The sequence below is a fragment of the Azospirillum rugosum genome (assembly GCF_017876155.1).
GTDB lineage: Bacteria > Pseudomonadota > Alphaproteobacteria > Azospirillales > Azospirillaceae > Azospirillum > Azospirillum rugosum.
This window is the reverse complement of record NZ_JAGINP010000025.1, coordinates 56,769-112,326: the sequence shown is the minus strand read 5'-3', so window position 1 is coordinate 112,326 and position 55,558 is coordinate 56,769. Positions and strand designations below refer to the sequence as shown.

Annotated in this window: 54 protein-coding genes (2 of these 54 only partly in view); 18 read left to right on the top strand and 36 right to left on the bottom strand. The window is 68.7% G+C overall.

All coding sequences use genetic code 11. The features are described 5' to 3' along the window. Window positions 1–297: the 3' portion of a hypothetical protein gene (locus J2851_RS28520; RefSeq protein ID WP_209770614.1), read on the top strand. Its footprint begins 216 nt before the window's first position; 297 of the gene's 513 nt are visible here — the last part of the coding sequence; its start codon lies off the left edge, out of view; it ends in the stop codon at window positions 295–297. Window positions 298–436: 139 nt separating this feature from the next. Next, entirely contained in the window at window positions 437–559 is a 123-nt protein-coding gene (locus J2851_RS36420; protein ID WP_264654364.1) for a hypothetical protein, read from the top strand. 78 nt (window positions 560–637) lie between these two features. On the opposite strand, the gene pspC is transcribed toward J2851_RS36420, so the two are convergent. The 4 genes from pspC to J2851_RS28500 form a co-directional block, all read right to left on the bottom strand. After that, window positions 638–1,063, bottom strand: a complete 426-nt coding sequence (gene pspC / locus J2851_RS28515) for an envelope stress response membrane protein PspC (RefSeq protein WP_209770612.1) — start codon at window positions 1,061–1,063, stop codon at window positions 638–640. A gap of 19 nt (window positions 1,064–1,082) precedes the next feature. Continuing rightward, window positions 1,083–1,310, bottom strand: a complete 228-nt coding sequence (gene pspB / locus J2851_RS28510; RefSeq protein WP_209770611.1) for an envelope stress response membrane protein PspB — start codon at window positions 1,308–1,310, stop codon at window positions 1,083–1,085. A 178-nt stretch (window positions 1,311–1,488) separates the two neighbouring features. Then, the gene (pspA, locus tag J2851_RS28505; RefSeq protein ID WP_209770610.1) at window positions 1,489–2,160 is read right to left on the bottom strand and encodes a phage shock protein PspA; all 672 of its coding nucleotides are present in this window, start codon (window positions 2,158–2,160) and stop codon (window positions 1,489–1,491) included. A gap of 136 nt (window positions 2,161–2,296) precedes the next feature. Further along, window positions 2,297–2,443: a hypothetical protein gene (locus J2851_RS28500; protein WP_209770609.1), complete on the bottom strand. Its 147-nt coding sequence runs from the start codon at window positions 2,441–2,443 to the stop codon at window positions 2,297–2,299. Window positions 2,444–2,609: 166 nt separating this feature from the next. On the opposite strand from J2851_RS28500, the gene pspF reads away from it, so the two are divergent. Further along, window positions 2,610–3,602 carry a phage shock protein operon transcriptional activator gene (gene pspF / locus J2851_RS28495; RefSeq protein WP_209770608.1) on the top strand — a complete coding sequence of 331 codons (993 nt, stop codon included), beginning with the start codon at window positions 2,610–2,612 and terminating at the stop codon, window positions 3,600–3,602. A gap of 77 nt (window positions 3,603–3,679) precedes the next feature. Here the strand turns inward: pspF and J2851_RS28490 are convergent, their stop codons facing one another. Continuing rightward, window positions 3,680–3,991 carry a polyhydroxyalkanoic acid system family protein gene (locus tag J2851_RS28490; protein WP_209770607.1) on the bottom strand — a complete coding sequence of 104 codons (312 nt, stop codon included), beginning with the start codon at window positions 3,989–3,991 and terminating at the stop codon, window positions 3,680–3,682. A gap of 205 nt (window positions 3,992–4,196) precedes the next feature. On the opposite strand from J2851_RS28490, the gene J2851_RS28485 reads away from it, so the two are divergent. Further along, window positions 4,197–6,401, top strand: coding sequence for a transglycosylase domain-containing protein (locus J2851_RS28485; RefSeq protein WP_209770606.1), 2,205 nt, complete (start codon window positions 4,197–4,199; stop codon window positions 6,399–6,401). Window positions 6,402–6,492: 91 nt separating this feature from the next. On the opposite strand, the gene J2851_RS28480 is transcribed toward J2851_RS28485, so the two are convergent. The 5 genes from J2851_RS28480 to bla all read right to left on the bottom strand — a co-directional run bounded on the left by J2851_RS28480 (window position 6,493) and on the right by bla (window position 11,300). After that, a complete protein-coding gene (locus J2851_RS28480) occupies window positions 6,493–7,722 on the bottom strand; it encodes a BaiN/RdsA family NAD(P)/FAD-dependent oxidoreductase (RefSeq protein WP_209770604.1) in 1,230 nt (409 codons plus the stop codon). Between the two features lie 346 nt (window positions 7,723–8,068). Further along, complete coding sequence (locus J2851_RS28475) at window positions 8,069–8,332, bottom strand: hypothetical protein (protein WP_209770602.1); 264 nt, start codon at window positions 8,330–8,332, stop codon at window positions 8,069–8,071. A gap of 269 nt (window positions 8,333–8,601) precedes the next feature. After that, entirely contained in the window at window positions 8,602–9,669 is a 1,068-nt protein-coding gene (locus tag J2851_RS28470) for a hypothetical protein (RefSeq protein ID WP_209770601.1), read from the bottom strand. A gap of 25 nt (window positions 9,670–9,694) precedes the next feature. Further along, complete coding sequence (locus tag J2851_RS28465) at window positions 9,695–10,249, bottom strand: ImmA/IrrE family metallo-endopeptidase (protein ID WP_209770600.1); 555 nt, start codon at window positions 10,247–10,249, stop codon at window positions 9,695–9,697. A 133-nt stretch (window positions 10,250–10,382) separates the two neighbouring features. Beyond that, complete coding sequence (bla, locus tag J2851_RS28460) at window positions 10,383–11,300, bottom strand: class A beta-lactamase (protein ID WP_209770599.1); 918 nt, start codon at window positions 11,298–11,300, stop codon at window positions 10,383–10,385. A 148-nt stretch (window positions 11,301–11,448) separates the two neighbouring features. On the opposite strand from bla, the gene J2851_RS28455 reads away from it, so the two are divergent. The 3 genes from J2851_RS28455 (at window position 11,449) to hmuQ (ending at window position 13,783) form a co-directional block, all read left to right on the top strand. Continuing rightward, complete coding sequence (locus J2851_RS28455; protein WP_209770598.1) at window positions 11,449–12,330, top strand: LysR family transcriptional regulator; 882 nt, start codon at window positions 11,449–11,451, stop codon at window positions 12,328–12,330. Between the two features lie 101 nt (window positions 12,331–12,431). Beyond that, window positions 12,432–13,427, top strand: coding sequence for an alpha/beta hydrolase family protein (locus J2851_RS28450; RefSeq protein ID WP_209770597.1), 996 nt, complete (start codon window positions 12,432–12,434; stop codon window positions 13,425–13,427). 38 nt (window positions 13,428–13,465) lie between these two features. Further along, window positions 13,466–13,783, top strand: a complete 318-nt coding sequence (hmuQ, locus tag J2851_RS28445; RefSeq protein WP_209770596.1) for a heme-degrading protein HmuQ — start codon at window positions 13,466–13,468, stop codon at window positions 13,781–13,783. A 174-nt stretch (window positions 13,784–13,957) separates the two neighbouring features. Here the strand turns inward: hmuQ and J2851_RS28440 are convergent, their stop codons facing one another. From J2851_RS28440 to groES, 3 genes are all read right to left on the bottom strand, one after another. Continuing rightward, window positions 13,958–15,661 (bottom strand): catalase, encoded by a 1,704-nt coding sequence (locus J2851_RS28440; protein ID WP_209770595.1) that lies wholly within the window; start codon window positions 15,659–15,661, stop codon window positions 13,958–13,960. Window positions 15,662–15,907: 246 nt separating this feature from the next. Then, window positions 15,908–17,551: a chaperonin GroEL gene (gene groL / locus J2851_RS28435; protein ID WP_209770593.1), complete on the bottom strand. Its 1,644-nt coding sequence runs from the start codon at window positions 17,549–17,551 to the stop codon at window positions 15,908–15,910. A 53-nt stretch (window positions 17,552–17,604) separates the two neighbouring features. Continuing rightward, window positions 17,605–17,895, bottom strand: a complete 291-nt coding sequence (gene groES / locus J2851_RS28430; protein ID WP_209770591.1) for a co-chaperone GroES — start codon at window positions 17,893–17,895, stop codon at window positions 17,605–17,607. Between the two features lie 299 nt (window positions 17,896–18,194). Here groES and J2851_RS28425 point away from each other — a divergent pair, with 299 nt between their 5' ends. The 3 genes from J2851_RS28425 (at window position 18,195) to J2851_RS28415 (ending at window position 19,767) form a co-directional block, all read left to right on the top strand. Then, complete coding sequence (locus J2851_RS28425; protein ID WP_209770589.1) at window positions 18,195–18,458, top strand: usg protein; 264 nt, start codon at window positions 18,195–18,197, stop codon at window positions 18,456–18,458. Window positions 18,459–18,597: 139 nt separating this feature from the next. Next, window positions 18,598–19,092, top strand: coding sequence for a lysozyme (locus J2851_RS28420; protein ID WP_209770587.1), 495 nt, complete (start codon window positions 18,598–18,600; stop codon window positions 19,090–19,092). 108 nt (window positions 19,093–19,200) lie between these two features. Next, on the top strand, window positions 19,201–19,767 hold the full coding sequence (locus J2851_RS28415) for a GNAT family N-acetyltransferase (RefSeq protein ID WP_209770585.1): 567 nt from the start codon (window positions 19,201–19,203) through the stop codon (window positions 19,765–19,767). Window positions 19,768–19,905: 138 nt separating this feature from the next. Here J2851_RS28415 and mutS read toward each other — a convergent pair whose 3' ends face one another. Continuing rightward, window positions 19,906–22,554 carry a DNA mismatch repair protein MutS gene (gene mutS, locus J2851_RS28410; protein ID WP_209770626.1) on the bottom strand — a complete coding sequence of 883 codons (2,649 nt, stop codon included), beginning with the start codon at window positions 22,552–22,554 and terminating at the stop codon, window positions 19,906–19,908. A 250-nt stretch (window positions 22,555–22,804) separates the two neighbouring features. Between mutS and J2851_RS28405 the strand changes: the two genes are divergently transcribed. After that, window positions 22,805–23,341 (top strand): hypothetical protein, encoded by a 537-nt coding sequence (locus J2851_RS28405; RefSeq protein ID WP_209770583.1) that lies wholly within the window; start codon window positions 22,805–22,807, stop codon window positions 23,339–23,341. Window positions 23,342–23,427: 86 nt separating this feature from the next. Here J2851_RS28405 and J2851_RS28400 read toward each other — a convergent pair whose 3' ends face one another. Beyond that, complete coding sequence (locus tag J2851_RS28400) at window positions 23,428–23,790, bottom strand: hypothetical protein (protein WP_209770582.1); 363 nt, start codon at window positions 23,788–23,790, stop codon at window positions 23,428–23,430. Between the two features lie 465 nt (window positions 23,791–24,255). On the opposite strand from J2851_RS28400, the gene J2851_RS28395 reads away from it, so the two are divergent. Further along, a complete protein-coding gene (locus tag J2851_RS28395; protein WP_209770625.1) occupies window positions 24,256–27,036 on the top strand; it encodes a [protein-PII] uridylyltransferase in 2,781 nt (926 codons plus the stop codon). A gap of 260 nt (window positions 27,037–27,296) precedes the next feature. Here J2851_RS28395 and phoB read toward each other — a convergent pair whose 3' ends face one another. The 17 genes from phoB to ccoN form a co-directional block, all read right to left on the bottom strand. Next, window positions 27,297–28,001, bottom strand: coding sequence for a phosphate regulon transcriptional regulator PhoB (gene phoB / locus J2851_RS28390; protein ID WP_209770581.1), 705 nt, complete (start codon window positions 27,999–28,001; stop codon window positions 27,297–27,299). Beyond that, window positions 27,998–28,738 carry a phosphate signaling complex protein PhoU gene (phoU, locus tag J2851_RS28385; RefSeq protein ID WP_209770580.1) on the bottom strand — a complete coding sequence of 247 codons (741 nt, stop codon included), beginning with the start codon at window positions 28,736–28,738 and terminating at the stop codon, window positions 27,998–28,000. The genes phoB and phoU overlap by 4 nt, the downstream gene beginning before the upstream one ends. A 37-nt stretch (window positions 28,739–28,775) precedes the next feature. Then, a complete protein-coding gene (gene pstB, locus J2851_RS28380) occupies window positions 28,776–29,594 on the bottom strand; it encodes a phosphate ABC transporter ATP-binding protein PstB (protein WP_209770576.1) in 819 nt (272 codons plus the stop codon). A 4-nt stretch (window positions 29,595–29,598) separates the two neighbouring features. Beyond that, the gene (pstA, locus tag J2851_RS28375; protein WP_417281604.1) at window positions 29,599–30,912 is read right to left on the bottom strand and encodes a phosphate ABC transporter permease PstA; all 1,314 of its coding nucleotides are present in this window, start codon (window positions 30,910–30,912) and stop codon (window positions 29,599–29,601) included. Next, window positions 30,905–32,287, bottom strand: coding sequence for a phosphate ABC transporter permease subunit PstC (gene pstC, locus J2851_RS28370; RefSeq protein WP_209770572.1), 1,383 nt, complete (start codon window positions 32,285–32,287; stop codon window positions 30,905–30,907). The genes pstA and pstC overlap by 8 nt, the downstream gene beginning before the upstream one ends. A 16-nt stretch (window positions 32,288–32,303) precedes the next feature. Continuing rightward, entirely contained in the window at window positions 32,304–33,347 is a 1,044-nt protein-coding gene (locus J2851_RS28365; protein ID WP_209770571.1) for a PstS family phosphate ABC transporter substrate-binding protein, read from the bottom strand. Between the two features lie 205 nt (window positions 33,348–33,552). Continuing rightward, the gene (locus J2851_RS28360) at window positions 33,553–35,073 is read right to left on the bottom strand and encodes an ATP-binding protein (RefSeq protein ID WP_209770570.1); all 1,521 of its coding nucleotides are present in this window, start codon (window positions 35,071–35,073) and stop codon (window positions 33,553–33,555) included. 277 nt (window positions 35,074–35,350) lie between these two features. Then, window positions 35,351–37,621: an NADP-dependent malic enzyme gene (locus J2851_RS28355; RefSeq protein WP_209770568.1), complete on the bottom strand. Its 2,271-nt coding sequence runs from the start codon at window positions 37,619–37,621 to the stop codon at window positions 35,351–35,353. Between the two features lie 258 nt (window positions 37,622–37,879). Further along, the gene (locus tag J2851_RS28350; RefSeq protein WP_264654340.1) at window positions 37,880–38,542 is read right to left on the bottom strand and encodes a Crp/Fnr family transcriptional regulator; all 663 of its coding nucleotides are present in this window, start codon (window positions 38,540–38,542) and stop codon (window positions 37,880–37,882) included. A 182-nt stretch (window positions 38,543–38,724) separates the two neighbouring features. After that, window positions 38,725–38,937, bottom strand: coding sequence for a cbb3-type cytochrome oxidase assembly protein CcoS (ccoS, locus tag J2851_RS28345; RefSeq protein ID WP_209770566.1), 213 nt, complete (start codon window positions 38,935–38,937; stop codon window positions 38,725–38,727). After that, window positions 38,843–41,323 (bottom strand): heavy metal translocating P-type ATPase, encoded by a 2,481-nt coding sequence (locus J2851_RS28340; protein WP_209770564.1) that lies wholly within the window; start codon window positions 41,321–41,323, stop codon window positions 38,843–38,845. Before J2851_RS28340 ends, ccoS begins: the two co-directional genes overlap by 95 nt. A gap of 33 nt (window positions 41,324–41,356) precedes the next feature. Beyond that, window positions 41,357–41,881 (bottom strand): FixH family protein, encoded by a 525-nt coding sequence (locus tag J2851_RS28335; protein WP_209770562.1) that lies wholly within the window; start codon window positions 41,879–41,881, stop codon window positions 41,357–41,359. Between the two features lie 70 nt (window positions 41,882–41,951). Then, window positions 41,952–43,484: a cytochrome c oxidase accessory protein CcoG gene (gene ccoG, locus J2851_RS28330; RefSeq protein WP_209770560.1), complete on the bottom strand. Its 1,533-nt coding sequence runs from the start codon at window positions 43,482–43,484 to the stop codon at window positions 41,952–41,954. 292 nt (window positions 43,485–43,776) lie between these two features. Next, window positions 43,777–44,664, bottom strand: coding sequence for a cytochrome-c oxidase, cbb3-type subunit III (gene ccoP, locus J2851_RS28325; RefSeq protein ID WP_209770559.1), 888 nt, complete (start codon window positions 44,662–44,664; stop codon window positions 43,777–43,779). A gap of 3 nt (window positions 44,665–44,667) precedes the next feature. Further along, window positions 44,668–44,829 carry a cbb3-type cytochrome c oxidase subunit 3 gene (locus J2851_RS28320; RefSeq protein ID WP_209770558.1) on the bottom strand — a complete coding sequence of 54 codons (162 nt, stop codon included), beginning with the start codon at window positions 44,827–44,829 and terminating at the stop codon, window positions 44,668–44,670. Window positions 44,830–44,842: 13 nt separating this feature from the next. Beyond that, window positions 44,843–45,583, bottom strand: a complete 741-nt coding sequence (ccoO, locus tag J2851_RS28315) for a cytochrome-c oxidase, cbb3-type subunit II (RefSeq protein WP_209770557.1) — start codon at window positions 45,581–45,583, stop codon at window positions 44,843–44,845. A gap of 21 nt (window positions 45,584–45,604) precedes the next feature. Then, the gene (ccoN, locus tag J2851_RS28310; protein WP_209770556.1) at window positions 45,605–47,101 is read right to left on the bottom strand and encodes a cytochrome-c oxidase, cbb3-type subunit I; all 1,497 of its coding nucleotides are present in this window, start codon (window positions 47,099–47,101) and stop codon (window positions 45,605–45,607) included. A gap of 243 nt (window positions 47,102–47,344) precedes the next feature. Between ccoN and J2851_RS28305 the strand changes: the two genes are divergently transcribed. Then, window positions 47,345–47,881 (top strand): hypothetical protein, encoded by a 537-nt coding sequence (locus J2851_RS28305; protein ID WP_209770555.1) that lies wholly within the window; start codon window positions 47,345–47,347, stop codon window positions 47,879–47,881. A gap of 87 nt (window positions 47,882–47,968) precedes the next feature. Then, complete coding sequence (locus tag J2851_RS28300; protein ID WP_209770554.1) at window positions 47,969–49,177, top strand: class I SAM-dependent rRNA methyltransferase; 1,209 nt, start codon at window positions 47,969–47,971, stop codon at window positions 49,175–49,177. An 87-nt stretch (window positions 49,178–49,264) separates the two neighbouring features. Here J2851_RS28300 and J2851_RS28295 read toward each other — a convergent pair whose 3' ends face one another. Together J2851_RS28295 and J2851_RS28290 are read right to left on the bottom strand one after the other, a co-directional pair. Next, window positions 49,265–50,584: a class I SAM-dependent RNA methyltransferase gene (locus tag J2851_RS28295; RefSeq protein WP_209770552.1), complete on the bottom strand. Its 1,320-nt coding sequence runs from the start codon at window positions 50,582–50,584 to the stop codon at window positions 49,265–49,267. 11 nt (window positions 50,585–50,595) lie between these two features. Beyond that, window positions 50,596–51,012 (bottom strand): acyl-CoA thioesterase, encoded by a 417-nt coding sequence (locus tag J2851_RS28290; RefSeq protein ID WP_209770550.1) that lies wholly within the window; start codon window positions 51,010–51,012, stop codon window positions 50,596–50,598. Between the two features lie 176 nt (window positions 51,013–51,188). Between J2851_RS28290 and J2851_RS28285 the strand changes: the two genes are divergently transcribed. Then, window positions 51,189–51,431, top strand: a complete 243-nt coding sequence (locus tag J2851_RS28285) for a hypothetical protein (RefSeq protein WP_209770548.1) — start codon at window positions 51,189–51,191, stop codon at window positions 51,429–51,431. A gap of 10 nt (window positions 51,432–51,441) precedes the next feature. Here J2851_RS28285 and J2851_RS28280 read toward each other — a convergent pair whose 3' ends face one another. Together J2851_RS28280 and J2851_RS28275 are read right to left on the bottom strand one after the other, a co-directional pair. After that, on the bottom strand, window positions 51,442–52,251 hold the full coding sequence (locus J2851_RS28280) for an ABC transporter permease (RefSeq protein ID WP_209770547.1): 810 nt from the start codon (window positions 52,249–52,251) through the stop codon (window positions 51,442–51,444). Next, window positions 52,248–53,132: an ABC transporter permease gene (locus tag J2851_RS28275; RefSeq protein WP_209770546.1), complete on the bottom strand. Its 885-nt coding sequence runs from the start codon at window positions 53,130–53,132 to the stop codon at window positions 52,248–52,250. The genes J2851_RS28280 and J2851_RS28275 overlap by 4 nt, the downstream gene beginning before the upstream one ends. Window positions 53,133–53,406: 274 nt before the next feature. Here J2851_RS28275 and J2851_RS28270 point away from each other — a divergent pair, with 274 nt between their 5' ends. The 3 genes from J2851_RS28270 to J2851_RS28260 all read left to right on the top strand — a co-directional run. Beyond that, window positions 53,407–53,808 (top strand): DUF2946 family protein, encoded by a 402-nt coding sequence (locus J2851_RS28270; protein ID WP_209770545.1) that lies wholly within the window; start codon window positions 53,407–53,409, stop codon window positions 53,806–53,808. 223 nt (window positions 53,809–54,031) lie between these two features. Continuing rightward, complete coding sequence (locus J2851_RS28265) at window positions 54,032–54,559, top strand: YcnI family copper-binding membrane protein (RefSeq protein ID WP_209770544.1); 528 nt, start codon at window positions 54,032–54,034, stop codon at window positions 54,557–54,559. A gap of 24 nt (window positions 54,560–54,583) precedes the next feature. Continuing rightward, window positions 54,584–55,558, top strand: partial view of a copper resistance CopC/CopD family protein gene (locus J2851_RS28260; RefSeq protein WP_209770543.1) — the 5' portion only. It continues 699 nt past the right edge of the window; only the first 975 of its 1,674 coding nucleotides appear in the window; the start codon lies at window positions 54,584–54,586; its stop codon lies off the right edge, out of view.

The following is a 55,558-nucleotide window of genomic DNA, read 5'->3' as shown; positions in this document are numbered from 1 at the left end:
GCCTGCGAGGATCTGGAGCAGCGCCTGAAGGCGAGCAACGCCATGGACCGCCGGGTCTATGTCCTGGACGACCGCCGCACGCCGGCCGACCTCGGCTGGGTGGTGACGGTGGCGAACCCGGATTATGCAGGGCGCGTCAACGTCGACCTCGACCCGGACGCGCGGGAGCGCTGGAAGCGCGGCCGGCGTTTCCTGGTCTGGGGACTGGATGAAAAGAAGGCGCGGGAGAAGACGAACGCGCGCTATCCGGACCACAAGGGCTTCACCATCCGGGCGGTCGAACCACACCTCGACTGACCGGCGGAAGGGTTGGCCGCGCCGGGTGGAGTTACTCCGCCGGTCGTTATCGGCCGGCCGGACGGTTGCCATCACCTCTTTTCGCTACCATGTGCATCTTACTTGCGTCATTCTGAGCAAGACAAGCGGAGGAGCCGTGATGGATCTCGATCTGGTTGTGCTCGTTGGTGCGATGGCCGCGGCCCTCGCCGGTCTTGCCGCAGCCCGCCCGGCCATGAAGCCGGTGCGCGTCCGCAGCCGGGACCGTCGCCGCCAGCGCTGATTTCAGCGCCGGCCCGCGGCGATCACCGGCCGGCAACCATCAGGTGATGGTGGCCGGGGGACGGCTGCATGCCCGCCGTCAGCGATCCAGATCGCGGATCGCGCGGTTGAGTTCGAACTCCTTGGAGGCGACGTAGGCTTCCAAGCTTCCGACGCGCTTCTCGAAGTCGCGAAAGCGTTGCGTCAAGCCGGCCAGGGTGCGGTCGGGCTTGATGGACACTCCACGCCAGAACGCTTCCTCGTCCGGATTGCTGTAGAGCCGCGGCGGCTTGACGGGCAGCGCCAGGACGGCGATGACGTAGCCCAGGATCAGCGGCGGCGCGAAGAAGAACAGCCCCAACGCGAAGGCCAGCCGCACCAGGATCGGCTGGATCCCGAAGTAATCCGCCACACCGGCGCACACGCCGCCGATCACGCCGTTCTGCGGATCGCGGTAGAGCTTGTGCGGGTTCGGTGAATCATAAGGCGACGTGGACGACGCGGAATGCCGCGAAGAGCGGTCCATGGGAACCTCTCCTGTCAGGTTAGATTTTGTTGCGCCAGTTGGGCGCTTCGGCGTCGAGCACCCGTTCCAGCGTGTGGATGCGGCCCTCCAGCCGGTTGGCGATCTCCCACAACTCGGCCAGGAGGCGTTCGTCCTGCGCGGACAGCCCGCGCTGGGAGCGCCACTTGGTGATGTAGTGGAAGATGATCCACAGCGGTGCCACCACGGTCATGAACAGCACCGCGAGCACGAAGCCGAAACCGCTCATCAAGGGTCAGCCTTTCTTGTTCTGGTCGGGCCAGGGTCGGGCGGAAAGGGTCGGGAAGGACGCTTCGGGAAGAAAACCGCAGGCCGGGTCGGCCGCAAGCGGAACCCGGCGGGGCAAGACGCGGGGGCGTGCCGGATGAGCCCGCCATCCAACCCCGGCCTGCGGTGCGGCTGAAGGATCAGCCTTCCCGGCGGGCGGCGACCCGCGCCTTCAGCGCGGCCAGCTCGTCCTGCACCTTCTTGTCGGCCTCCAACTCAGCAATCTCCTCGCTCAGCGTCTTGGTGCGGCCGACGTCGTAGGCCTCCACGCGGCCTTCCAACTCGTCGAGGTTGCGCTCGACCTGCTCGAAGCGGGAGAAGGCGTCGTTGATGCGCTCGTCGTGCAGGGTGGAGCGGACGCGGACCCGGTTCGCGGCGGTCTTCGTGCGGGCGACCAGCGCCTTCTCACGGTTCTTGGCGTCGGTCAGCTTGGCCTGCAGGCGGCCGATGTCCTCGTTGGCCTTGGACAGCGCCTCCTCGATCTGGACCATCTGCCGCGTCAGGACCTCCGCCTCGTCGGCGGCCTTGGACTTGGCCTTCAGCGCCTTGCGGGCGAGATCCTCGCGGTTGTGGCTGAGCGCGACCTCGGCCTTGCGGTCCCAGTCGTCGCGCTCGCGGTTCAGGTCGGCGGCGCGGCGCTCGACCTCCTTCTTCTCGGCGATGATCTTGACCGTGGAGGAGCGCACCTCGACGAGCGTGTCCTCCATCTCCTGGATGATCAGGCGGATCAGCTTCTCGGGATCTTCGGCGCGATCGAGCAGAGCGTTCAGGTTGGACTGCACGATGTCCGTCAGGCGCGAAAAGATGCTCATGATTTTTTTCTCTGTGTTTGTCAAACGGTCGGCGGATGAACACATCCAGTGCCCGCCGACCGTTAAATCCGGCAGATCAATGCTTCAGCATTGATCGAGAGGATGATACGGACGGTGCCTTCAGGCGCCGTCCGTATCAGCCGAGGATCGTCGCGACCAGAAGGCCGGCGGCGAAGAACACCCAGCTCTCGGTCGGGCGGGTGCTGAGGTAGGTGCGGACGCGCGCCACCAGGGGGCGGGCCTCGCGGGTGTAGCGGCGGTGATAGTCGCTGTAGTGGCTCATCAGGGTCTCCATAACCTTGACCCTCTCATTGGCAAGGCGCGTGCCAACCGCGGAAGACGGCGGAAAGCCTTGCGGTTGCTGGAGTCCAGTGCCGGAGCCCGGCCTTTGCGAGTCGCGCTTTCAGCGATATATTCAAGAAAGTGACGAACCATTCGCCAAATCCACCATGACGCAGAACCCACCGCCGCTGCTGGGGGAGTCTCCGGCCTTCCGCGCCATGCTCGCCCACGTCTCCCGCGTGGCCCCGCTGGAGCGACCGCTCCTCATCATCGGGGAGCGGGGCACGGGCAAGGAGTTGGTGGCCGCCCGCCTGCACTATCTGTCCCGGCGGTGGGACAGGCCCTTCGTCAAGGTGAACTGCGCCGCACTGCCGGAGACGCTGCTGGACTCGGAGCTGTTCGGGCACGAGGCCGGGGCCTTCACCGGCGCGGTGCGCCGCCAGATCGGCCGGATCGAGCAGGCCGACACCGGCACCCTGTTCCTGGACGAGATCGCCACGGCCAGCCCCGCCGTGCAGGAGAAGCTGCTGCGCGCCGTCGAGTATGGGGAGATCGAACGCGTCGGCGGGCGGACGCAGACCGTCGACGTGCGGGTGATCGGCGCCACCAACGCCGACCTGCCGGCGCTGGCCGAGGCGGGGCGGTTCCGCGCCGACCTTCTGGATCGGCTGGCCTTCGACGTCGTCACCCTGCCGCCGCTGCGCGCCCGGCGGGAGGACATCCCCCGGCTGGCCGAGCATTTCGCGCTGGGCATGGTGCGGGAGCTGGGCCGGCCGCTGTTCCCCGGCTTCACGCCGCGGGCGATGGACCAGCTGCTGGACCACGCTTGGCCCGGCAACGTGCGCGAGCTGCGCAACGCGGTCGAGCGGGCCGTGGCGGCATCGGACCCGGAGGGGCCGGTGGACGACGTCACCCTCGACCCCTTCGCCTCCCCCTGGCGCCCCGCGGCGCTGGCGTCAGTGCCGCCGGAGCCCGGGGAGGAGGAGGCCGAACCGCTTCCGGACGACTTCCAAGAGCGGGTGCGGGCCTTCGAGGCCGGCCTGCTGCGCACCGCCCTGGAGAAAAGCCGCTTCAACCAGCGCCAGACCGCGCAGGCGCTCGGCCTCGGCTACCACCAGCTGCGCGGCCTTCTGAAGAAGCACGGCCTGATCGGCGGTTAGAGCCGTAGGTTGGGTGGAGGCGAAGCCGCAACCCAACATCGTCCCAGCGCGACGTTTGTTGGGTTGCCCTGCTCCGGTCACTTCTTTTCCAGCATCAGCGTGCCCTGCTGCTGGATGCGGTCCTTCACCTTGTTCGCCAGCATGCCGAGCGCCCAGGGAAGCTGCACCTCCACGTTCACGCAGTCGTCCTGCACGTCGATGTAGCCGGTGACGGTCTGGGCCATCGCGACCACGCGGAAATCCATTCGGTCGTCGGTCCAGTGGTCGTCCATGCTAGACGCCACCGCGCTGAGGTAGGAGCGGGCCTGCCCCATGCCCTCCGACAGGCGCCTTTTCGCCTCGTCCCGGCCCAGCTGGTGGGGGATGGTCAGGGTGAGCGGCTTGGACATGAAAATCTTCTCCGCGTCGTCAACGAACATTCGACAGGACAACAGCGCAGGTGGCGTTTTCTTCCACCCCCGTCGTTTCTCTGCAACGGTCCTAAGACAAATCTTGTCGGGATTGTGTCCGCCCTTTCGTGGTAGGGCGCCCGCGGCGTATAGACGCAATCAGGGATGTCATTGGGGGCCCAGGAATGGGAGCCGGGAGCGCGCCGTGAGCAACGAACGACCGGGTGACCTGTTTGCCGGCCCGCGCCCCGTCCAGTCGCGCGGGGAGGAGCCGGCCTTGCGCCCCAAGCTGCCGAAATTGCCGAAGCTTCCCAAGCTGCCCGAACGCGAGCCGGAACCGCCGCGCGCGGCCAAGCCCCCGAGGCAGCCCAAGCCGCCAAAACCCCCGAAGCAGCCCAAGCCGGCGCGCAAGGCGTCCGGCGGCGGGGGCGGGGGACGGTCGATCCTGCGGTCCCTGGTCAACGCGGCGCTTGTGGCCGCGGTCTGGCTGGGCGTCGCGGTGGGCGCGGTGCTGGCCTGGTTCGCGCTCGACCTGCCGGACATCTCCAAGGTCGCGCAGTTCGAACGGCGCGCGTCGGTCACCGTCCTGGCCGCCGACGGCACGGAGTTCGCCCGTTTCGGCGACCTGTACGGCACGACTCTCAGCGTGAAGGACCTGCCGCCGAACCTGGTGAACGCGGTGCTGGCCATCGAGGACCGGCGCTTCTACTACCATTTCGGCGTCGATCCCATCGGTCTGGCCCGCGCCGTCTACGTCAACTGGCGGTCGGGGCGGTCGGCCCAGGGCGGCTCCACCATCACGCAGCAGCTCGCCAAGAACCTGTTCCTGACGCCCGAGAAGTCGCTGAAGCGCAAGATCCAGGAGGCCATGCTGGCGCTCTGGCTGGAGCACCGCTTCACCAAGGACCAGATCCTCACCGCCTACCTGAACCGCGTGTACCTGGGCGCCGGCACCTTCGGCGTGGACGCGGCGGCGCGGACCTACTTCGGCAAGCCCGCCACGCAGCTGGAGCTGCGGGAGGCGGCGATCATCGCCGGCCTGCTGAAGGCGCCGTCCCGCTATTCCCCCAGTTCCAACCCCAACGAGGCGGCGGAGCGCTCGCGCGTCGTGCTGGCGGCCATGGCCGATGCCGGCTACATCACCGCGCAGGAGGCGGAGACGGCGCGCACCACCCCGCTGGGGCCCAAGCGCAAGCCGGGCGGCGATGGCCGCTACTTCGCCGACTGGGTGACCGATCTGGTGAACGGCTTCATCGGCCCCGACCACGGGGACGTCGTCGTCCGCACCACGCTGGACCTGAAGATCCAGCGGGCCGCCGAGCAGCGGCTGGAGGAGATCCTCGCCGGCCCCGGAACCGCCGCCAACGCGCGGCAGGGTGCCATCGTCGCCATGACCCCGGACGGCGCGGTGCGCGCGCTGGTCGGCGGCCGGGACTACGACAACAGCGAGTTCAACCGGGCGACCCAGGCGCTGCGCCAGCCCGGATCCTCCTTCAAGCCCTTCGTCTATCTGGCGGCGCTGGAGTCCGGCTGGTCGCCGGACAGCCCGGTGGAGGACGGCCCGATCCGCATCGGCACTTGGAGCCCCGGCAACTACGAGGGCAAGTTCCGCGGCACCATCACCATGGCCAACGCGCTGGCCTATTCCTCCAACACCGCCACGGTCCGGATCATGGAGCGGGTCGGGGTGGAGCGGGTGCGCAAGATCGCCGCTGGCCTCGGCATCAGCTCGCCCATCGGCAAGGACCTGTCGCTGGCGCTGGGCACCAGCGAGGTGAACCTGTTGGAGCTGACCCGCGCCTACGCCGGCATTGCCAACCGCGGCGCGCCGGTCTGGCCCTACGCGATCGCCGAGATCCGGGACCGCGACGGCAAGGTCCTGTACCGGCGGCAGAGCGGCGGAGCCGCCCCCGTGGTGGACCCGGTCCACGCGGTGCAGCTGACCCGCATGATGACCGGGGTCATCGACTACGGCACCGGCAAGGCGGCCAAGCTCGACCGGCCGGCGGCGGCCAAGTCCGGCACCACCCAGGACTACCACGACGCCTGGTTCGTCGGCTTCACGGCCGATCTGGTGGCCGGGGTGTGGCTGGGCAACGACAACAACGACGAGATGAAGAAGGTCACCGGCGGGTCGCTGCCGGCCAAGGTCTGGCAGGGCTTCATGTTGGACGCCCACGCCGGCAAGCCGCCCCGCCCCCTGCCGGGGCTGGAGGGCGCCCCGACCTACGTCTCCGCCGGCATCCCGGAGCCGACCCGCCCCGCCCCGGCCGCCCCGCCGCGCGGCCACTCCGATGGGGGCGTTGCGTCCGGCATCGGGTCCCTGATCGACAAGCTGACCGGTGGAGGCGGCCCCGGCGGCGGAACCGCGCCGCGGGTCCAGTACGATTACGGGAACCACATGCGCTGACCCGACATCCGTAGGTTGGGTGGAGCGCAGCGCAACCCAACATGCGTCGCATCGGGATGGATGTTGGGTTGCGCCTGCGGCTCCACCCAACCTACGGGCCAAGATATCGCAAAACCCCCTTCCCCACCCGCACGCCCATGGCGAAGCAGCCCTGGAGGAGGTAGCCGCCGGTCGGCGCCTCCCAGTCCAGCATCTCACCGGCGACGAAGGTGCTGGGCAGGCGGGTCAGCATCAGGGTGTCGTCCACCTCTGAAAAGCGGACGCCGCCGGCCGTGGAGATGGCGCGCTCGATCGGGCGGACGCCGGTCAGGATCACGGGCAGAGCCTTGATGTGGCGGGCCAGCGCCGCGGGGTCGGAGAGGTCGGCGGCCGGCGCGAATTCCCGCAGCAGGGCGGCGCGCGGACCGGTCAGGGAGAAGGCCTTCTTCAGGAAGGTCGATAGCGACTCCGCCCCGCGCCGGCCCAGCCGTTTGGCAATCGCCGACTCCGTCTGGTCCGGCAGCAGGTCGAGGGTCAGGGTCGCCCAGCCCTCCCGCTCGATGGCGTCGCGCAGGGGGGCGCTCAGTGCGTAGACGGCGCCGCCCTCGATGCCCGTCTCGGTGATGACGAACTCGCCCTTCAGGCGGCGGTCGCCGAAGGCCAAACCGACGCTCTTCACCGGCTGGCCGGCGAAGCGCTCCCGCAGGTGATCGGACCAGGGCACCTCGAAGCCCATGTTGGAGGGGCGCAACGGCGCCACTTCCACCCCGCGCGCGGCCAGCAGCTCCGTCCACGTTCCGTCGGAGCCGGTGCGCGGCCAGCTCGCCCCGCCCAGCGCCAGCAGGGTGGCGCGCGGCGCTACGGTGCTTTCCGTCCCGTCCGGCGTGCGGAAGCGCAAGGCTCCCTGCCCGTCCCAGCCGAGCCAGCGGTGCCGGGCGTGCAGCGTCACCCCCAGCCCGTCGAGCCGGCGCAGCCACGCGCGCACCAGGGTGGAGGCCTTCATCTGCACCGGGAAGACACGCCCGCTGGAGCCGACGAAGGTCTCGATCCCCAACCCCTCCGCCCAGGCGCGCAGGTCGGCCGGCGAGAAGCCGGACAGCAGGTCGGCGAAGCGGCCGGCCTGCTCCCCATAACGGCCGGTGAAGGCGTCGACGGGTTCGGAGTGGGTGAGATTCAGCCCGCCGCGCCCGGCCAGCAGCAGCTTGCGCGCCGGGGTCGGCATCCGCTCATAAACCGCGACCGTGCGCCCGGCGGAGGCAATCACCTCCGCCGCCATCAGCCCGGCCGGGCCGGCGCCGATGATGGCGACGTCGGGGGTAAATTCCGGAGTGTCGGCGCTCATCGGCGGGCCTCCGTGAAACGCTGTGCAACGCTATGAAACATGAAACGCGGTGATGTCGCATGGGCGCCCCTAAAGTCCCCTCTCCCCTCTGGGGAGAGGGTTAGGGTGAGGGGGTTGCGCTGTTGCCGAACGTACCAAGGTGGCGGGGCCCCCTCACCCTGCCCTCTCCCCAGAGGGGAGAGGGTTATGGAGTGTGCGGGTGACGTCTTGAGGATGTGGGACTGGGCAATCACGGGCGTTCGGCTCGGCAGCAAGCAATGAATTGACTATATTCCTAACACATCACGCGCGCGGGCGCAATTCCGGGGCGGCCCTTGGAGGGAGCCGCCCCGGTGGGCGGGACCGGTCAGTCCTGCTCCTCCTCCTGGGCCACCTCGTCGGCGAGGTCGTTGGCCATGTCGGCGAAGTAGCCGGCGTCCACCTCCAGCCCGTTCTCCTCGCAGATCCGCATGAAGATGCGGTAGGCGTGCAGGATGGCGACGTCGAGGACGGCGAGGTCGCCTTCCTCGCTGTGCTTGTCGCTGACGCCCCGCTCCTGGAGCGTGCCGACGATGTCGTGCGAGGCGGCCTGAAGGACCGCTTCCATGGCTTGCTTGTGGAGTGTCGACATCGCGGGGGTCCTCTTTCTCAAGTGGTCGTCGGCGTCACGGCCCCGATTCCTTTGGGCATCGCCGCGGAAACCGGGTCCGAGAAGAAAACCCCTCTTAGCAGCTTCGGGTTCACACCGCAGCGATCATTCCGCGGACGGTGCGGGGCTGCGGCGCGAATCCGTCACATGCTGGCAAAGCCGCTCCGCCACGGAGGCCGTGAGACAGGCTTGGTCCAAAATGCAACCGCCGTACGAATGAGCAAGCGAGGCAAGCGGTAATAGGCTGAGACTCAAACGCTAACCGGCATGACACCACTCAACAAATCGTCAGAAGTTTCGTCTGCACGCGCGCCGGTTTGGTCGTCAATGACCACGTCAACAGCGGCATTCTCGTCATAAAGGCGGTTTTCGACCTGTGCCCGATCAGAGATGGCTGCCATGTGGTCGACGACGGAGCGAGGCAGCCTAACGAAAGGCCCCGCTACTTCGTCCTTAAGAAAAGGAGGCTCCATCCAGGGAGAAGACGTGATGAAACTAGGGCAGAATTGTCGGATATCCGGAACATCAACTGTACGCTTTCGGCCCAAAAGTGAAGCTTCGTTCTCGTTGGCTTCGCAACGCGCTCGATCATCCTCCACGTCGAGCCAGAGGACGGGGTAATCTTCGCCGCCAAGCACTCCCTTGAGTTCAACGCGGCCTTCGTAACCAAAAATCAAACCGTGCGTCCGGTTTGTTGATAACGCCTCCGCGAGCACATAAGCGAGCTCAACGGACAAAGGCATTTTGCGCCGCGACGCCAACTTGCCCAGGCGAAAGCCGGCGTCCATCGACGGCCCGATGTAGTCATACTCTGCCGAAGCGGAAAACCGGCGTGCCGCCGACGGCTTTTCCTGAAGGGGGTCATGCAGGCCATTCAGGTCCACGATAGCATTGCGGGCGGGAAAATCGGCGAGCCAAGCGCTGGCTTTCAGATCAAGCGAACGCGACATGTCCCGTACGATATGCCGTGTGGCGAACACCGCGTCGACAAACCGACGAACGGTCGAGGCGACAAACTGAGTTTCAGTCACCTCGACCATGTAGATCAATTCGTCACCAAGCGCCTTCCATAATCTTGGCCGTTGCGCCGTAGACGCTTCACCGTTGAAGCGGGTCAAAAAACTCTGATTGAAGTGCCGGTAGAATTTCTGGATGACGGAAAACCAGCCATGGACTGGATCGGCATCAGTTTCACCGGCTTTGCGATCCGCCAAGTCGTTGGAAAACTTGAAGGCCGTCGAACCGGATAGATCGACGCTGAGGAACAGCACGATCGTGTAGGCGGCGCGGGCCTCGGCCAGCAGCGTCGGGTCGGTCATCGGGACGGGGCTTCCGGCAATTAGCTCAGGCGTTGGTTAGCTTGAGGCTGGCGGCGCGGTTCCGGGCGGCGGCAGTGGACACGAAGAAGCGGCGGGCGACCTCTTCTTCGTTCCCACCGGTTTCTCGCCACGCCTGCGTGAAGGGTTCGGATGCCATCAGGAAGGCCGCCGCAAACCAGTTCGCCTCCCATTCGCAGCGCTTCAAGTCGTCCAGCGGATCATCGGGCAGATAGCGGTTAAAGGTTACCGGGCCATCTGTCGGTACACCGCCCCGCGCGGCGATTGGTGCGTAGTGAAGCACCAAATGTCCCAACTCGTGGGCTATGGTGAAACGGTCGCGCGCCGGCGAGGTGTCCAGCGGCAGGAAGATGTCGAACTCACGCACGCTCGATATGCGGATGCTTTCCACCAGATCGCCGCTGCCCTTGATGTCGCGGTAGTGGATGCGCCCGCCCAGCGCCTTCACCACATCCTCTATGGATGCGCCCGGCTTGAAGCCGAGATGCGCGGCGTATTTCTCCGCCGCCATCTGGACGACGGCCTTCGAGGCGTGACACGGGGTGGGGGTAAAGGTCGGCATGGCCCGGCAGTCTGTGAAAATTACCCGTCATGGAAGAGGTATCATTCGCCACGCCAACCTTCAAGACGGGTGCGACCGGATGACTCAAAGGGAGGAGGTTGGGGAGCGCCCCCATGGCCCCCTCCCCTCGCCGTCACACCCCCGCGGCGATTCGGCCGACCTCGGCGATCACGGCGTCGCGGCGGTCGGCGGGGATGGTCGAGTCGCGGTAGTAGGCGGTGACCAGCAGCGGGCCGCCCTTCGTCGGCCCCTCTTTCGTCGGCCAAGCCACGGCGATGTCGTTGGTCATGCCGCGCTGGCCGGTGCCGGTCTTGTCGCCGGCGCGCCAGTCCGCCGGGAAGCCGGCGCGCAGGCGCTTGCCGCCGGTGGAGGTGGCGACGGCCCAGTCGGCCAGCTGCTTGCGGGATGCTTCGCTGAGCGCGTCGCCGAACAGGGTGCGGCGCATGGTGTCGAGCATCGCGTCGGGCGTGGTGGTGTCGCGCGGGTCGCCGGGGGCGCCCTCGTTCAGCTCCGGCTCCCAGCGGTCGAGGCGGGTCACGCCGTCGCCGATGGAGCGCAGCCAGGCGGTCAGGGCGGCCGGGCCGCCGAAGCTTTCCATCAGGATGTTGGCGGCCGCGTTGTCGCTGAGCGTGATGGCGGCGTGGCACAGCTCCGCCACTGTCAGGCCGGAGCCGTCGGCGTGCTTTTCCGCCACCGGGGCGTAGGGGACGAGCTTGTCCTTGCCGTAGACGATGCGGCGGTCCAGCCGCTCCTGCCCGCGGTCGACGCGGGACAGCACGAAGGCGCCGGCCAGGAATTTGAAGGTGCTGCACATGGGGAAGCGTTCCGCGTTGCGGTGCCCGATGCGGGCGCCGGTCGCGAGGTTGAGCGCGGCGACGCCGAGCAGGCCGCCGTTCTTGCGCTCCAGATCGGCAAGGCGGGCGGCGGCATCCTGAAACGTTTGTGCCGGTGTTTGGGCCAGGGCGCCGCGCCCCAGGGGCGTGGCAAGGGTCACCGTGGCGGCCATCAGGGCGCTGGACAGCGCCGCCCGGCGCGAGATCGAAGCAGGCATCTCGGTCCTCCGAACCTTTGGGATTTTGTCTTTGGAAGTGGCTTTGAAAGAGCCAGGGCGCGCGCCGGTGAGGGGAAGATAGGGGCGGTTTGACCGGGGCCACAAACCACGTTATTTCGGAGGAGCCATAAATTGAATTTGGGTATCCATGGTCCGGCCCCACCTGCCGCTCAACGCGCTGCGCGCCTTCGAGGCGTCGGCCCGGCACCTGAGCTTCACCCGCGCCGCCGTTGAACTGTGCGTCACCCAGGCCGCCGTCAGCCATCAGGTGAAGCTGCTGGAGACGCGGCTGAACGTCACGCTGTTCAAGCGCCTGCCGCGCGGCCTGATGATCACGCCGGAGGGGGAGGCGCTGCTGCCCGTGCTGCGCGACAGCTTCGACCGGATGGCCGACATGCTGGACCGGTTCGAGGCCGGGCATGTCCGCGACGTGCTGATGATCGGCGCGGTCGGCACCTTCGCCGTGGGGTGGCTGCTGCCGCGCCTGCCCGATTTCCAGCAGAAGCACCCCTTCATCGAGCTGCGGCTGTCCACCAACAACAACCGCGTGGACATGGCGGCGGAGGGGCTGGACTACGCCATCCGCTTCGGCAACGGCGCCTGGCACGGGACGGAGGCGGTGCACCTGTTCCCCGCCCCGCTGTCGGTCCTGTGCATCCCCACAATCGCCGACGGGCTGCGGGAGCCGGCGGATCTGGTGAACCACATCCTGCTGCGTTCCTACCGCACCGACGAGTGGACGGCCTGGTTCGCCGCGGCGGGCGTCGCGTTCCCGGCGCCGCTGGCGAAGGGCATGGTGTTCGACAGCTCGCTCGCCATGATGCAGGCGGCCTTGCAGGGGGCGGGGGTGGCTCTGGCGCCGCCGCTGATGTTCGGGCGGGAGCTGGCGTCGGGCGACATCCGGCAGCCTTTCGCCGTCACCGCGTCGGTCGGCAGCTATTGGCTGACGCACCTGAAGTCGCGCTATCCCACGCCGGCCATGGCGGCCTTCCGCGACTGGATCCTGGAGATGGCGGCCATGGGCGGGTAACGGCTGGGCGGCACCGCCCTCTCAACTGCGGCGGAGTGCCGCCTTCCGGGCAACGCGAGCTTGGTCTTAGGTTTTCGCCACCAAACAGTGTGGGGGTGGGCATGCGGCGTTTCCTTGTGGCGTTAACGATGCTGGCGGCGCTGCCGGGCATCGGAATGGCGGGGCCGGCGGCGGCCGAGGTCGGGATGCGCACGATGACCTACCCGGATCCGGCCCATGACGGCATGGGCCGCATGAACGTCTGGTATCCGACGACCGCGCCGGAACAGCCGGTGCGGCGCGGCCCCTTCACCCTGTCGGTGGCCGATGGGGCGCCGGTGGTTGAAGGCCGGCATCCGCTGGTGATGGTGTCGCACGGTTCCGGCGGCAGCGCGCTCGGCCATGTCGATACGGCGATGGCACTGGCTCGCGCCGGCTACGTGGTGGCGGCGGTGCATCATGTCGGCAACAGCTTCGACGACGACCGGGATGCCCGCTCCGCCGTGATGTGGCGGAACCGCCCGGCGCAGTTCTCCGCCGCGCTCGATCGTGTGCTCTCCGATCCGGATGTCGGGACGCATGTGGATGGGGGCCGCATCGGCGCGCTCGGCATGTCGGCCGGCGGCTACACCGTGCTGGTCGCGGCCGGCGGCGTGGCGGATCTGGGCATCATCGCCGATTTCTGCGCCCGGCATCCGCGCAACCCCGCCTTCTGCCGCGACGGCGTGCCCCAATGGACCGGACGGATTGAGGCGCCGGACCCGCGGATCCGCGCCGTCGTGGCGATGGTTCCGGCCAGCGCCATGTTCGGGGACGGCGCCTTCGCCAAGGTCTCGGCCCCCATTCGCCTCTACGACGCGGAAGCCGACGTGATCCTGGGCGATGCGCAGGTCAAGGAGGTGCGGGACCGGCTGCCCCCAAACAGCGAATACGCGCTGGTGGCGGGAGCCGGACATTTCTCCTTCATCGTTCCCTATCCGGCCGAGCTGGTGGCGGAGATCGGCGCCCCGGCCCAGGATCCGCCGGGGTTCGACCGCGCGGCCTTCCATGAGCGGCTGAACCGCGAAGTGGTGGATTTCTTCGACCGCAATCTGGCCGCGGCGCGCAGCGGACCATAGCTCATTGCCGCACCGTCACGATGAGAGGAGCCGCCGCCATGTACATCGCCATGAACCGCTTCAAGGTCCGGCCGGACGCCGAGCAAGACTTCGAGGAGGTCTGGCTGAACCGCGAAGTTCACCTGAACGCGGTGCCCGGCTTCGTGGAATTCCACCTGCTGCGCGGGCCGCGCAAGGAGGACCACCGGCTCTACTCCTCCCACACCGTGTGGGCGTCGGAGCAGCATTTCCTCGACTGGACCCGGTCGGAGGCCTTTCGCATGGCCCACAAGGGGGCAGCCGGCAACAAGCCGCTCTACCTCGGCCCGCCGGAGTTCGAGGGGTTCGAGGTGATCCAGACGGTGGAGAGGACGTAAGGCCCCTCTCCCCATCGGAATGTTCCCTCTCCCCTCTGGGGAGAGGGTTAGGGTGAGGGGGTTGCGCTACTCTGGTACGTCCGGCAAAAGCGCAACCCCCTCACCGGCCCTCCGGGCCACCCTCTCCCCAGGGGGGAGAGGGTTAGGGCTCCGAGGGAGGGGCTTAAGATCGCCTCACTCCGCGGCCTTGCCGGCCTTCATCGGCGATCCGCCGCGCATGCTGCCCAGGACCTCGTCGGCCGTCGCCTTGTGGTTCTTGACGGAGCTGGTCCACTGGCCCCAGACGGTGGGGTCGATCTTGTCGCCGTTCTTGCCCAGGTTCTTCAGCCGCTTCTGGTCGTCGTCGGTCAGCACCTGCTTCGGAAGAGGCTGGAGGTGCTTCACGTCGTCCGCGGTCATGCCGAGCATCCCGGCGACGCGGCTGCCGTAGTCGTCGTGGATCAGGAAGAAGTGCCAGAGCATGCGTTCCTGGACGTCCCGCTCACACTGGCCGAGCAGCGTGCCCATGTTCTGGACGAGGTCGTCGCGTTCCCATTCCATCATGGTGCAGTAGCGGGCGCGGGGCTGGGCGTAGTCGTTGCGGCGTTCCAGCACGCTGCGGGTCAGGCGGCCGCGGATTTCCGGCGGGTTGTTCGGCTCCTCCCGCGGTTCCTCGCGCAGGCCGTTGTGGATGGACGGCTCGAAGTTGACGTGCGGGTTCTGGCCGGGCGCCAGGTCGCGCTGGTAGGACATCGAACCGCCGGACAGGTTGGTGGCGACGCGCGCGTTCTTCGGCTGGTTCACCGGCAGTTGCAGGTAGTTGGTGCCGACCCGGTATCGCTGCGTGTCGGAGTAGGAGAAGGTGCGCCCCACCAGCATCTTGTCGTCGGAGAAGTCGAGCCCGTCCACGAGCACGCCGGTGCCCATGGCGATCTGCTCGTTCTCATTGAAGAAATCCTCGACGTTGCGGTTCAGCGTCATGACGCCGACGTGGCGCAGCGGGAAGTCCTTTTCCGGCCAGACCTTGGTGTCGTCCAGCGGGTCCCAGTCCAGTTCGGGATGGTCGTGGTCCTCCATGATCTGGACATACATGTCCCACTGCGGATACTCGCCGCGCTCGATGGCCTCGAAGAGGTCCTTGGAGGCGGATCCCAGGTCCTGGCCCTGCACCTTGGCCGCCTCCTCCGCCGTCAGGCTGGCGACGCCACAGCGCGGGTGGAAGTGGTACTTGACCAGCACCGTCTGGCCCTGCGCGTTCACCATCTTGTAGGTGTTGACCCCGAAGCCCTCCATGTGCCGGTAGTTGGCCGGGATCCCGCGCGGGCTGAACAGGTGCGTCAGCATGTGCATGGATTCCGGCGTCTGCGACATGAAGTCGAAGATGCGGTTCGGTTCCTGCCGGAAGGTGATCGGGTCGGGCTTCAGCGAGTGGATGACGTCCGGGAACTTGATGGCGTCGCGGATGAAGAAGACCGCGAGGTTGTTGCCGACGAGGTCCCAGTTGCCGTCCTCGGTGTAGAACTTCACGGCAAAGCCGCGCGGGTCGCGCGCCACCTCCGACGAATCGCGCCCGCCGATCACGGTGGAGAAGCGGATCGCCAGCGGCGTCTTCTTGCCGGCGGTCTGGAACAGCTTCGCGCGGGTGTATTTGGACGCCGGCTCGTCGCCGATCTTGCCGGTCACCTCCAGCTCGCCGTAGCAGACGAAGCCGCGCGCGTGGACCACGCGCTCCGGAATGCGTTCGCGGTCGAAGTGGGTGATCTTTTCTAGGAACTGGTAGTTCTCCAGCGTCGCCGGGCCGCGGCTGCCCACGGTGCGCTGGGACTGGTTGTTGGTGATCGGGTGGCCCTGGCGGGTGGTCAGCGTCGTTGCGGAACCGGTCTTCTTCTTGTCAGCCATCGCATGCTCCCTGAACGGCGGGTGCGCGCGGGCGGGGTCCCGCGCGCGGGAATGGGGCCGGCCCGCTGGGGCACGGCCGGTCCACCGCTAACCGCCGGGCCGCCCGACCGTTCCGGACCCTGTGCGACGGGACATGTCTGAAAGCCAAATCCCAGGACAAAGAGCAAAAACAAGGAGCCAAAAGGAAAAGGGCGGCCCCGAGGGACCGCCCTTTCCGCGAACGTCGCGAGTGACGCTGAGCTTCGATTAGAAGCCCATGCCGCCCATGTCGTCCATGCCGCCCGGCATGCCGGCCGGCGGGGCCTTCTTCTCCGGCTTCTCGGCGATCATCGCCTCGGTGGTGATCAGCAGGCCGGCGATCGAGGCCGCGTCCTGCAGGGCGGTGCGAACCACCTTCACCGGGTCGATGATGCCGGCCTTCACCAGGTCGGTGAACTCGCCCTTCTGGGCGTCGTAGCCGAAGTTGGCGTCGGACTGGTCGAGCAGCTTGCCGACCACGATCGAGCCGTCGGTGCCCGCGTTGTAGGCGATCTGACGGACCGGGGCCTGGAGGGCGCGGCGGATGATCTCGATGCCGACGCGCTGCTCGTCGTTGACCGGCTTCAGGGCGTCGAGAGCCTTGGTGGCGTACAGCAGGGCCGAGCCGCCGCCGGCGACGATGCCCTCTTCCACCGCGGCGCGGGTGGCGTGCATCGCGTCGTCAACGCGGTCCTTGCGCTCCTTCACCTCGACCTCGGTGGCGCCGCCGACGCGGATGACGGCAACGCCGCCAGCCAGCTTGGCCAGACGCTCCTGCAGCTTCTCGCGGTCGTAGTCCGAGGTGGTCTCCTCGATCTGCGCCTTGATCTGGCCGATGCGGGCCTGGATGTCGTCGGCCGAGCCGGCGCCGTCGACGATGGTGGTGTTCTCCTTGGAGATCACGACCTTCTTGGCGGTGCCGAGCATGTCGATGGTGACGTTCTCGAGCTTGATGCCGAGATCCTCGGAGATGACCTGGCCGCCGGTCAGGATGGCCATGTCCTCCAGCATCGCCTTGCGGCGGTCACCGAAGCCCGGGGCCTTCACGGCGGCGACCTTCAGGCCGCCACGCAGCTTGTTCACGACCAGGGTCGCGAGCGCCTCGCCCTCGACGTCCTCGGCGATGATCAGCAGCGGACGCGAGGACTGCACGACGGCCTCCAGGACCGGCAGCAGGGCCTGCAGACCCGACAGCTTCTTCTCGTGCAGCAGGATGAACGGGTTCTCGAGGTCCGCGATCATCTTGTCGGCGTTGGTGATGAAGTACGGCGACAGGTAGCCGCGGTCGAACTGCATGCCCTCGACGACGTCCAGCTCGGTCTCCAGGCTCTTGGCCTCCTCGACCGTGATGACGCCCTCGTTGCCGACCTTCTCCATCGCCTGGGCGATCATCTTGCCGATCTCGGCCTCGCCGTTGGCGGAGATGGTGCCGACCTGGGCGATCTCGTCGTTGGTCGTGACCTTCTTGGCGCGGCCGCGGATGTCGTTCACGACGGTCTCGACCGCCAGGTCGATGCCGCGCTTCAGGTCCATCGGGTTCATGCCGGCGGCGACCGACTTCACGCCCTCGCGGACGATGGCCTGGGCCAGGACCGTCGCGGTGGTGGTGCCGTCACCGGCCAGGTCGTTGGTCTTCGAGGCGACCTCGCGGACCATCTGGGCGCCCATGTTCTCGAACTTGTCCGACAGTTCGATTTCCTTGGCGACCGACACGCCGTCCTTGGTGATGCGCGGAGCGCCGAAGGACTTCTCGATGACGACGTTGCGGCCCTTCGGGCCCAGCGTGACCTTCACGGCGTCGGCGAGGATGTCCACACCGCGCAGCATCTTCTCGCGCGCGGAGGCGGAGAACTTAACTTCCTTGGCAGCCATTGCTCACTATCCTCTGTATTCGGGTTGATCGGGGTTTTGCGCGGGCGGAGGACTTAGCCCTCGATAACGCCCATGATGTCGGATTCCTTCATGATCAGGAAATCCTCGCCCTCGATCTTCACCTCGGTGCCCGACCACTTGCCGAACAGGATGCGGTCGCCGGCCTTAACGTCGAGGGCAACGACCTTGCCGCTCTCGTCACGAGCCCCCGGGCCGACCGCGATGACCTGGCCCTCCTGGGGCTTTTCCTTCGCGGTGTCGGGGATGATGATCCCGCCCTTGGTCTTGGTGTCGGACTCCAGACGCTTGACGACGACGCGGTCGTGCAGCGGACGGAACTTCATGGGGATGCCTCCTAGGATCAAGGCTTATTGGGAGAAAGGATTGGGCCGGGTTGGTTGTTAGCACTCCCCCCCGGCGAGTGCCAGACAGCTAATGGAGGACGCGTTTCGATTCAAGAGGGTCGTTCGGACAATCGGCTCAAATGCTGGCAGCACTCGCCTCGGATCGCTGCTAACGCGTTGATTTGGAACAAAAAACGCCGTTGCACATTGTTGTTGGCGCAGGCAAACTTTCATCAAAGGGTCATCCAGAGACCCGCATTGGGAAGGTCGCCACGGTTCCACCATCACGGAGTCAGCGCATGGCCAACCTTAGTCTCCAGCTCCGCGACTACCGCCTGACGACGGCGGAGATCCTCTACCACATGCCGGACCACCCCAAGCTTCTGCAAAGCTATCTGTGGCAGGAGCTGGATCTGGCCCCCGAATACCCGGTGCTGCGCCGGTTCCTCGACTTCTGGCAGGCGAATCTCGACGGCAAGCTGCACTCGGTGAAGCTGGCAACGCGGAAGCTGATCACGCCGGGCGAGGCCCGCGTGGTTGCGGCGGAGTTCCGCTGGCAGTAGCCGGCCCCATCGCAATCCGCCATACGGGATCATTCTTTATGAAAATCCCGTTTTGCGGGAGGCTATGATCCGCTACCTTCCCTACCGCGCGACGGGATCGCTCCGATGCACGTCGCCGGACTTTGGAGGGAGCGGAATCATGACAGCGCCGGTCTGCGAGGAAGCGGTCAATCTGGTGAAGCATTTCGAGGGCCTGTACCTCAACGCCTACCTGTGCCCGGCGGGCGTGCCGACCATCGGCTACGGCCACACGGCCGGGGTGAAGATGGGCCAGACCATCACCGCCACGGACGCCGACGCGTTCCTGCAAGCCGACCTGACCGCCGCCGCGGCCCAGGTGGACAAGCTGGTCAAGGTGCCGCTGAACCCGCAGCAGCGCGGGGCGCTGGCCTCCTTCGTCTTCAACCTGGGGGCGGGCAGCCTGCAAAGCTCCACGCTGCTGGTCCTGCTGAACAAGGGCGACTACGCCGGCGCGGCCGGCCAGTTCGGCCGCTGGGTCTACGCCACGGTGAACGGCGTCAAGACGCAGCTTCCGGGTCTCGTCAAGCGCCGCGCCGCCGAGGCGGAGCTGTTCGAGGGCGGCGCCGGCGCGCAGCCGCAGGCCAGCGTCACCACGGCCGACGGCGTGGCGTAACCGGCGCCGAGCGGACCGGGAAGCATTGGGACCGGGCAGCATCAGCCGGGGCGCTTCAATGGCGCCCCGGCTGATGCTTTGAGGCCGATGCTTGGAGTATGTTCGGGCATGACCCTGCCCCATAGCCCCGCCGCACCGATGACCACCGCGCGCCTCCTGCTGCGCCCGCTGGTGCTGGAGGACGCCCCGGCCATCCAGCGGCATTTTCCGCACTGGGAGATCGTGCGCTTCGTCAACGGCCGCGTCCCCTGGCCCTACCCAGCCGACGGCGCCCTGACCTACCTGCGCGACATCGCCCTGCCCGCCATGGCGCGGGGCGAGGAGTGGCACTGGTCGATCCGCCTGAAGGACCGACCGGACGACCTGATCGGGGCGATCGCCCTGATGGCGCAGGAGGGCAACAACCGCGGCTTCTGGCTGGGCCTGCCCTGGCAGGGGCAAGGGCTGATGAGCGAAGCCGTCGAGGCGGTCACCGACTTCTGGTTCGAGGTGCTGGGGAACGAGGTTCTGCGCGTGCCAAAGGCGGCGGCGAACCGCGCGTCCCGACGCGTGTCGGAACGGACCGGCATGCGGATGATCCGCACCGAGACGCACGCCTACGTGTCGGGCGAGCACCCGACGGAAGTGTGGGAGATCACCCGTGCGGAATGGCGGGCGCGGAGGCGGGGTGGGTAACGCCCTCTCCCTCTCCCCCCTGGGGAGAGGGTCGGGGTGAGGGGGTCGAGGGGGGACCGGAAAGCTCTGCATCTGCCGGAGCCCCCTCACCCTAACCCTCTCCCCAGGGGGGAGAGGGGATATAGCCGCCGCTCCCGATCAGTTCTTCACCATCCCCCGCAACCGGTACAGCTCCTCCAGCGCCTGACGCGGCGTCAGGCTGTCGGGGTCGATGGATTTCAGCGCTTCCTCCACCGGGGAGGGTTCCGGCGGGGCGGCGGGGGTGGAGGCCGCGGACGGGGCCGGGGGGCGCTTCAGGGCGGCGCTGAACAGGGGCAGGTCTTCGGCGAGGCGGTGAATCGCGGCGTTCTGCTCGCCCGATTCGAGGATGGTCAGAACCTCCTCCGCGCGGCCGACGACGGCACCGGGCAGGCCGGCCAGCTTTGCCACGTGGATGCCGTAGCTGCGGTCGGCGGCGCCCGAGGTCACCTCGTGCAGGAAGACCACGTCGCCCTGCCATTCCTTGATGCGCATGGTGTGGCAGGACAGGCCCGGCAGCTTGCCGGCCAGCATGGTCAGCTCGTGATAGTGGGTGGCGAACAGGGCGCGGCAGCGGTTGACGTCGTGCAGGTGCTCCACGCAAGCCCAGGCGATGCTCAGGCCGTCGAAGGTCGCGGTGCCGCGCCCGATCTCGTCCAGGATGACCAGGGCGCGGGATCCGGACTGGTTCAGGATCGCCGCGGTCTCCACCATCTCCACCATGAAGGTGGAGCGGCCGCGCGCCAGGTCGTCGGCCGCGCCCACGCGGCTGTACAGCCGGTCGACCACGCCGATGCGCGCGCTGTCCGCCGGCACGAAGCTGCCCATCTGGGCCAGCACGGTGATCAGCGCGTTCTGCCGCAGGAAGGTCGACTTGCCGGCCATGTTCGGGCCGGTCAGCAACCACAGCCGGTTGTCCGGGGCGAGGTCGCAGTCGTTCGCGACGAAGGGGCCGGCGTTGGCGGCGTCCAGCACCGCCTCCACCACCGGATGCCGGCCGCCCTTGATGGCGAAGGACAGGCTGTCGTCCACCACCGGCCGGCTGTAGCGCCGCTCCACCGCCAGCTCGGCCAGGGAGGTCGCGACGTCGAGTGCGGCCAGCGCGTGGGCGGCCTGGGCGATGGCCTCGGCGCGGCCGGTCACCGCCTCCACCAGTTCGTTGAACAGCTCCAGCTCCACGGCCAGCGCCTTGTCGGCGGCCTCGGAGATGCGGCGTTCCAGGTCCGACAGCTCCACCGTGCCGAAGCGGACGGCGTTCGCCATGGTCTGGCGGTGCATGAAGACCTCGCGCCCCTTCTCGGACATCAGCTTGTCCGCGTGGGTCGCCGTCACCTCGATGTGGTAGCCGAGCACGTTGTTGTGCTTGACCTTCAGCGCCGGCACCCCGGCGAGGTCCGCGTATTTGGCCTGGAGCCCGGCGATCAGCCGGCGGCTCTCGTCGCGCAGGGTCACCAGATCGTCCAGCGCGTAGGAATAGTCGCGCGCGATGAAGCCGCCGTCGCGGGCGAGCAAGGGCAGCTCCGGCGCCAGGGCCTGCGTCAGCTGCTGGACCAGTTCCCCATGCTCGCCCAGGCCGCGGGCGACGGCGGCGAGGCCGTCGGGCAGCGGGCCGCCGGGGTTGTCGTTCAGCAGCAGGCGGATGGCCGAGGCCTGGGACAGCCCGTCGCGCACCGCGGCGAGGTCGCGCGGGCCGCCGCGCCCCAGCGCCAGGCGGGACAGCGCGCGTTCCAGGTCCGGGCAGCGGCGCAGGAACTCGCGCAGGTCGGCGCGCAGCCGCTCCTCCGCCATGGCGTATTCGACCATGTCCAGGCGTTTGGCAATCGCCGTCGGGTTGGTCAGCGGGGCGGAGAGCTGGGCGGCCAGCAGGCGGGCGCCGGGCCCGGTCACCGTGCGGTCGATGGTGGCGAGCAGGCTGCCGCGCCGCTCCCCCGTCAGGGTGCGGGTCAGCTCCAGGTTGCGGCGGGTCGCCGCGTCGATCTCCATGACCGCCCCGGGGCCGAGCCGGCGCGGCGGCGACAGGCGGGGCACGCGGCCCTTCTGGGTCAGCTCCACATAGGCGACCAGCGCGCCGGCCGCCGCGACCTCCGCCCGGGAGAACTGGCCGTAGGCGTCGAGCGTGCCAACGCCGTAGAGGGTCAGCAGCCGCTGCTTGCCGTTCTCGCTGTCGAAGCGCGGGTTGGGCTGCACGGTCAGGCGCGACTTCCACTCCGCCCACAGCTCGTACAGGTCGGGGCTCTGGCAGAGCTTTTCGGAGACCAGCACCTCCTGCGGGTCGAGGCGGCCGAGTGCCGCGCCCAGCCCGGCGCGCTCCACCGGCTGCACGACCAGCTCGCCCGTCGACAGCTCCAGCCAGGCGAGACCCAGGCCGCCCGCCGTTTCCGCCACCGCCGCCAGCCAGTTGGAGGAGCGGCTGTCCAGCAGGCTGTCCTCGGTCAGGGTGCCGGGGGTGACGATGCGGATGACGCCGCGCTTCACCACCGACTTGGCCCCGCGCTTCTTCGCCTCCGCCGGGTCCTCCATCTGCTCGCAGATGGCGACGCGGAAGCCCTGGCGGATCAGGCGCTGCAGGTAGGATTCGTGGCTGTGGACCGGCACGCCGCACATGGGGATGTCCTCCCCCAGGTGCTGGCCGCGCTTGGTCAGCGCGATGTCCAGCGTCCGGGCCGCGTTCACCGCGTCCTCGAAGAACATCTCGTAGAAATCGCCCATCCGGTAGAACAGCAGGCAGTCGGGGTGCGCCTGCTTGATCTCCAGGTACTGCGCCATCATCGGGGTGGCGTCCGCCGGGATGGAGGGGGCCGGAATAGAGGGGGCGGGGGCGGCGATGGCGTCGGACACGGGTCGGGAACCAAATCTGCGTGGATGGGGTCTACGGGGGCGCCACCCTAGCACGGGCGAAGCGCCGCAGGAGAGAGGGGTTTCCTCCGGGCCGGTTCCGGCGGGCGCGGTCCGGTGGTAGACTGATGACGCCCGTGGAAGTCCGATCCGGACCCATGGAGAAGCTGGGAAGGAGAGTGCCTTGACGCAAGCGTACGACAACAACGGTGCCGGGGACGTTGGCTCCCGAACCGATGGCCGCGAGGTGCGCGAGGTCGTCGCCCTGTTCGAGACGCGCGCCGACTTCGACCGCGCCGTCGCCGCCCTGCTGGCCGCCGGCTTCGAGCGGGAGGAACTGTCGGTGCTCGCCAGCCACACCTCGCTGGAGGCGGCGGACAAGGTCCCGCCGACGCCGCGCGACGAGGCGCTGACCGGCCTGGTGGGCGAGCTGAAATACGCCTTCCCGCTGACCACCGCCGGGCTGCTCGCCATCGTCGGCGGGCCGATCGCCGCCCCGCTGGCAGCATTGGTCGCCGCCGGCCTCGGCGGCGTCGCCATCAAGGATTACCTGGACGAGCTGACCAGCCACCCGGACACCGACGAGTTCACCCGCGCGCTGGAGGCCGGCGGCGTGATCCTGTGGGTCCGCGCCGACGACACGGCCGAAGAGGTCAAGGCCGCGGACCTGCTGGAAGCCAACGGCGGCAAGAACGTGCATCTGGCCGTGCGCGCGGAGTGATATCCCTCTCCCGCCCCGGGAGAGGGTGGCCCGAAGGGCCGGGTGAGGGGACAGCCAAGGATCAGCGGTTTCTCCTCGCCGAACCCTCACCCTTCCCACGCCAAGGCGTGGGCCCCTTCCCTCTCCCGGGACGGGAGAGGGAGCTTGGAACGACCCTCCACGAGCATCAGGCCGCGGTGCTTGTATTCGGCCTGGACGATGGCGGCCCAGCTCATGCGGATCAGGGCGACCTTGTCCTCGTCCTCGACGAAGTCGCCGGAGATCACGTCGCACAGCTGAAGCAGCGTGCTGTCGGCCAGCGCCGCGGGGTAGAGGCGCGCGACGCGCAGGAGCCACGCCATCAGGTCGGCCGGGCTGTGGCGCGGCTGGCCGCGGCCGCGTTCCGCCAGGGTCAGCGCGTTGCCCAGGTTGGCCAGCTCGCGCCGCGACGTCTCGCGCCCCCTTCTCATCGGCCCTCTCCCCGTTCATCGGCCAAACAGTGTCCGGCCAAACCGCTTCCGGGTTGAGTCCATACCCGCGAATGCCCGCCGCCGCAGTGACGGCGGTCACAGCCACCGCTCAACGGGCGAGGCTGCCCTCGCCCAGCGTCTCGCGGACCTTGCGCAGCAGGGCGTCGGGGGTGAGGGGCTTGGCCAGCAGCGACCCATCCGGCGGTGGCTCATCCGGAGACTCACGTGGTGCGGTGGGCGATGCGGGACACCGGGCGCACCCGCAGGGTTGCGTTGCCGGGCCGCATCCACCAACCAGCGCATGACAATCCGCGGCGGCGATGAAGGAGATATTCGTGCGATGCGGGTCCAGGGCGTGTGATCCGCGCCCTTTCCCGCTATATAATCGGCGTCCCGTCGCCATCGTCCCATTGGCACCGGGGCTCCCGTTGCCCGCACCCCTTGCGAAGGCCTGCCGCTTTGCCGATGCTTTCCACCCGCGCCACCGAATCCGCCGACGCCCCGCAGATCGCGAACCGGCGCGCCATCCTGTCCCGGCGCAAGCTGGCGGAGGAGCTGGAGGGGCTGGTCGAAAAGCACGGGACCGGCGACGGCCTGCGCCCGGCCCTGATCGCCTGCCTGCGCGCCACCCTGAACGACGGGCGCGCCGAGGTGCGCAGCCGGTTCGAGGCCAAGGGGTCGGGCGAGGACTGCGTCCGGCAGAACTGCTACCTGGCCGACGGGCTGGTGCGCGCGCTGGCCGACTTCACGGTCACCCACATCTTCCCGTCGCCCAACCCGACGTCGGGCGAGGTGTTCGACATCGCCGCCACCGGCGGCTATGGCCGCGGGGAGCTGGCGCCCTTCTCCGACATCGACCTGCTGTTCCTGCTGCCCTACAAGCGCACGCCGCGGGTGGAGCAGGTGGTGGAGTACATGCTCTACATCCTGTGGGACCTGGGGCTGAAGGTCGGCCACGCGGTGCGCAGCGTGGACGAGTGCATCCGGCAGTCCAAGGCCGACGTCACCATCCGCACCGCCATCCTGGAGGCCCGCTACCTGTGGGGCCCGCGCAAGCTTTATTCGGAGCTGCGCCGCCGCTACGACAAGGAGGTGGTCGCCGGGACCGGGCCGGAGTTCGTGGAGGCCAAGCTGGCCGAGCGCGACAACCGCCACCTGAAGCTGGGCGACAGCCGCTATGTGCTGGAGCCCAACCTGAAGGACGGCAAGGGTGGCCTGCGCGACCTGCAGACCCTGTTCTGGATCGCCAAGTACCTGTACCGCGTCGAGGACGTGGAGGATCTGGTCGGCAAGAAGGTGCTGCTGCCGGAGGAGGCGCAGCGCTTCGCCAAGGCGCAGAACTTCCTGTGGACCGCGCGCTGCCACCTGCATTACCTGGCCGGCCGCATGGAGGACCGCCTGACCTTCGACGTGCAGACGGAGATCGGCCAGCGCATGGGCTACACCGACCACGCCGGCACCAAGGGCGTGGAACGCTTCATGAAGCACTATTTCCTGGTCGCCAAGGACGTGGGCGACCTGACGCGCATCTTCTGCGCGGCGCTGGAGGCGGAATCGAAGCGCCCGCCCAAGTTCAACATCCTGCGGCTGGCGGCACTCACCCGCCGCAAGGACGTGGACGGCTTCGTCGTGGACGGGGAGCGGCTGAACGTCCGCAACGACCGGCAGTTCAAGGACGAGCCGCTGGACATGATCCGGCTGTTCCACACCGCCCAGCAGAACGACATCGACATCCACCCCAACGCGCTGCGCGCCATCACGCGCTCGCTGTCGGTGGTCGGGCCGAAGCTGCGCGCGGACGCGGAGGCCAACCGGCTGTTCCTGGAGATCCTGACCGGCGCGAAGGACCCGGAGATCACGCTGCGCCGCATGAACGAGGCCGGCGTGCTCGCCCGCTTCATCCCCGACTTCGGCCGGGTGGTGGCGCAGATGCAGTACGACATGTACCACGTCTACACGGTGGACGAGCACACGCTGTTCGCGCTGGGCATCCTGCACAAGATCGAGACCGGCGACCTGAAGGACGAGCTGCCGCTGTCGTCGGAAGTGATCCACAAGGTGGTGTCGCGGCGCGCGCTCTACGTCGCGGTGCTGCTGCACGACATCGCCAAGGGGCGCGGCGGCGACCATTCCGTCCTGGGCGCCCGCGTGGCGGAGAAGCTGTGCCCGCGGCTGGGGTTGAGCGCGGAGGAGACGGAGACGGTCGCCTGGCTGGTGCGCTGGCACCTCGCCATGTCGCAGGTCGCCTTCAAGCGCGACCTGGAGGACGACAAGACGGTGCGCGACTTCGTCTCGCTCGTCCAGTCGCCGGAGCGGCTGCGCCTGCTGCTGGTGCTGACCGTGGCCGACATCCGGGCGGTGGGGCCGCAGCGCTGGAACAACTGGAAGGCCACGCTGCTGCGCGAGCTGTACAACCGGTCGGAAGAGCTGATGTCCGGCGGCTTGTCGGTGGAAGGGCGCGGGCGCCGCATCCAGGCGGCGCAGGCCGCACTCCGCACCGAGCTGTCGGACTTCGACGACGCCGACTTCGAGCGGCACACGGCGCTGGGCTACCCGGCCTACTGGCTGGCCTTCGACACCGAAACGCTGGGCCGCCACGCGCGGCTGGTCCGCGAGGCGGTGCGGGAGGAGCGGCCGCTGACGGTGGACACCCGCATCGACCGCGGCCGGGCGATCACCGAGGTGACGATCTACGCCACCGACCACCACGGCCTGTTCTCACGCCTTGCCGGCGCGCTGGCCGCCTGCGGGGCGGACATCGTGGACGCCCGCATCTTCACCATGACCAACGGCATGGCGCTGGACGTCTTCACCGTGCAGGACGCGGCCGGCGGCGGCGCCTTCGAGAGCGGGGACAAGCTGGCCAAGCTGTCGGTGATGATCGAGCGGGTCCTGTCCGGCCAGCTGAAGCCGCTGCACGAGCTGGCCAAGCGCAAGGCGCCGCACGCCAGCCGCACGCGGGTCTTCCACGTGCCGCCGCGCGTGCTGATCGACAACAACGCCTCCACCACCCACACGGTGATCGAGGTGAACGGCCGCGACCGGCCGGGCCTGCTGTACGACCTGACCCGCGCGCTGTCGAACCTGACGCTGCAGATCTCCTCGGCGAAGATCTCGACCTATGGGGAGAAGGCCATCGACGTGTTCTACGTGAAGGACGTCTTCGGCCTGAAGGTCAGCCACGACAGCAAGCTGGCGCAAATCCGCGAACGCCTGCTCTCCGCGCTGGCCGATCCGGCGGGGTGAGGGACGGCGGGGTGAGGGACGGCGGGGTGATGGTTTGAGCGCCTTGCGTTGGGCCCCCACCCTAACCCTCCCCCATCTTCGACGGGGGAGGGAACTGCCGCCGCGCATCCCTTAACTCCTCCCCCCGCTCTCGGCGGACCCAAAGGGTCCGCCTGCCGCGTCAGCGCAAGCTTCGCTTGCGCGAGAGCGAAGTGGGGGGAGGTTGGGAGGGGGGCCCGACGCGACAACCTCATTCCAACTCATCTCACCCCATCCGCCCGTCACACCGACTTGGTGTCCAGCGCGTAGCCGGCGGAGCGGACGGTGCGGATCAGGTCCAGTTCCGTGTCGTCGTTCATGGCCTTGCGCAGGCGGCGGATGTGGACGTCCACGGTGCGCGGCTCGACGTAGACGTCGTGGCCCCACACCACGTCCAGCAGCTGCTCGCGCGAGAAGACGCGGCCGGGGTGCTGCATGAAGTGGCGCAGCAGGCGGAATTCCGTCGGTCCCAGGTGGACGTCGCGGCCGTTGCGGCGCACGCGGTGGGCGGCGAGGTCCATGGTTACGTCGGAGAATTGCAGCACCTCCTCCGCCATGCCCGGCGAGGCGCGGCGCAGGACGGCGCGCATGCGGGCGACCAGCTCGGTCGGGGAGAAGGGCTTGGTGATGTAGTCGTCGGCGCCGGAGTTCAGGCCGCGCACCCGGTCGGCCTCCTCGCCGCGGGCGGTCAGCATGATGATGGGGATGTCGCGCATCTTGGTGTTGCGCCGCATCTGCCGGCAGACCTCCAGCCCCGACATCAGCGGCAGCATCCAGTCGAGCAGCACGATGTTCGGCGTCTGCTCCCCGGCCAGGAGGAGCGCCTCCTCGCCGTCGGTTGCGGCGTTCACCCGGAAGCCTTCCTTTTCCAGGTTGTACTTCAACAGCGTGACGATGTCGGCTTCGTCCTCGACGATGAGGACGAGCGGCTTCAGCGCCGAGTTCATGCTTGCCCCGTTCTGTCGGAATCGTTGTCTGAGGATGGCGTCACCACCGCGAAGCTGCTGCCGTCGCTCTTCGGCCGCTCGACGCGCAGCGGCGCGCCGACCACCAGGAAATGGATGGTCTCCGCGATGTTGGTCGCGTGGTCGCCGATCCGCTCCAGGTTCTTCGCCATGAAGAGCAGGTGCGTGCAGGGCGTGATGGTGCGCGGGTCCTCCATCATGTAGGTCAGGACCTCGCGGAACAGACTGGTGTAGAGGTCGTCGAGTTCCTCGTCCCGCTCCCAGGCGGCGATGGCCTTGGCGACGTCGCGCTCGATGTAGGCGTCGAGCACGTCCTTCATGATCGCCTCGACCAGCCGCCCCATGCGCGGGACGGCCACCACCGGCCGCACCGCCGGCACCTGGGCCAGCGCCAGCGACCGCTTCGCGATGTTGGAGGCGTAGTCGCCGATCCGTTCCAGGTCGGAGGAGATCTTCAGCGCCGACACGATCTCGCGCAGGTCCTGGGCCAGCGGCTGGCGCAGCGCCAGCAGCCGGATCGCCTCCGCGTCGATGTCCCGCTCGTAGGCGTCGATGCGCTGGTCGGCCTGCATCACCTGGGTGGCCAGCGTGACGTCGCGGCGGCCCACCGCCTTCACGGCGGCGTCCACCTGCGCCTCCGCCACGCCGCCCATCTGCGTGATCAGGTTGGACAGGCGCTGCAGCTCCTGGGCGAAGGAGCGAACGATGTGGTCGGTCATGGCCGGCTCCCCCTCCGGACAGCGGCTCCCCACCGGTTCAGCCGTAGCGGCCGGTGATGTAGCCCTGGGTGCGCTCGTCGCGCGGGTTGGTGAAGATTTCCTCGGTGTCGTCGCACTCCACCATCTCGCCCAGGTGGAAGAACGCGGTCTTCTGCGACACGCGGGCCGCCTGCTGCATGTTGTGGGTGACGATGACGATCGTGTAGTTCTCGCGCAGCTCGTCGATCAGCTCCTCGATGTGCGCGGTCGCGATGGGGTCGAGCGCCGAGCAGGGCTCGTCCATCAGGATCACTTCGGGGCTGACGGCGATGGCGCGGGCGATGCACAGGCGCTGCTGCTGGCCGCCGGACAGGCCGGTGCCGGGCTCCCGCAGGCGGTCCTTCACCTCGTTCCACAGGCCGGCGCGCTCCAGCGAGGTCTGCACGATCTCGTCCAGCTCGTCGCGGTGGGTGGCGATGCCGTGGATGCGCGGCCCATAGGCGATGTTGTCGTAGATCGACTTCGGGAAGGGGTTCGGCTTCTGGAAGACCATGCCGACGCGGGCGCGCAGCTGCACCGCGTCGATGGCATGGCCGTAGACGTCCTCCCCGTCGAGCGCGATCAGGCCTTCGACCCGGCAGTTCTCGATGGTGTCGTTCATGCGGTTCAGGCAGCGCAGGAAGGTGGACTTCCCGCAGCCCGACGGCCCGATCAGGGCCATCACCCGGTTCTCCTGGATCTCCAGGTCGATGCCCTTCAGCGCCTGCTTGGCCCCGTAGAAGACCTTCACGTCGCGGGCGACCATCTTGAGGAGGGGACCGCCCGTCGCGGAACGGAGCGGAGCGGAGGCGGTCGGAAACTGGGTCTGCACGCTCATGGGACTACCAACGCCTCTCGAATTTCTTGCGCAGGAAGACGGCCAGGCCGTTCATCAGGATGAGGAAGGCGAGCAGGACCAGGATCGCCGCCGAGGTGCGCTCGGTGAAGGCGCGCTCCGGGCTGTCCGCCCACATGTAGATCTGGACGGGCAGCGCCGTGGCGCTGTCGGTCAGGCCGTGCGGGATGTCCACGATGAAGGCGACCATGCCGATCATCAGCAGCGGCGCCGTCTCGCCCAGCGCGCGGGCCATGCCGATGATGGTGCCGGTCAGGATGCCCGGCATGGCCAGCGGCAGCACATGGTGGGCCACGGTCTGGAGCGGCGAGGCGCCGACACCCAGCGCCGCCTCGCGGATCGACGGCGGCACCGCCTTCAGCGCGACGCGCGACGCGATGATGATGACCGGCAGCGTCATCAGCGCCATCACCAGCCCGCCGACCAGCGGGGCCGAGCGCGGCATCCCGAAGAAGCCCAGGAAGACCGCCAGACCCAGCAGGCCGAAGATGATCGACGGCACCGCGGCGAGGTTGTTGATGTTCACCTCGATCAGGTCGGTCCAGCGGTTCTTGGGCGCGAACTCCTCCAGATACACCGCGGCGGCGATGCCGATGGGCACCGACAGCAGCATGGTGACGACCAGCGTCAGGAAGGAGCCGACGATGGCGCCCCAGATGCCCGCCTGTTCCGGCTCGCGGCTGTCGCCGGCGGTGAACAGGGTGGTGTTGAAGGCGCTCTTCACAGCACCGGCCGCCGCCAGCTTGTCCAGCGCGCCGATCTTGATGTCGTTCAGGCGGCGCTCCGATTCCGGCACGTCGCGGCGGATGAAGCCCTTCATGAACTGGTCGACCTCGTCGTCGGCCAGCACCCAGACGGTCTGCTTCGTGCCGACGATCGACGGGTTCGCCTTGACCATCGCCTCCAGCTGGTAGGGGGCGCCCGAGGACAGCAGCTCGTTCAGCGACCGGCGGCCGGCGCGGTCGGTCACCTCCGGCACCACGGCGTAGAGCGCCTGGCGGAGGACCGGCATGTAGTTGCCCTCCTCCACCTGGGTCTTGTCGAGCGTGACCTCCAGCCGGATCTGCGTCTGCCAGAAGGCCGTGTAGCCCTTGCCGACGATGGAGCCCAGCAGCACGACCAGCATCAGCGAGGCGATGCCGACCGCGGCCATGCCGGCCAGGCGAAAGCGCCGTTCGGCGGCGTAGCGGCGGCGCAGGCGGTCCGAGAACTCCGCGCTCTGGTAGCGGGACTTGGTGGCGGTGACCGACATGGCGCGGGTTTCCTGGGTCCGGACGTCCTGTTGCACGAGGTCAGTCATATTTCTCTCGATACTTCTGGACCACCCGCAGGGCGACCATGTTGAGGGTGAGCGTCACCAGGAACAGCACGAGCCCCAGCCCGAAGGCCGACAGCGTCTTGGGGCTGTCGAACTCCTGGTCGCCGACCAGCAGCGTGGCGATCTGCGTGGTGACGGTGGTCACCGCCTCCAGCGGGTTGGCGGTCAGGTTCGCGGTCAGGCCGGCGGCCATGGTGACGATCATCGTCTCGCCGATGGCGCGGCTGACCGCCAGCATGACCGCGGCGACGATGCCCGGCAGGGCCGCCGGCAGCACGACCAGCCGGATCGTCTCCGACTTGGTGGCGCCGAGGCCGTAGGAGCCGTCGCGCAGGCTCTGCGGCACCGCGTTGATGACGTCGTCGGACAGCGAGCTGACGAAGGGGATGATCATCACGCCCATGACGATGCCCGCCGCAAGCGCCGATTCGGAGCTGACGTCGAGCCCCAGCCCCTGCCCCAGCCCGCGCACGAAGGGCGCCATGGTCAGGGCGGCGAAGAAGCCGTAGACGACCGTCGGGATGCCGGCCAGCACCTCCAGGATCGGCTTCAGCCAGGTGCGCAGGTGCGGGTTGGCGTATTCCGACATGAAGATGGCCGACATCAGCCCGACCGGCACGGCGACCGCCATGGCGATGGCGGTGATCAGCAGCGTGCCGGCGAACAGCGGGATCGCGCCGAAGGAGCCGCTGGAGCCGACCTGGTCGGCGCGCATGGCCATCTGCGGGCTCCAGTGCGTGCCGAACAGGAAGTCGATCGGCGACACCACCGCGAAGAAGCGCATGGCCTCGAACAGCAGGGACAGCACGATGCCGATGGTCGTCAGGATGGCGACCAGCGAGCAGATCACCAGCGCGACGTTGACCGTGCGCTCCACCCGGTTGCGGGCGCGCAGGTCCGGCGTGATGCGGCCCCGCGCGTAGAGCAGCCCGCCCATGGCCAGGCAGGAGCCGATGACCAGCAGGCTCCAGTCGCCGAGCGACCGCAGGCGGACATACTGCTCCGCCGCGGCGGCCACCGCCGGGTCGGGCTCGCGGCCGGTGTTGACGCCGTGCGCGAGGTTCAGGATGTCGGCGCGCAGCAGGCTGAGCGCCTGGGCGTCCACCTGGGTCAGGCGGTCCGGCAGGCCGGCCAGCACCATCTGCATGACCATCCAGCCTTCCGACGCGCTCCACAGCGCGAACAGCAGCAGGGCGGGAAGGCCGGCCCAGAGCGCCACGTAGAAGCCGTGGTAGGAGGGCACCGAATGAAGCTCGACGGTGCGGCCGCCGACCGACGCCGCGGCGCGCGACCGGCCGAGCTGGAAGCCGATGACCGTGAGCAGGACCAGAACGAGAAGCAGCACCGTGATCTGCATTTGAGCCCGCCGAGGGTCAGAGCTGGAGCGGGGCCAGGTTCGACGCGGCGGCGCGGGCCGCGTCGCGTTCGGCCTTCGGCAGCGGGATCAGGCCCTTGTCGGCCAGATAGCCGTCCTCGCCGAAGGCCTTCTCCGCCGTGTATTCGGCGATGAACTCGCGGATGCCCGGGATCACGCCGGCGTGGGCGGTCTTCACATAGACGAAGAGCGAGCGCGCCACCTCGTACTTGCCGTCGGCGACGTTCTCCGGCGTCAGCTCCACGCCGTCCATCTTGGCGGACTGCAGCTTGTCGCGGTTCTGCTCGATGTAGCTGTAGCCGAACACGCCGAAGCTGTCGGGGTTGGCGGTCAGCTTCTGGACGATCAGGTTGTCGTTCTCGCCGGCCTCGACGTAGCCGCCGTCCTCGCGGATCGACAGGCAGGCCTTTTCGCGCGCCTTCTCGTCGGCGACGAGGTCCTTGACTTCCCGAACCTTCTTGCAGCCTTCGAGCATCACCAGCTCGTTGAAGCTGTCGCGGGTGCCGGAGGTCGGGGGCGGGCCGAGCACCTCGATGTCCTTGTTGGGGAGCTTGGCGTCGATGTCCGACCACTTCTTATAGGGGTTGGCGACCATTTTGCCGCCGACCGGGACCTCCTTGGCCAGCGCCTTCCACAGGACCTCGGTGGTCAGGTCGACGTGCGGGGCGGCCTTGGAATAGGCCAGCGCGATGCCGTCGTAGCCGATCTTCAGCTCGGTGATCTGCGTGACGCCGTTGGCGGCGCACTGCTCGACCTCCGACTTCTTGATGCGGCGGGACGCGTTGGCGACGTCCGGATGCTGCGGGCCGACGCCGGCGCAGAACAGCTTCAGGCCGCCGCCGGTGCCGGTCGATTCAATCACCGGCGTCTTGAACTTGCCGCCCTTGCCGAAGGCCTCGGCGACCGCGGTGGTGAAGGGGAACACCGTGGACGAGCCGACGGCGCGGATCTGGTCGCGCGACTGGGCGTGCGCCGCGCCGGAGAGGGCGGCGGTCATGGCAACGATCCCAGCGGCGGTGAGGGCGAGCGTCCTGGTGGTCACGGGGTTTCCCTCCGAAAAAATCGAATGTCACTGCGACGGGGGAACGCGATGCGCCCGCACCGTGCCGCGCCGCGCCCAGCCTAAGGGGGCGTCGGCTTGCGGCGGGACGTTAGTCGGCGACCGCGACTCGTTGATTACAGTTTCATGACAGTTTTATGACGCCGTCTTTTTTTGGTCATCGGCATCGGCGCGGCTGATTCCGCCCTCAGGCTTGCCGCCGCGCCGGCTCCGCCGCGGGGAGCGCCGCGTCGGAGGCGGCCGGCAGGTAGACGGTGAAGGTGCTGCCCACCCCGACGGCGCTTTCGATGGTCAGCCGCCCGCGGTGGCGGTTCAGGATGTGCTTGACGATGGCGAGGCCCAGGCCCGTGCCGCCCATGGCGCGCGATCGCGCCGCGTCGACCCGGTAGAAGCGCTCGGTCAGGCGCGGCAGGTGGGTGCGGGCGATGCCCTCCCCCTGGTCGCGCACGGCGACCGCAACCATCGGGTGCCCGCGGCCGTTGCGCTGGGCGAGCGGAACCGCGCTGGTGAAGCCGACCATGGCGCCGTCGGCGAGCGACACGGCGACCGTCACGTCGGTGTTCTCGCGCGTGTATTTGATCGCGTTGCTGACGAGGTTCTGGAAGACCTGGGTCAGCTGGTCCTCGTCCCCGACGACGGGGGGCACCCGCTCCGGCGCTTCCAGCTTCAGGCGGATGCGGCGGCTGGCCGCCTTCAGCTCCAGCGCCGCGATGACCCCGTCCAGCCGGTCCAGCACGTCCACCTGTCCGGCGGGCGGCATATGCTCGTCCAGCTCGATCCGCGACAGCGACAGCAGGTCGTTGACGAGGCGGGCCATGCGGCTCGCCTGGTCGTGCATGATGGAGAGGAAGCGCTCGTGCGCCTCCAGGTCGTCGCGGGCGGGGCCGCGCAGAGTCTCGATGAAGCCCAGCAGCGACGACAGCGGCGTGCGCAGCTCGTGGCTGGCGTTGGCGATGAAGTCGGCGCGCATCTGCTCCGACCGGCGCAGCGCGGTGATGTCGTGCAGCGTCAGGATGACCATACGCCCGGTGACCGGCGGCGCGGGGGCCGGATCCTCCGGCACCAGGGCGTTCTCGTCGGGAACGGGGCGCGGCAGGCGGCGCTGGAAGGGCTTCACCCGCACCTCGAACATGCGCTCCACCGGGACGGGCAGGCTGAATTCCAGGATGCGCGACGCCGCCCCGCCCAGCACGGCGTCCACCGCCTCCAGCACGCTGGGGTTCCGCAAGCTGGCGGCGAGGTCGCGGTTCAGGATGCGGTCGCCGAACAGGCCGCGCGCCGCCTGGTTGGCGCGCACCACCTGCCGGTCCGCCCCGACCAGCACCAGCGGGTCGTGCAGCGCCTCCAGGATTGATTCGTTGGCCTCCAGCTGCGCCTGGGCCTGCTCGACCCGGCCGGTCATCACCCGGTGCAGGCGCGCCACCGCCGCGGTCAGCCCGCGCACCGAGGCGGGCGAGGCCAACGGCGGAACCGGGGTGGAGGGTTCGTCGGTCAGACGCGCGACGTAATCGGTCACCGCGCGCGTGTCGCGGCGCTGAGTGCGCAGGATCACCACCACGCCCGCCAGGGCCGGCAACCCGACGCCGACGGCAACACCCGGCGTGATCAACCCGCCATGCAGGAGAAGGTACAGCGACGCCGCGAGCGGCCCCAGCATCAGCAGGGCACCGGCAATCAACCGAAGCGGCGGCATCACCTTGGGGCTCATGGGCGGCGAAACTCGTGCGTCGCGGGGTCTCGACCGCTGTTTCTACACCATCGCCGAGCCCCGCGGGCGTGCGTCACAAAAGATTAACCCGCGAAGACGCCAACTTGACCCTCTCCCAGCCCCGCTGGGAGAGGGAGGGACCCGCCAGAGGCGGGAGGGTGAGGGCAAGGTCTCTTCGAGAATCCTGGCCCGAGAAACCAAGCCCTCACCCTCCCACGCCAAGGGCGTGGGCCCCTCCCTCTCCCGCCGGAGGCGGGCGAGGGCTTTAAAGACAAGCTCACCAGGGCAGCGAGTCGTGGGCCGCCAGCGCCGCCGCGGTGACGAGGTCGTTGACCGAGGCACCCATGGTCACGATCTGCGCCGGCTTGTCGAGGCCGATGAGCAGCGGGCCGATCATCTGGCCGCCGGCCATCTTGTTCAGCAGCTTCGCCGTGATGTTGGCCGAGTGCAGGCCCGGCATGACCAGCACGTTGGCCGGGCCGGACAGGCGGCAGAACGGGTAGACCCGCTTCATCAGCTCGTAGTCCATCGCCACGTCGGCCGACATCTCGCCGTCATACTCGAAATCGACGCGGCGGCTGTCGAGGATCGCGATGGCGTCGCGCAGAGGATCGGCGTTGGGGTGCGGGTGCTGCCCGAAGTTGGAGAAGGACAGCAGCGCCACGCGCGGCTCGTGCCCCATCTGCCGCGCCTTGGCCGCCGCGCCGATGGCGATGTCGGCCAGCGTCTTGCCGTCCGGCCGGACATGCACGGTGGTGTCGGCGATGAAGACCGTGCGGTTGCGCGTCAGGAACAGGTGCAGGCCGAAGACCGTCGCGTCCGCCCGCGGGTCGATGACGCGGCGGATCTCGTCGTAGGCCACGCCGAATGTGCGGGTCAGGCCGGTCACCATGGCGTGGGCGTCGCCCTGCGCCACCATCAAAGCGGCGAAGACGTTGCGGTCCTGGTTGACCATGCGCTGGCAGTCGCGCAGCAGGGCCCCCTTGCGCTGCAGGCGGCGATACAGGAAGTCGCTGTAACGGCGGTTGGCGTCGGAGACGCGGGCGTTGTGGATCTCCAGCGACACGCCCGGCTGGCCCATGGCGGCCAGTTGCTCCTTGATCACCGCCTCGCGGCCGATCAGCACCGGCGTGCCGAAGCCGGCGGCGCGGAAGGCGAGCGCGGCGCGGATGGTGCGCTCCTCCTCGCCCTCGGCGAAGACGACGCGGCGCGGGTTGGTCCGCACCTTCTCCAGGATCAGCTCCAGGCTGTCGGCGGTCGGGTCGAGACGGGTGCGCAGCGTGTTCTTGTAGCCCGCGATGTCCAGGATGGGCTTGCGGGCCACGCCCGACTCCATCGCGGCCTGGGCGACGGCGGCGGGCACCGTCACGATCAGCCGCGGGTCGAAGGGCACCGGAATTATGTATTCCGGGCCGTAGCGCAGGCGGCGGCCGGAATAGGCGGCGTCCACCTCGTCCGGCACGTCCTCGCGCGCCAGGGCGGCCAGAGCCTTGGCGGCGGCGATCTTCATCGCCTCGTTGATCGTCGTGGCGCGGACGTCCAGCGCGCCGCGGAACAGGTAAGGAAAGCCCAGGACGTTGTTGACCTGGTTCGGGTAGTCGGAGCGGCCCGTCGCCACGATGGCGTCGGCGCGGACGGCCTTCACCTCCTCCGGCGTGATCTCCGGGTCGGGGTTGGCCAGCGCGAAGATGATCGGCTTGTCCGCCATGGACTTCACCATCTCCGGCGTCATGGCGCCCTTGGCCGACAGGCCGACGAACACGTCGGAGCCGGCGACCGCGTCTTGCAGCGTGCGCTTGTCGGTCTGCACGGCGAAGGACGACTTCCACTGGTTCATGCCGTCGGTGCGGCCGCGGTAGACGACGCCCTTGGTGTCGCACAGGATGATGTTCTCGCGCGGCACGCCCATGGTCGTGAACAGTTCCGCGCAGGCGATGCCGGCGGCACCGGCGCCGTTGACCACCATCTTCACGTCGCGGATGTCGCGCCCGGTGATGTCGCAGGCGTTGATCAGGCCGGCGGCGGCGATGATCGCGGTGCCGTGCTGGTCGTCGTGGAAGACGGGGATGTCCAGCAGCTCGCGCAGGCGCTCCTCGATGATGAAGCAGTCCGGCGCCTTGATGTCCTCCAGGTTGATGCCGCCGAAGCTCGCGCCTAAGAAGCGGACGCAGTTGACGAACTCGTCGACGTCGCGGGTGTCGACCTCCAGGTCGATGCCGTCCACGTCGGCGAAGCGCTTGAAGAGGACGGCCTTGCCCTCCATCACCGGCTTGGAGGCGAGCGCCCCCAGGTCGCCCAGCCCCAGCACCGCCGTGCCGTTGGAGATCACCGCGACGACGTTGCCCTTGGCCGTGTAGTCGTAGGCCGTGCTCGGGTCCTCGGCGATGCGCAGGCAGGGGACCGCCACGCCGGGGGAGTAGGCCAGCGACAGGTCGCGCTGGGTCGTCAGCGGCTTCGTCGGCGTGATCTCCAGCTTGCCGGGGCGGCCGGAGGAGTGCAGCAGCAGGGCTTCTTCGTCGGTGACGCGCTTGGTATCGGGCTCGGCCATCGTTGTTCGGATCCTGAAGCGGGGGCTGTTGCGGCCGGTCTTGTTCTTGTGAGGGTGCCGGCCATCGGGCGGGCGATGTTAGCCCTCTCTTGCGCGCCCCGCCAGCGTGCGCTCGCACGAAAGATGCGAAAAATGACCCGTAGACGACATATCAGGCCACGAACGATGGCCGTTGCGAACGTTCCGGACTTGGCGCGGACGGCCCCGCCAATCGATCCGACTGCGCAACGATCATGCTTTTGAAAGGGCGATGCGCGCTCAGCAGCCTTCGGCCATGTCGTAGATGGCGTCCATATCGCTGATCAGGACCTTGTTTCCTTCCTGAAGCGAAATGACCCCGGCGGTCTTCAGCTGGGTGAAGGTGCGGCTGACCGTTTCCGTGGTCAGGCCCAGGTAGTCGGCGATGTCGGCCCGGCTCATCGGCACGTAGACCGGGTTTTCCTTGTGGCCGCGCCGGGCGGCGCGCTGCGACAGCATCAGCAGGAAGGAGCAGATCTTCTCCTTCGCCGTCTTGCGGCCGAGCAGGAGCATCTGGTCCTGGGCCGCCGCCAGTTCGTTCGACGCCATGGAGAAGAGGCGGCGCTGCATCTTCGGGAACTCGTCCATCAGCGCGTCGATCTTCTTGCGCGGAAAGCGGCAGAGCGTCGCGGTGGTGACCGTCTCCGCCGTGTAGGCGTAGCTCTCGTTCACGGCGAGGCCGAGGAAGTCGCCGGTGACCAGGAATCCGGTGATCTGCCGCCGGCCGTCGGGCAGCAGCTTGTACAGCTTCACCGTGCCGGCGGTGACGTTGTAGAGCGCGTCGGCGCCGTCGCCTTCGCTGAACAGGGTCTGGTTGGCTTCGACGCGGACGGTCTGCAGGATGTCGGCGAGACGGCGCAGTTCCTCGGGGTCCAAGGCGGCGCAGACCGTGAGGCTGCGCACGGGACAGGCCCCACAGGGGTTCATTTCGCTCGCGGCGCCCTTTTCGCGGGCGCGTCCCATGTCGAAGGGTGGCATGGCGTGACCCAGCCCTAGCCGTGCAAGGCCCCCATCATGGTCATTATCGTTCCGTTTCGCAACGGTGCTCGCACAGGCCCCTGCCTGTTTGTCATAGAACCGTCGCCTTAGCGCCCGTTCATGGACGTTTCGCCCGGCGCCGCATTCACCTTCGGTTGAGGAGCGTCCTGCGAGGCCGGCGGCTCGTCGTCGAACAGGATGCGGTGGGCCGCCCCGTCCAGGTCGTCAAACTGGCCGGACTTGAGAGCCCACAGGAACGCCCCCAGGCCCAGAAGCCCCAGGCTCAGCGCGATCGCGATCAGATAGAGAAGCTCGGTCATTCATCAGATCCCTGGCCACCGCGGCGCGGCTGAGCCGCAGCGCGTTGGCAATGACGATAAGAGAGGAGGAGGACATCGCCAAGGCGGCGAGCAGCGGGGTCAGCAGGCCCAGCATGGCCAGCGGAACCGCGCAGAGGTTGTAGACCAGCGCGATGCCGAAATTCTGCCGGACCAGCCGGCCGGAGCGGCGGGCAACCTCGAAGGCCTCCACGATGGGCCGCAGATGGCGGCCCTGGAAGACCACGTCGGCGGCGGTCTGGCTGACGTCCACGGCGGTGGAGGGCGACATGGACACGCTGGCGGCGGCGAGCGCCGGGGCGTCGTTCAGCCCGTCGCCGACCATCAGCACCTTGCGGCCCTGCGCGGCGAGGTCGGCCAGCACGGCGGTCTTGTCGGCCGGCGTCTGCTCGGCGCGCCAGTCCTCGATGCCCAGCCGGGCGGCGACGGCGGCGACGGCCCCACGGCGGTCGCCCGACAGCAGCCGGACGTCGATGCCCCGCGCCTTCAGCGCCCGGACCACGGCCGCGGCGTCGGCGCGCGGCGCGTCGAGGAAGGTGATCTGCACCGGCGTGGTCCCAGGGCGGGCGAGCCACAGCTCCGGCCCCGCCACGTCCTCGGCCCCATGCTCAGCCGACTCCGGCGCACCGGTGAAGCGGCGGCTGCCGAGGCGGATTTCCCCGTCCGGCGTGTCGAGCGCCAGGCCGGCGCCGGGGATCTCCCGCACGCCGGCGGCGACGGCGACGCCGGGCACGGCGCGGGCCAGCGCGCGGGCCAGCGGGTGGCGGCTCGCCCCGGCCAGCGAGGCGGCGAGGCGCAGGTCGTCCTCGGCCACGCCGGCCAGCTGCGGGACGGGGCGCCCCTCGGTCAGGGTGCCGGTCTTGTCGAAGACGACGGTGTCGATGACGGCCAGCCGTTCCAGCGCCGTGGCGGTCTTCAGCAGGATGCCCTGCCGCATCAGCCGGCCGCTGGCGATCACCTGCACCACCGGCACGGCCAGCGCCAGCGCGCATGGGCAGGTGATGATCAGCACCGCCACCGCGTTCATCAGCGAGTCCTGCCAGGGGGCGCCGACCAGCAGCAGCCAAGCGAGGAAGGTGCCGAGCGCGGTCACATGCACCACGGGGGCGTAGAGGCGCGACACCCGGTCGGCGATGGCGACGTATTTGGCACGGCCCTGCTCGGCCACCTCCATCAGACGGACGATCTCGGCCAGCAGGGTGCCCTCCCCCACCGCCGTGACGGTGACGCGCAGCGGGGCGGTGAGGTTCAGCATCCCGGCGAAGACCTGGTCGCCCGGCCGGACGGAGCCCGGCACCGTCTCGCCGGTGATCAGCGCGGTGTCGAGGTCGGACACGCCGTCGGCCACGCGGCCGTCCACGGCGATGCGCTCGCCCACCGCGACCAGGATTGTGGCGCCGGGGCTGACCTGATCCGGCGGGACGATGGCGCTGCGCCCGTCCTCCTGCAGCACGGTGACGGAGGTCGCGTGCAGGCCGAGCAGCTGCTCCGCCGCCGACCGCGCCCGCCCGCGGGCGCGCTGGTCGAGGTAGCGGCCGATCAGCAGGAAGAACAGCAGCATCATCGCGCCGTCGAAATAGGCGTGCTCGCCGCTGTGGATCGTCTCGAACAGGCTCATGCCCGTGGCGAGCAGGACGCCGATGGTGATCGGCACGTCCATGTTGGTGCGCCCGCGCCGCAGCGCCCCCAGCGCCGAGCGCGCGAAGGGACGCAGCGCGTAGGCGATGGCCGGCATGCAGATCAGCGCGGAGATCCAGTGCATCAGGTCGCGCGTCGCCACGCCCATGCCGGTGGCGTGGCCAGCCCAGACCGACACGGACAGCAGCATGACGTTGCTGGCGCCGAAGCCGGCGACGGCGAGGGAGCGCAGAAGCTCCTTCTCCGACTTGGCCTGGGCGTCGCCCAGCCGCTCCGGGTCGAAGGGCACGGCGCGGTAGCCGATGCGCGCGATGGTGTCGATGACGGTGTTGGCGTCCGTCGCGTCCTCGCGCCAGGTCACGGTCAGGCGGCGCGTCGTCATGTTCAACCGGGCGTGCGTCACCCCCGGCTGGCGTCCCAACGCCGTTTCGATCAGCCAGACGCAGGCGGCGCACTGCATCCCGTCCACCATCAGGTGCAGGGTCGCGGTGCCGTCGGCGGCGCGCTTGGCGTGCGGGGCGTAGTCGGTCGGCGGGGCGTCGCTGTCCGGCCGCAGGGGCCGGGCGGCGGGGTCCACCAGGCGCCGCTCGTAGTAGCGCTCCAGCCCCAGGCCGCGGACGAGATTGAAGGCGGCCGCGCAGCCGGTGCAGCAGAAGGGGCCGGCGCCGTCGGAGGCGGTGGTGCCGGTCCCCTCGGCGTGCTCCTGTCCGCAATGGAGGCAGACGGTCATGTCACAAGACCCGGATGTGGAATAATGGAAGGCTTATTTAACCGTGATGCGCTTTTCGTCCTGGTAGTCGCCGGTCGCGTGCTCGATCGCCACGCGCAGGTCCCACAGGCCGGGCATGGGCAGCGCCACCGGCGCGCCGAAACGCCCTTCGCCGAGGTAGGGCAGGTCCAGGGCGACGTCGTGGCCCTCGCTGGTCGGGCGGATGAAGGTGACCTTCACCTTGGCGTCCTTCAGCAGGTTGCCGTACTTGTCGTGCAGGGTCAGTGCGACGACGCCCTTCTGCGGCTCCGTCCCGGTGAACTCCGTCTCCACCTTCCAGCCGCGCTCGGCCTGGGCGCGGGCGCCGGCCAGATCCTGGTTGTACTTGATGCCCTTGATGAAGTGCTGTTCGGTCTGCACGCCGGTCCAGCTGGACACGGCGTAGTGCACCATCACGGCGTTGACCGCGATCACCACGGCGAATCCGGCCACGAAGATCCAGGGAATGTACCAGCCGGGCTGGCGGCCGGTCCGGCGGGGCGGAAGGCGGCGGTTTCCGGCGTCGGTGGACATCGTCATCGCGTTTTGGACCTTGGTTGTCAGGGTGAAGGTTGTCAGGGTGAAGCGAAGCGGTGGGCGAAGCCCGCCCTTAGTTGGCGGGCCCCATGAAGACGGACTCGTAGGTCGCCGTCTCACCGTTGGCCGAGGTCAGCCGGAAAGTGAGCGGCTGCGAGGCGCCCTGCAAGTTGGCGCGCGGGGCGGTTACGAAGATTCGGTAGGTCGCGACCATGTCGGGCGCGGCGGTCAGGCGCTGCTGCGCCTCCTGGTCTTCCTGCCCGTCGCCGGCGACGGCGATGCGGGCGCCCGTCAGCCCGGCCACGGCCAGCGTGTAGTCGCGCGGGTCGCGGGTCATGTTGGAGATCTTGAAGGTGTAGGCGTTGCGCACCGTGCCGTCGGCCAGCGTCACGAACAGCGGCGCGCGGTCGCGCAGCACGCTGATGTCCAGCCCCGGCTTCAGGATCAGCCCGATGGCGATGGCGCCGGCGATGACCAGCATCATCAGCGAATAGAGGATCGTGCGCGGGCGGATCAGGCGGGTCGGCGCCGGCTGGCCGGTGGTGGCGAGCGCCACCTGGTTGGTCTGGGTGTCGAACTTGATCAGCCCGGTCGGGCGGCCGACCTTGGTCATGATCTCGTCGCAGGCGTCGACACACAGGCCGCAGCCGATGCACTGCATCTGCAACCCGTCGCGGATGTCGATGCCGGCCGGGCAGACCTGGACGCAGTTGAAGCAGTCGATGCAGTCGCCCAGCCCTTCGGCCTTGCGCTCCTCCCAGCTCTGCGACTTGCGCATCAGGCTGCGGCCCTCGCCGCGCCAGTCCTGGTAGGTGACGATCAGGCTGTCCTCGTCGATCATCGCCGACTGGAAGCGCGGCCACGGGCACATGTAGGTGCAGACCTGCTCGCGCGCGAAGCCGGCCAGCAGCCAGGTCGTGCCGGTGAACAGCGCGATGAAGCCGACGGCGGTGGAGGAGGCCTCGAAGCGGGCCAGCTCACCCAGCAGGGTCGGGGCGTCGGTGAAATAGAAGATCCAGGCGCCGCCGGTCGCCGCGGCGATCAGCAGCCAGATCAGGTTCTTCAGCGCCTTGCGGCCGATCTTGCGGGCCGTCCAGGGACCCTGGTCGAGCCGGATGCGCTCGCCGCGGTCGCCCTCCACCAGCCGTTCCACCCACACATACAGGTCGGTCCAGACCGTCTGCGGGCAGGCGTAGCCGCACCAGACGCGTCCGGCGAGCGAGGTCGCCAGGAACAGGCCCAGCGCCGCCAGGATCAGGGCGCCGGTCAGGTAGTAGATCTGCTGCGGCCACAGCTCCACGAAGAAAAGGTAGAAGCGGCGGTTGGCGAGGTCGAGCAGGACGGCTTGGTCCGGGGCGTTCGGCCCGCGGTCCCAGCGGATCCAGGGCAGCACGTAGTAGATCGCCAGCAGCACGGCCAGCGCGGTCCATTTCAGGCGGCGGAAGGTGCCCGACACGGCCTTCGGATAGACCTTGCTGTGCTTCTGGTACATCGACCGGGACGCCCGCCGTTGCGCCTTCGGGGGCGCACCGGCCGGGGCTTCGGCGGGCGGTTCGGCGGTGGGCGCCTGCCCGGTGGACGGCTTCGTGTCCGTGCTCGTGCTCATGACCTCGCCTTCTCGTTCGTTCGTCGGGCTTCTGAGTTCGGCGGGCTTGCCCGTTCGTCGGAACAGCGGGACGCCCGTGCCGACGTGGTGCGGCTTTGGCGAGGGGACTATGGCGGCAGATCGTCACAGGGGCATTGCGCTGGATCAATGGATTCCGGGTGGGGATTCGGGGTGGGGATTTGGGGCCGAATCGGGACTGGTCCGGCAGTGCGGTGGCCACAAAAAGAAAGTGCCGGGGAGTCGCCTCCCCGGCACCGCAGAACCAACTGAAAGAACCAACCGAAGCCTTGGCTTACTTGCCGCCGCCCAGGTTGTGGACGTAGACCGCCAGCGACTTGATCGTGGCGTCGTCCAGACGCTTCGACCAGGCCGGCATCATGCCGGCGCGGCCGTTGGTGACCGTCTGGACGATCGTGGCCTTGTCCGCGCCGTACAGCCAGTTGGCCTGGACCAGCGGCGGGGCGCCGACGTCCATGCCGGCCGCGAGCGAGCCCTGCGCCTTGTCGCCGTGGCAGGCGGCGCAGTTCTCGTCGTACACGGCCTTGCCCTTCTCGGCGGCGGCGGCGTCGGTCGAGCGCTTGTTCAGCGACAGGACATACTCGGCGACCTGGTTGATCTGCTCCGGCTTCAGGATGCCGTCGCGACCGAAGGCCGTCATGCCGCTGCCCGCCGTGCCGCGGGTGTCCGGGTCGTCGGAGCGGATGCCGTGCTGGATGGTCTTGTAGATGTCGGCGGTGGAGCCGCCCCACAGCCACACGTCGTCGGCGAGCGTCGGGAAGCCCTTGGCGCCCTGGCCGCCGGCGCCGTGGCACGCGGCGCAGTTCTCGTTGAAGTAGGAGCGGCCGCCGGCCATCGCGAAGGCAAGGAGATCCTTGTCCTTCTGGATGTCGTCGACCGACTTGGCCGCGATCGCGGTCAGGTACTTCTCCTGGGCCTTCTTGCCCTCGTCCAGCTTGGCGACGAGTTCCTCGCGCTGCGAGTAGCCGAGCAGACCCTTGGTGTAGGTCTTGCCCAGCGGCCAAGCCGGATAGAGGACGTAGTAGACGAGCGACCACGCGATACAGACGTAGAAGATGTACAACCACCATTTGGGCAGGGGGTTGTTCAGCTCCCGCAGGCCGTCCCACTCGTGGCCGGTGGTTTCGACGCCGGACAGGGCGTCCTTTTCCTTTTGTGCCATGGCCTAAAACTCCTGACCATCATCCTTGAGCGGGATCCGGGCGGCGTCTTCGAACTTGCCCCGGTTCCCGGGCCACATGGCGTAGACCACGATGCCGGTGAAGAGCAGGGTCAGCCAGATGGTCCAGAAGGACCGCAGGGCAATGGTGATCGAATCCAAGTCCATGGATCCCTCCCGGTTACTGCTGGAGCTGCTTCGGCGACTGGTACTTGGTGAAGTCCACCATCGTGCCCAGGACCTGCAGGTAGGCCACGAGCGCGTCCATCTCGGTGACGCCCTTGTTGCCCGTGAAGTTCGCCACGACGGCCTTCGGGTAGCGCTTGGCGAGCCCGGCGGTGTCGCCGTCCGGGTTCTTCTGCGCTTCGAGGTCGGCCTTGGCGTTGGCGATCTGGTCGTCCGAATAGGGGACGCCGACGATCTTCATGGTCTTCATGTGATCCTGGATGTCGGCGTACTTCAGCGGACGATCCTTCATCCAGCCGTAGCCCGGCATGATCGACTCCGGCACCACGGCGCGCGGATCGACCAGGTGGGCGACCTGCCAGTCGTTGGAATACTTGCCGCCGACGCGGGCAAGGTCCGGACCGGTGCGCTTGGAGCCCCACTGGAAGGGATGGTCGTACATGCTTTCCGCGGCCAGCGAGTAATGGCCGTAACGCTCCACCTCGTCGCGGAACGGACGGATCTGCTGGCTATGGCAGTTGTAGCAGCCTTCGCGGATGTAGATGTTCTGGCCAGCCAGTTCGAGCGGCGAGTAGGGACGGACGCCCTCCACCTTCTCGATGGTCGACTCGATCGTGAACAGCGGGACGATCTGGACAAGGCCGCCGATCGACACGGTGATCAGGATCAGCACGATGAGCAGAAGCGTGTTCCGCTCGATCGTGTCGTGGCTAAAGCCCTTTTTTTCCTCAGCCATTTTCTTCAGATCCTCCGGGCGTTAGGCCGCACCGACCGCCGCCTTGTGCGGGGCGGTGGCATAGGGCTTCTCGATGCGGACGTCACCCTTGGCCGTGCGCCACAGGTTGTAGACCATGATCAGGGCGCCGGTCAGGAACAGCACGCCACCGAGGGCACGGATCACGTAGAAGGGATGCATGGCCGCAACCGTCTCGACGAACGAGTACTGGAGGAAGCCGAGGTTGTCGTAGGCGCGCCACATCAGGCCCTGCATGATGCCCGAGACCCACATCGCGGTGATGTAGAGCACGATGCCGATCGTGGCGGTCCAGAAGTGATAGCTGACCAGGCGCAGGCTGTAGAGCTGCGAGCGCTTCCACAGGACCGGAACCAGGTAGTAGATCGCGCCGAAGGAGATGAAGGCCACCCAGCCGAGCGCACCGGAGTGCACGTGGCCGACGGTCCAGTCGGTGTAGTGCGACAGCGCGTTGACCGGCTTCACGGACATCAGCGGGCCCTCGAAGGTCGACATGCCGTAGAAGGCCACCGACGTCACGAGGAAGCGCAGGACCGGATCGGTGCGCAGCTTGTCCCAGGCACCCGACAGGGTCATGATGCCGTTGATCATGCCGCCCCAGGACGGCATCCACAGCATGACCGAGAAGGTCATGCCCAGCGTCTGCGCCCAGTCCGGCAGGGCCGTGTAGTGCAGGTGGTGCGGGCCGGCCCAGATGTAGAGGAAGATCAGGGTCCAGAAGTGCACGATCGACAGCCGGTACGAATAGACCGGCCGCTCCGCGCGCTTCGGCACGAAGTAGTACATGATGCCGAGGAAGCCGGCGGTCAGGAAGAAGCCCACCGCGTTGTGGCCGTACCACCACTGCACCATGGCGCTCTGGACGCCCGAGACGAACGGGTAAGACTTCATCCCGGTCAGCGACACCGGGACGTTGACGTTGTTGCCCAGATGCAGGATCGCGACGGTCAGGATGAACGCCATGAAGAACCAGTTCGCGACGTAGATGTGCGACTCCTTGCGGGTCATCACCGTGCCGATGAACTGGATGGCGTAGAGGACCCAGATGACCGTCAGGTAGAGGTCGAGGATCCACTCCGGCTCCGCATACTCCTTGCCCTGGGTGTAGCCGAGCACGTAGCTGAGCGCCGCCAGGACGATGAAGATGTTGTAGTTCCAGAAGATGAACTTCGCGAGGCCGTCGCCGCCGAACAGGAACTGGCGGCTGGTGCGCTGCACGGAGTAGAGCGAGGTGGCGAACAGAACGTTGCCGCCGAACGCGAAGATCACGGCCGACGTGTGGACCGGCCGCAGGCGACCGAAGCTCGTCCACTCAAGGCCGAGATTCAGCGCCGGAAAAGCAAGCTGCAGCGCGATGAAGACGCCGGCCAGGAAGCCGACGACGCCCCAGAACACTGCAGCGATGACGAAGAGTCGGACGGCGTCTTCGTGGTAACGCACATTTTCCGACACCCGCTGGCTGCCCAGGGCGGCCCCTGGCGTCAGAGTCGCTGATGTCATTCAATCTCTCCCGTTTGCCCCGGGCGGCTCGGGCCGCTCCCTCTGAGGTTGCACCACCGCTGGGTACGTACTGTTAAGGAGGGGGGCAGGTTCGCGCACGATGCACACATGCCGACGCCGGACGCGCCTGCCTCCAATAGGCCCAATATGTGTAGGGGTGGGTTTGGCAACATTGATCTACGTCAACGACCGTTCCGACCGCCCGCTGCCATCGTTCATCGTCCTTCACGCGGCTGCACGGGCATGGACGACAGCTTCATCGCGAAACCTCTCGGTCAGCGCCAGATCGACCAGGCCTATCCGCTGGTGCGGGCCGTCGCCCCGGACCTGCGCGTCGAGCAATGGCGCGCATTTGCCGCAGTGTTCCTCGCGCCGAAGGAGTCTTCCGCGGCGCCGAGCGGCATCATGACCGTCCAGAACACGCGGGGGTACATCCACGGCCTGTACTCCTTCACCATCGAGCAAAGCCTCCGTCACGGCCGAATCCTGGCTGTGACCAATTTCGTCGTGCTGGACCTGTTCGACATGACGGGCCCGGCGGAGACGCTTCTGCGCTCCATGGAAGGGCTGGCGCGCGGCCATAGCTGCGCGGCCATCCACACGACCCTGCTGGAGGGTGCGGCGGCGGAGGCGGGCTCGCAGCGTTCCCTGCTGGGCTGTTTCCAGAGCGAGGGACACCGGCCGGACGCGCTGCGCCTGTGCAAACCGCTCGACGGCGCCAACGACAACAAGGCCCGGCCGCGACCGAGCGATGCGCGGGACGCCGAGCGCCCTCTCTAGAAGCGGCACCCTCGCGAATCGGCACCCTCGCGAATCGATAAACGTGATGGATTGCGCCCGGCGACCAAGGCGCTAGGATGCGGCCCCATGACCGACACCACGACCAAACCCGTCAAGTACCGGGCGATCCATCTGCAGGCCGGCCGCCAGCGGCGCGTCCTGCACGGCCACCCCTGGGTCTATTCCAACGAAGTCCAGATGGACACGGCCGCCAAGGCCATCCCGCCGGGCAGCCCGGTGCGGCTGCTCGACCCCGGGGGCACGCCGCTGGGCATCGCCACCTTCAACCCGCACACGCTGATCGCCGCGCGGATGCTGTCGTCCGATCCGGCGACGGTGGTCGACCACGCCTTCATCGCCGGCCGGCTCCGCCGCGCGGTGGAGATGCGCGAGAAGCTGTTCGACCGGCCCTATTACCGCGTCGTCCACGCGGAGGCCGACGGGCTGCCGGGGCTGATCGTGGACCGCTACGGCGACGTGGTGACGGTGCAGGCCAACAGCGTCTTCATGGACCAGCGGATCGACGAGATCCTGGCGGCGCTGGACGAGGTGCTGGCCCCGCGCGCGGTGATCCTGCGCAACGACAGCACCCAGCGCGCGCTGGAAGGGCTGGCGGAGGAGACCCGGCTGGTCAAGGGCGAGATCGACGGCCCGATCCGGCTGGAGGAGAACGGCGCCACCTTCTTCGCCGACCCGCTGGGCGGGCAGAAGACCGGCTGGTTCTACGACCAGCGCGACAACCGCGCCTTCATCGCCAGTCTCGCCAAAGGCGCGCGGGCCATCGACTTCTTCAGCTACAACGGCGGTTTCGGCGTGCTGTGCGCGGTGGCCGGTGCCGAGTCGGTGGTGTCCGTGGATCGTTCGCAGGGGGCGCTCGACAACGCCACCCGCGCGGCGGAGGCCAACGGCGTCGCCTCCCGGTTCGAGGCGCGCCGCGCCGACGCCTTCAATGAGCTGGAGCGGCTGAACGCCGCCGGCGAACTCTTCGACGTGGTCATCGCCGACCCGCCGGCCTTCGTGAAGTCCAAGAAGGACCTCGCCGTCGGCTGCCGCGCCTACCGCAAGATGACCCGTCTGGCCGCCAAGATCACGAAGCCCGGCGGCTTCCTGCTCTGCGCGTCCTGCAGCCACAACGTCGACCCGCCGACCTTCGCCGAGCAGGTCGCCCGCGGCCTGACCGACGCCGGCCGCACGGGCCGCATCCTGCGCAGCGCGGGCGCGGGGCCGGACCATCCCGTGCACCCGCACCTGCCGGAGTCGGCCTACCTGAAGGCCATCGTGATGCAGTTGGATTGAGGGTAAGGAGAATTCACCACAGAGACACGGAGACACAGAGGGTCTGGTTTCTCCGTGCCTCTGTGTCTCTGTGGTGAAATCCTTCCTCTACCGCTTGAACACCCCGACCAGTTCGACGTGGGCGGACCACAGGAACTGGTCGACGGGGTGGACGCGTTCCAACGCGTAGCCCCCGTCGACCAGCGTGCGGGCGTCGCGGGCGAAGGTGGCGGGGTTGCAGGACACCCCCACGACCAGCGGCACCTTGCTGCCCGCCAGGGCCTGCGCCTGGGCCGCCGCCCCGGCGCGCGGCGGGTCGAAGACCACGGCGTCGAAGCGGGCCAGCTCCTTCGCGGTCAGCGGGTTCTCGAACAGGTCGCGCCGCTCCGTGGTCAGGCGCAGCCCGCCCACCTCCTTGGCCAGCGCGGCGAGCGCCGGGGAGTCGCCCTCCACCGCGTGGACCGCGGACCGCTGGGCCAGCGGGACCGCGAAGGTGCCGAGCCCGGCGAACAGGTCGGCCACGCGCCGGGCCTCCCCGACCGTCTCCAGCACCGCCGCGACCAGCGCAGCCTCGCCCTCGGCGCTCGCCTGCAGGAAGGCGCCGGGCGGCGGCGTCACCGGATGGCCGGCGAAGCGCACGGCCACGGGGCGCCGGTGGGCGATGGGTTCCGGAGAGCCGCGATCGTCGGCTTGCCAGGAGATGCGGGCGACCGCCGCCTCGTTAAACGCGACCAAACGCTCCCGCGCGGCGCGGTCGAGGCTGCGGGGACCGACCAGCACGAGGTCGATGCCGCCCTCCAGGTCGGTCGCGATGACGTCGCAGCCGCCGCCGTCCGGCAGGACGTCGAGCAGCAGCGCCCGCAAGGGCTCGATCAGCGCGGCCAGCCGCGGCAGCAGGACCGGGCAGTCCTCCAGGTCGGCGAGGCGGTGGCTCTGCCGCTCGTTGAAGCCGAACCAGACGCGCCGACCCCGCTTCAGCGCCGCGAAGCGGGCGCGGCGGCGCGCGGCCGGCGGGGTGCGGGAGAGCGGAGCCATCGGCGCGTCGCCGAGGCCCACGCGGGCCAGCGCCCCCCGCACCAGCCCGACCTTCCAGGCGGCGTAGGCCGCGTCGTCCATGTGCTGGAGCGTGCAGCCGCCGCAGGTGCCGAAATGGGCGCAGGGCGGCGTGCCGCGGCCCGGGCCGGGCTCCAGGATCTCCAGAAGCTCGGCGCGCAGCCCCTCCCCCTTCGGCTCGCCGCCCGAGTCCCGGACGCGCACCCGCACCCGGTCGCCGGGAACGGTCAGCGGGACGAAGAGCCTCAATCCCCCGACGGAGGCGATGCCGTCGCCGCGGGCACCCACCTCGGTGACCGTCGCCTCAAGGGTGCGGGGTTCGGCGGTCGGTTGCGGGCGGCGCTTGGGAAGGGGACGCTTGGTAGGGCGGGTCACGGGCTGGGAACTCACTGGAAGCGGGCGAGCACGGCGCGCACGTCGTCCGGCACGGGGATCGGGCGGTGGGCGGCGCGGTCGACGATCACGCAGACGGCCTCCTGGGTGGCAATGCAGCGGTCACCCTGGAAGATGCCGGCGGCCAGCACTACGGAGCTGTTGCCGACCCGCGCCACCCGGACGCCGACCCGGACGTCGGCGGGGTACAGCAGTTCCGCCTTGTATTCGATCAGGCTGCGGGCCAGCACCACGGTCCAGGGCGTGTCCGCGCCGAAGCCGCTCGCCTCGCGGAACAGGAGGACGCGCGCCTGCTCGAAATAGACCCCGATGGCGTTGTTGTTGACATGGCCGAGGGCGTCGAGGTCGGCGAAGCGGACGCGCTCGTCGATCCAGAAACGGTGGTGGTCGGGGCTGGTCGGGTCAGTCATGGTCGCCGTGGGAATGGGGGGAAAGCCTGCCCGAATGTGGCGGGACGAAGCGGGCGGAGCAAGCCCGGGCATGGCGGTCATTCCCGCCACGATACCTTCAAGGGCCCGATTTGCCGCGCCAAGCCGCCCGCACGGGTGTTATAGGAGTCGGACCAACACCCGCAACGGACCGAACGATGAGCAAGGACACCACCAACCAGACGGCCGAGGCCCTGTTCGAGAAGGCCCTGTCGATCGCTGAGAAGCACCTTGAGTCGGCGATCCAGGAAGGAGGGGTTCTCGGCCCCTACATCGCCGTTGCCATGATCGAGGCCGCCGTGAACGCCGCCGTGGACGAGACCAGCCACGAGGACGTCATCGACATGCTGCGCGACCTCGCCTCGCAGATCGAGGCCGACGCCGACGAGGACGAGGACTGATCCGTCATCCTTACGCGGGTTCTTGCCGCCGGCGCTCCTCGCGCCGGCGCAGGATCTCGTAGGTGACGGCGCCCAGCACCGTCAGCGCGATCAGGATCAGCGACAGCGCGTTGACCGCGGGGGTCAGCCCCGTGCGCACCTTGGACGCGATGTAGACCGTCAGCGTGGTGTCGAGCCCGCGGACGAAGAGAGTCGTGTTGTAATTCTCGAAGCTCTGCAGGAAGGCCAGGAAGGCCGCCGACAGGATCGCCGGCGTCAGGTACGGCAGCGTGATGCGCCGGAACACCTGCCCGTGCGTGGCGCCCAGGTCCAGCGCCGCCTCCTCCAGCGTCTGGTCGAAGCGTTGCAGGCGGGCCAGGAACAGCAGCATGGCGTAGGCGGCGATGAAGCTGGATTGCGCCACGATGGTCAGGAACAGGCCGCCGGTCACGCCGAACCACTGCCGCCAGAAGACCAGGGTGGAGATGCCGACGATCACCCCCGGCGTCAGCAGCGGCGACACCATGACGGCGTAGAGGAAGGTCCGCGCCCGGCTGTGCAGCCGGTCCAGCAGCAGGGCCGCCGCCAGCCCCAGCGGCACCGCCACCGCGATCACCCCCGCCCCGACCAGCAGGCTGGTCCCCAGCGCCTGCCACATGCGCTGGTCGGCCCACAGCGCGGAGAACCAGCCCAGCGTGAAGCCCGTCCAGGGTGTGACGGTGGGGAAGCGGCTGCTGTTGAAGGTCGCCGCCGCCATGATCCCCAGCGGCAGGAACAGGTAGCCGAAGAAGACCACGAGGTAGGCCCCGGTGGCCCAGCGGCGGAAGCTTGCGGCGGTCATTTTGCGATATCCGTGAGGCCGACGCGGAACAGGCGCATCATCAGCAGGATGAAGCCGATGCACAGGATCAGCAGGATGAAGGCGTAGGCCGCCCCCTGGTTCCAGTTCCCGCCCTCGAAGAACCAGTTGTAGATGACCTCGGTGAACCAGCGGCTCTGCGGCCCGCCGAGCAGGGCCGGCACGGCGTAGCTGCCCGCCGCCAGCATGAAGGTCATGATGCAGCCGACGGCGATGCCCGGCTTGGCGTGCGGGATGACCACGCGGCGGTGGATGCGCATCCAGCCGGCGCCGAGGTCCCGCGCCGCCTCGATCTGGTTGCGGTCCAGCGACTCCATGGCGTTCATGATCGGGAACACCATGAACAGGATGTAGACGTAGACCATCCCGATGACGACGCCCGCGTCGCCGCCCAGGAGCCGCTGCGGCTCGCTGAAAATTCCCAGGGCGACCAGCAGCGCGTTCAGCGGCCCGTTGAAGGCCAGGATGATGTACCAGGCGAAGGTGCGCAGCAGCTCGTTGATCCAGAAGGGGATCACCAGCATCAGCATGAGCGTCGGCAGCCGCCGGCGCGGCGCCACCTGCGCCAGGTAGAAGGCCACGGGGTAGCAGACGACCAGCGTGACGGCGGTGACCAGGCTGCTGGCCCAGATCGTCTTCAGGAAGATCGCCAGGTGGATCTGGTTGGTCCACAGCGTTGCGTAGTTCTTGACCGTGTAGACGTCCTCCGGCCCGCCGAGCTTGCTCGGCGGCAGCGACGGCCGGAAGGAGAAGTCCACCATCAGCAGCTGCGGCAAAATGACCAGCAGCAGCAGCCAGACCGCGACGGCGAGCAGGATGATCCCCGTCAGCACCGGCCCATAGCGGCGCAGGACCTCGGTCATCACCGGGGTCCCTTCGTGGGCCGGGGTCCCTTCATGGAGGGACCGGCCAATGAAACGGAATGAAACGCTGTGAAACGTCGGACGTCGTGCTGTTTCATCCGCCACCGGCCGGCTGGGTCGTAGGATCGAAAGCCTATCACGGGCGGCGCCGGCAGCGCAAGCGAGGCCGTGTTCCGGGCGCAAAAGCCCTTACAATTATTGTGTTTTTCCAGACATCGTATGCGTTCATAGTGCCCGCATGCACGCGTGGCGATCAGCACCGAGGGCGACATGGGTGACGGCATGGTGTGCCGTGCTGACCCTGTTCGTCCACGCGATCGTCATGGGCACGCACGTGCCCCCGCCGCTCGCCGCCGCCCTGTCGCAGGCGGCGGTCGTCGTGGTCGCCGACGAGCCCTGCCATGACCATGGCATGGACGAGTCCGAGGCGCCGATGGCCGCCCATGGCGACCATGGCGGTCCCGGCAAGGGTCCGGTCGGGATGCCGGGGCATTTCACCTACTGCCCGATCTGCCTGTCGCTGCACGGCGGCAAGCTCCTGGGCCCGGCCGCCGCGCCGGTGCCGGTCCCGCCGGTCGCCGTGGTGGTCGCGACGCCGTTGCCCGCGGACGAGGTCGTCCACGACGGCCAGCCCGCGCGGCCCTACGCCGCGCGGGCGCCTCCGGTGGTTGTTTGACGCCGATGCGCTGAGGGGCGGGCGTCGCTTGCCCCCACCCTAACCCTCCCCCGCTTCGCAGGGGAGGGAACTCCGTCGCTGTTCCTGAAAAGCCGCGCTTTGTCCCTCCCCTGCGCAGCGGGGGAGGGAGGGACCCGCGAAGCGGGAGGGTGGGGGCAAACCCGCCCACAGCACCGGCGCATCCACACACTCCCCAGACACACCACACACACCGGAGTTTCCCATGTCCCGCACCACCCGCGGCGCCCTGATGGCTGCCGTCGTCCTGTCCTGCCTGCCGGTCGCCGGCGCGCTCGCCCACACCACGCTGGAGGCCAAGCAGGCCCCGGCCGGCAGCCTGTACAAGGCCGTGCTGCGCGTCGGCCACGGCTGCGAAGGCACCGCCACCACCACGCTGCGCGTCCAGATCCCCGAGGGCGTGATCGCCGTGAAGCCGATGCCGAAGGCCGGCTGGACGCTGACCACCAAGGAAGGCCAGTACGCCCAAGCCTACAAGTATTACGACGAGACGCTGTCCAAGGGCGTCACCGAGATCAGCTGGAGCGGCGGCTCGCTGGCCGACGCCCATTACGACGAGTTCGTCTTCCGCGCCAAGCTGCCGGAGAAGCCGGCCGGCACGGTCGTGTACTTCCCCGTGGTCCAGGAGTGCGAAAAGGGCGTTCACCGCTGGATCGAGATCCCGGAGCCCGGCAAGACCGACCACGACTACAAGGAGCCGGCCCCCGGCGTGACGCTGACCGCGAAGCCGTAAGGACCGGGTGAAGGAGACGACGGCATGCGCCGACACCTGACGGGCCTGACGGGGTGTTTCGCCGCCCTGCTGCTGATGCTGGCGGTAACGCCGGCCGTGGTGATCATGGCCGCTCCCGCGGCCTGGGCGCACGCCGTGCTGGTCGAGGCCGTGCCCCCCGACGGGGCTGGGCTGGACCGCCCGCCGGCCGAGGTCAGCCTGCGCTTCAACGAGCCGGTCAGCCCGGTATCGGTGCGGGTGCTCGGCCCCGGCGGGGCGGAACTCGCCCTGCCCTCCCCGCCAGCGGTCGGGGCTGGGGCCGGCGACGGGACGTTGCGCATCGCCCTGCCCGCCGGGCTGGCGGCGGGGACCCATGTGGTCAGCTTCCGCGTCGTCTCGGCGGACGGGCATCCGGTCGCCGGGTCGATCCTGTTCGGGATCGGCGCCGCCCCGGACCGCGGAATCGTCCAGGCCGAGGAGGGCCGGCAGGCCACGCTGCTGGTTGCGGCGGCGGCGCGGTGGCTGCATTACGGCAGCCTGCTGGCCGCCGTGGGCGGCGGTCTGTTCCTGGCCCTGGTGCTGGACGGGTGGAGCCCGGTCGGCCGGCGGCTGAAGCCCGGCCTGTGCCTGGGCGTCGGAATCGCCGCCCTGGCGGCTGTGCTGAACGTCGGGCTGGCCGGGGCCGTGCTGGAAGGGGCGCCGCTGTCGGGGCTGATCGGTGCCTCCGTGTGGAAAACCGGCGTGGCGAGCAGCACGGGCGCCAGCGCCGCGCTGGCTCTGCTGGGCCTGGTCGCCGCCGCGCTGGGCCTGGCGCTGGAGGAGCGCGGGCGTGCCGGTGCCGTGCTGCTGCTGGCCGGGGCGGCGGGGGCGGCGCTGGCGCTGACCGCCACCGGCCACGCGCCAACGGCGGAGCCGCGCTGGCTGAGCGCGCCTCTGGTCGCGCTGCACACGCTGGGCGTGGCCTTCTGGATCGGGTCCTTCTGGCCGCTGGCGGTCGTGCTGCGAACCGAGCCGGCGGCG

Excerpts from the sequence above, each read along its gene's own strand:
- J2851_RS28475 (WP_209770602.1), bottom strand. The coding sequence starts at position 8,332 with ATGTCGACACTCCACAAGCAAGCCATGGAAGCGGTCCTTCAGGCCGCC.
- J2851_RS28500 (WP_209770609.1), bottom strand. The coding sequence starts at position 2,443 with ATGAGCCACTACAGCGACTATCACCGCCGCTACACCCGCGAGGCCCGC.
- J2851_RS28425 (WP_209770589.1), top strand. The coding sequence starts at position 18,195 with ATGGCCAACCTTAGTCTCCAGCTCCGCGACTACCGCCTGACGACGGCG.
- hmuQ (WP_209770596.1), top strand. The coding sequence starts at position 13,466 with ATGTACATCGCCATGAACCGCTTCAAGGTCCGGCCGGACGCCGAGCAA.
- pstA (WP_417281604.1), bottom strand. The coding sequence starts at position 30,912 with ATGACTGACCTCGTGCAACAGGACGTCCGGACCCAGGAAACCCGCGCC.
- J2851_RS28320 (WP_209770558.1), bottom strand. The coding sequence starts at position 44,829 with ATGGACTTGGATTCGATCACCATTGCCCTGCGGTCCTTCTGGACCATC.
- J2851_RS28490 (WP_209770607.1), bottom strand. The coding sequence starts at position 3,991 with ATGTCCAAGCCGCTCACCCTGACCATCCCCCACCAGCTGGGCCGGGAC.
- J2851_RS28340 (WP_209770564.1), bottom strand. The coding sequence starts at position 41,323 with ATGACCGTCTGCCTCCATTGCGGACAGGAGCACGCCGAGGGGACCGGC.
- phoB (WP_209770581.1), bottom strand. The coding sequence starts at position 28,001 with ATGAACTCGGCGCTGAAGCCGCTCGTCCTCATCGTCGAGGACGAAGCC.
- J2851_RS28420 (WP_209770587.1), top strand. The coding sequence starts at position 18,598 with ATGACAGCGCCGGTCTGCGAGGAAGCGGTCAATCTGGTGAAGCATTTC.
- pstB (WP_209770576.1), bottom strand. The coding sequence starts at position 29,594 with ATGAGCGTGCAGACCCAGTTTCCGACCGCCTCCGCTCCGCTCCGTTCC.
- J2851_RS28280 (WP_209770547.1), bottom strand. The coding sequence starts at position 52,251 with ATGACCGCCGCAAGCTTCCGCCGCTGGGCCACCGGGGCCTACCTCGTG.
- J2851_RS28305 (WP_209770555.1), top strand. The coding sequence starts at position 47,345 with ATGGACGACAGCTTCATCGCGAAACCTCTCGGTCAGCGCCAGATCGAC.
- J2851_RS28395 (WP_209770625.1), top strand. The coding sequence starts at position 24,256 with ATGCTTTCCACCCGCGCCACCGAATCCGCCGACGCCCCGCAGATCGCG.
- pspB (WP_209770611.1), bottom strand. The coding sequence starts at position 1,310 with ATGAGCGGTTTCGGCTTCGTGCTCGCGGTGCTGTTCATGACCGTGGTG.
- ccoN (WP_209770556.1), bottom strand. The coding sequence starts at position 47,101 with ATGACATCAGCGACTCTGACGCCAGGGGCCGCCCTGGGCAGCCAGCGG.
- J2851_RS28355 (WP_209770568.1), bottom strand. The coding sequence starts at position 37,621 with ATGGCCGAGCCCGATACCAAGCGCGTCACCGACGAAGAAGCCCTGCTG.
- J2851_RS28300 (WP_209770554.1), top strand. The coding sequence starts at position 47,969 with ATGACCGACACCACGACCAAACCCGTCAAGTACCGGGCGATCCATCTG.
- J2851_RS28360 (WP_209770570.1), bottom strand. The coding sequence starts at position 35,073 with ATGAGCCCCAAGGTGATGCCGCCGCTTCGGTTGATTGCCGGTGCCCTG.
- ccoP (WP_209770559.1), bottom strand. The coding sequence starts at position 44,664 with ATGGCACAAAAGGAAAAGGACGCCCTGTCCGGCGTCGAAACCACCGGC.
- J2851_RS28400 (WP_209770582.1), bottom strand. The coding sequence starts at position 23,790 with ATGAGAAGGGGGCGCGAGACGTCGCGGCGCGAGCTGGCCAACCTGGGC.
- ccoS (WP_209770566.1), bottom strand. The coding sequence starts at position 38,937 with ATGACCGAGCTTCTCTATCTGATCGCGATCGCGCTGAGCCTGGGGCTT.
- ccoO (WP_209770557.1), bottom strand. The coding sequence starts at position 45,583 with ATGGCTGAGGAAAAAAAGGGCTTTAGCCACGACACGATCGAGCGGAAC.
- phoU (WP_209770580.1), bottom strand. The coding sequence starts at position 28,738 with ATGACCGACCACATCGTTCGCTCCTTCGCCCAGGAGCTGCAGCGCCTG.
- J2851_RS28265 (WP_209770544.1), top strand. The coding sequence starts at position 54,032 with ATGTCCCGCACCACCCGCGGCGCCCTGATGGCTGCCGTCGTCCTGTCC.
- pspF (WP_209770608.1), top strand. The coding sequence starts at position 2,610 with ATGACGCAGAACCCACCGCCGCTGCTGGGGGAGTCTCCGGCCTTCCGC.
- J2851_RS28275 (WP_209770546.1), bottom strand. The coding sequence starts at position 53,132 with ATGACCGAGGTCCTGCGCCGCTATGGGCCGGTGCTGACGGGGATCATC.
- J2851_RS28440 (WP_209770595.1), bottom strand. The coding sequence starts at position 15,661 with ATGGCTGACAAGAAGAAGACCGGTTCCGCAACGACGCTGACCACCCGC.
- J2851_RS28335 (WP_209770562.1), bottom strand. The coding sequence starts at position 41,881 with ATGACGATGTCCACCGACGCCGGAAACCGCCGCCTTCCGCCCCGCCGG.
- groL (WP_209770593.1), bottom strand. The coding sequence starts at position 17,551 with ATGGCTGCCAAGGAAGTTAAGTTCTCCGCCTCCGCGCGCGAGAAGATG.
- groES (WP_209770591.1), bottom strand. The coding sequence starts at position 17,895 with ATGAAGTTCCGTCCGCTGCACGACCGCGTCGTCGTCAAGCGTCTGGAG.
- J2851_RS28415 (WP_209770585.1), top strand. The coding sequence starts at position 19,201 with ATGACCCTGCCCCATAGCCCCGCCGCACCGATGACCACCGCGCGCCTC.
- J2851_RS36420 (WP_264654364.1), top strand. The coding sequence starts at position 437 with ATGGATCTCGATCTGGTTGTGCTCGTTGGTGCGATGGCCGCGGCCCTC.
- J2851_RS28465 (WP_209770600.1), bottom strand. The coding sequence starts at position 10,249 with ATGCCGACCTTTACCCCCACCCCGTGTCACGCCTCGAAGGCCGTCGTC.
- J2851_RS28470 (WP_209770601.1), bottom strand. The coding sequence starts at position 9,669 with ATGACCGACCCGACGCTGCTGGCCGAGGCCCGCGCCGCCTACACGATC.
- mutS (WP_209770626.1), bottom strand. The coding sequence starts at position 22,554 with ATGATGGCGCAGTACCTGGAGATCAAGCAGGCGCACCCCGACTGCCTG.
- pstC (WP_209770572.1), bottom strand. The coding sequence starts at position 32,287 with ATGCAGATCACGGTGCTGCTTCTCGTTCTGGTCCTGCTCACGGTCATC.
- J2851_RS28455 (WP_209770598.1), top strand. The coding sequence starts at position 11,449 with ATGGTCCGGCCCCACCTGCCGCTCAACGCGCTGCGCGCCTTCGAGGCG.
- J2851_RS28450 (WP_209770597.1), top strand. The coding sequence starts at position 12,432 with ATGCGGCGTTTCCTTGTGGCGTTAACGATGCTGGCGGCGCTGCCGGGC.
- pspC (WP_209770612.1), bottom strand. The coding sequence starts at position 1,063 with ATGGACCGCTCTTCGCGGCATTCCGCGTCGTCCACGTCGCCTTATGAT.
- bla (WP_209770599.1), bottom strand. The coding sequence starts at position 11,300 with ATGCCTGCTTCGATCTCGCGCCGGGCGGCGCTGTCCAGCGCCCTGATG.
- J2851_RS28290 (WP_209770550.1), bottom strand. The coding sequence starts at position 51,012 with ATGACTGACCCGACCAGCCCCGACCACCACCGTTTCTGGATCGACGAG.
- pspA (WP_209770610.1), bottom strand. The coding sequence starts at position 2,160 with ATGAGCATCTTTTCGCGCCTGACGGACATCGTGCAGTCCAACCTGAAC.
- J2851_RS28480 (WP_209770604.1), bottom strand. The coding sequence starts at position 7,722 with ATGAGCGCCGACACTCCGGAATTTACCCCCGACGTCGCCATCATCGGC.
- ccoG (WP_209770560.1), bottom strand. The coding sequence starts at position 43,484 with ATGAGCACGAGCACGGACACGAAGCCGTCCACCGGGCAGGCGCCCACC.
- J2851_RS28285 (WP_209770548.1), top strand. The coding sequence starts at position 51,189 with ATGAGCAAGGACACCACCAACCAGACGGCCGAGGCCCTGTTCGAGAAG.